General features: G+C 36.3%; 47 protein-coding genes and 1 pseudogene (1 of these 48 cut by a window edge). 42 read left to right on the forward strand and 6 right to left on the reverse strand.

What is annotated here, in order from left to right; translation table 11 throughout:
• The 8 genes from lacZ to BR87_RS00760 form a co-directional block, all read left to right on the forward strand.
• On the forward strand, nt 1-1268 hold the final stretch of the coding sequence (lacZ, locus tag BR87_RS00725; protein WP_035027512.1) for a beta-galactosidase, LacZ type. Its footprint begins 1828 nt before the window's first position; 1268 of the gene's 3096 nt are visible here — the last part of the coding sequence; the start codon falls outside the window, past its left edge; the stop codon is at nt 1266-1268.
• 237 nt (nt 1269-1505) lie between these two features.
• On the forward strand, nt 1506-2450 hold the full coding sequence (locus BR87_RS00730; protein WP_035027514.1) for an ABC transporter permease: 945 nt from the start codon (nt 1506-1508) through the stop codon (nt 2448-2450).
• Nucleotides 2451-2465: 15 nt separating this feature from the next.
• The gene (locus tag BR87_RS00735) at nt 2466-3434 is read left to right on the forward strand and encodes a carbohydrate ABC transporter permease (protein ID WP_051929596.1); all 969 of its coding nucleotides are present in this window, start codon (nt 2466-2468) and stop codon (nt 3432-3434) included.
• A gap of 89 nt (nt 3435-3523) precedes the next feature.
• Nucleotides 3524-5014: an ABC transporter substrate-binding protein gene (locus BR87_RS00740; protein ID WP_035027517.1), complete on the forward strand. Its 1491-nt coding sequence runs from the start codon at nt 3524-3526 to the stop codon at nt 5012-5014.
• Between the two features lie 109 nt (nt 5015-5123).
• Nucleotides 5124-7292, forward strand: coding sequence for a GH92 family glycosyl hydrolase (locus BR87_RS00745; protein ID WP_035027520.1), 2169 nt, complete (start codon nt 5124-5126; stop codon nt 7290-7292).
• Nucleotides 7293-7456: 164 nt separating this feature from the next.
• Nucleotides 7457-8056 (forward strand): DUF624 domain-containing protein, encoded by a 600-nt coding sequence (locus tag BR87_RS00750; RefSeq protein WP_035027523.1) that lies wholly within the window; start codon nt 7457-7459, stop codon nt 8054-8056.
• Between the two features lie 35 nt (nt 8057-8091).
• Complete coding sequence (locus tag BR87_RS00755) at nt 8092-9786, forward strand: sensor histidine kinase (protein WP_035027527.1); 1695 nt, start codon at nt 8092-8094, stop codon at nt 9784-9786.
• Between the two features lie 27 nt (nt 9787-9813).
• Complete coding sequence (locus BR87_RS00760) at nt 9814-11286, forward strand: response regulator transcription factor (RefSeq protein ID WP_035027530.1); 1473 nt, start codon at nt 9814-9816, stop codon at nt 11284-11286.
• A 23-nt stretch (nt 11287-11309) separates the two neighbouring features.
• Here BR87_RS00760 and BR87_RS00765 read toward each other — a convergent pair whose 3' ends face one another.
• Entirely contained in the window at nt 11310-12419 is a 1110-nt protein-coding gene (locus tag BR87_RS00765) for a LacI family DNA-binding transcriptional regulator (RefSeq protein ID WP_035027533.1), read from the reverse strand.
• Nucleotides 12420-12602: 183 nt separating this feature from the next.
• Between BR87_RS00765 and BR87_RS00770 the strand changes: the two genes are divergently transcribed.
• The 12 genes and pseudogenes from BR87_RS00770 to nagA all read left to right on the forward strand — a co-directional run bounded on the left by BR87_RS00770 (nt 12603) and on the right by nagA (nt 26891).
• Nucleotides 12603-13889: a glycoside hydrolase family 125 protein gene (locus BR87_RS00770; protein WP_035027536.1), complete on the forward strand. Its 1287-nt coding sequence runs from the start codon at nt 12603-12605 to the stop codon at nt 13887-13889.
• Nucleotides 13890-13906: 17 nt separating this feature from the next.
• Nucleotides 13907-15283 carry a glycoside hydrolase family 1 protein gene (locus BR87_RS00775; protein ID WP_035027539.1) on the forward strand — a complete coding sequence of 459 codons (1377 nt, stop codon included), beginning with the start codon at nt 13907-13909 and terminating at the stop codon, nt 15281-15283.
• Between the two features lie 11 nt (nt 15284-15294).
• Complete coding sequence (locus BR87_RS00780) at nt 15295-17997, forward strand: alpha-mannosidase (protein WP_035027543.1); 2703 nt, start codon at nt 15295-15297, stop codon at nt 17995-17997.
• Nucleotides 17998-18116: 119 nt separating this feature from the next.
• On the forward strand, nt 18117-18944 hold the full coding sequence (locus BR87_RS00785) for an MBL fold metallo-hydrolase (protein ID WP_035027546.1): 828 nt from the start codon (nt 18117-18119) through the stop codon (nt 18942-18944).
• A gap of 110 nt (nt 18945-19054) precedes the next feature.
• The gene (locus BR87_RS00790; protein WP_035027549.1) at nt 19055-19684 is read left to right on the forward strand and encodes a YitT family protein; all 630 of its coding nucleotides are present in this window, start codon (nt 19055-19057) and stop codon (nt 19682-19684) included.
• Nucleotides 19685-19903: 219 nt separating this feature from the next.
• On the forward strand, nt 19904-20887 hold the full coding sequence (locus BR87_RS00795) for a LacI family DNA-binding transcriptional regulator (protein ID WP_035027551.1): 984 nt from the start codon (nt 19904-19906) through the stop codon (nt 20885-20887).
• Nucleotides 20880-21785, forward strand: a complete 906-nt coding sequence (rbsK, locus tag BR87_RS00800; RefSeq protein WP_035027554.1) for a ribokinase — start codon at nt 20880-20882, stop codon at nt 21783-21785. Before BR87_RS00795 ends, rbsK begins: the two co-directional genes overlap by 8 nt.
• Complete coding sequence (gene rbsD / locus BR87_RS00805; RefSeq protein WP_035027557.1) at nt 21760-22155, forward strand: D-ribose pyranase; 396 nt, start codon at nt 21760-21762, stop codon at nt 22153-22155. The genes rbsK and rbsD overlap by 26 nt, the downstream gene beginning before the upstream one ends.
• Before the next feature lie 12 nt (nt 22156-22167).
• The gene (locus BR87_RS00810; RefSeq protein WP_035027560.1) at nt 22168-23649 is read left to right on the forward strand and encodes a sugar ABC transporter ATP-binding protein; all 1482 of its coding nucleotides are present in this window, start codon (nt 22168-22170) and stop codon (nt 23647-23649) included.
• A 1-nt stretch (nt 23650) separates the two neighbouring features.
• Nucleotides 23651-24619: an ABC transporter permease gene (locus BR87_RS00815; RefSeq protein ID WP_035027561.1), complete on the forward strand. Its 969-nt coding sequence runs from the start codon at nt 23651-23653 to the stop codon at nt 24617-24619.
• A 19-nt stretch (nt 24620-24638) separates the two neighbouring features.
• Nucleotides 24639-25574: a D-ribose ABC transporter substrate-binding protein gene (locus BR87_RS00820; protein WP_035027563.1), complete on the forward strand. Its 936-nt coding sequence runs from the start codon at nt 24639-24641 to the stop codon at nt 25572-25574.
• Nucleotides 25575-25821: 247 nt separating this feature from the next.
• Nucleotides 25822-26891, forward strand: a pseudogene (gene nagA, locus BR87_RS00825) (N-acetylglucosamine-6-phosphate deacetylase).
• Between the two features lie 72 nt (nt 26892-26963).
• Here nagA and BR87_RS00830 read toward each other — a convergent pair.
• The 3 genes from BR87_RS00830 to BR87_RS00840 form a co-directional block, all read right to left on the reverse strand.
• Nucleotides 26964-27668: a GntR family transcriptional regulator gene (locus tag BR87_RS00830; RefSeq protein ID WP_051929597.1), complete on the reverse strand. Its 705-nt coding sequence runs from the start codon at nt 27666-27668 to the stop codon at nt 26964-26966.
• 106 nt (nt 27669-27774) lie between these two features.
• On the reverse strand, nt 27775-29133 hold the full coding sequence (locus BR87_RS00835) for a PTS sugar transporter subunit IIC (RefSeq protein WP_051929599.1): 1359 nt from the start codon (nt 29131-29133) through the stop codon (nt 27775-27777).
• Between the two features lie 37 nt (nt 29134-29170).
• Nucleotides 29171-30577, reverse strand: coding sequence for a GH1 family beta-glucosidase (locus BR87_RS00840; RefSeq protein WP_035027567.1), 1407 nt, complete (start codon nt 30575-30577; stop codon nt 29171-29173).
• A 183-nt stretch (nt 30578-30760) separates the two neighbouring features.
• Here BR87_RS00840 and BR87_RS00845 point away from each other — a divergent pair, with 183 nt between their 5' ends.
• The 15 genes from BR87_RS00845 to BR87_RS00915 all read left to right on the forward strand — a co-directional run bounded on the left by BR87_RS00845 (nt 30761) and on the right by BR87_RS00915 (nt 47534).
• Nucleotides 30761-31084 (forward strand): four-helix bundle copper-binding protein, encoded by a 324-nt coding sequence (locus BR87_RS00845; RefSeq protein WP_035027569.1) that lies wholly within the window; start codon nt 30761-30763, stop codon nt 31082-31084.
• Between the two features lie 798 nt (nt 31085-31882).
• Nucleotides 31883-32623 carry a YveK family protein gene (locus tag BR87_RS00850; RefSeq protein ID WP_035027572.1) on the forward strand — a complete coding sequence of 247 codons (741 nt, stop codon included), beginning with the start codon at nt 31883-31885 and terminating at the stop codon, nt 32621-32623.
• Between the two features lie 14 nt (nt 32624-32637).
• Nucleotides 32638-33342: a CpsD/CapB family tyrosine-protein kinase gene (locus BR87_RS00855; RefSeq protein WP_035027574.1), complete on the forward strand. Its 705-nt coding sequence runs from the start codon at nt 32638-32640 to the stop codon at nt 33340-33342.
• Nucleotides 33343-33474: 132 nt separating this feature from the next.
• Nucleotides 33475-35352: a polysaccharide biosynthesis protein gene (locus tag BR87_RS00860; protein WP_035027577.1), complete on the forward strand. Its 1878-nt coding sequence runs from the start codon at nt 33475-33477 to the stop codon at nt 35350-35352.
• A complete protein-coding gene (locus tag BR87_RS00865) occupies nt 35345-35953 on the forward strand; it encodes a sugar transferase (protein ID WP_035027580.1) in 609 nt (202 codons plus the stop codon). The genes BR87_RS00860 and BR87_RS00865 overlap by 8 nt, the downstream gene beginning before the upstream one ends.
• 51 nt (nt 35954-36004) lie before the next feature.
• Nucleotides 36005-37171: a DegT/DnrJ/EryC1/StrS family aminotransferase gene (locus BR87_RS00870; RefSeq protein ID WP_035027583.1), complete on the forward strand. Its 1167-nt coding sequence runs from the start codon at nt 36005-36007 to the stop codon at nt 37169-37171.
• A gap of 18 nt (nt 37172-37189) precedes the next feature.
• The gene (locus tag BR87_RS00875) at nt 37190-38386 is read left to right on the forward strand and encodes a glycosyltransferase (RefSeq protein ID WP_051929601.1); all 1197 of its coding nucleotides are present in this window, start codon (nt 37190-37192) and stop codon (nt 38384-38386) included.
• 44 nt (nt 38387-38430) lie between these two features.
• Nucleotides 38431-39666, forward strand: coding sequence for a hypothetical protein (locus BR87_RS00880; protein WP_035027587.1), 1236 nt, complete (start codon nt 38431-38433; stop codon nt 39664-39666).
• A 6-nt stretch (nt 39667-39672) separates the two neighbouring features.
• Nucleotides 39673-40839, forward strand: coding sequence for a glycosyltransferase (locus tag BR87_RS00885; protein WP_035027589.1), 1167 nt, complete (start codon nt 39673-39675; stop codon nt 40837-40839).
• 28 nt (nt 40840-40867) lie between these two features.
• Nucleotides 40868-42031, forward strand: a complete 1164-nt coding sequence (locus tag BR87_RS00890) for a glycosyltransferase (RefSeq protein WP_035027592.1) — start codon at nt 40868-40870, stop codon at nt 42029-42031.
• Nucleotides 42032-42055: 24 nt separating this feature from the next.
• On the forward strand, nt 42056-43597 hold the full coding sequence (locus BR87_RS00895; protein ID WP_035027594.1) for a lipopolysaccharide biosynthesis protein: 1542 nt from the start codon (nt 42056-42058) through the stop codon (nt 43595-43597).
• 61 nt (nt 43598-43658) lie between these two features.
• Entirely contained in the window at nt 43659-44771 is a 1113-nt protein-coding gene (locus tag BR87_RS00900) for a glycosyltransferase family 2 protein (RefSeq protein WP_051929604.1), read from the forward strand.
• A 4-nt stretch (nt 44772-44775) separates the two neighbouring features.
• On the forward strand, nt 44776-45747 hold the full coding sequence (locus BR87_RS00905; RefSeq protein WP_156959061.1) for a beta-1,6-N-acetylglucosaminyltransferase: 972 nt from the start codon (nt 44776-44778) through the stop codon (nt 45745-45747).
• An 84-nt stretch (nt 45748-45831) separates the two neighbouring features.
• On the forward strand, nt 45832-46803 hold the full coding sequence (locus BR87_RS00910) for a glycosyltransferase family 2 protein (protein ID WP_035027597.1): 972 nt from the start codon (nt 45832-45834) through the stop codon (nt 46801-46803).
• 176 nt (nt 46804-46979) lie between these two features.
• A complete protein-coding gene (locus BR87_RS00915) occupies nt 46980-47534 on the forward strand; it encodes a dihydrolipoamide dehydrogenase (RefSeq protein WP_244877014.1) in 555 nt (184 codons plus the stop codon).
• A 43-nt stretch (nt 47535-47577) separates the two neighbouring features.
• On the opposite strand, the gene BR87_RS00920 is transcribed toward BR87_RS00915, so the two are convergent.
• Entirely contained in the window at nt 47578-48249 is a 672-nt protein-coding gene (locus BR87_RS00920) for a deoxynucleoside kinase (protein ID WP_035027600.1), read from the reverse strand.
• 414 nt (nt 48250-48663) lie between these two features.
• Here BR87_RS00920 and BR87_RS00925 point away from each other — a divergent pair, with 414 nt between their 5' ends.
• The 7 genes from BR87_RS00925 to BR87_RS00955 all read left to right on the forward strand — a co-directional run bounded on the left by BR87_RS00925 (nt 48664) and on the right by BR87_RS00955 (nt 55912).
• Nucleotides 48664-49557 carry a general stress protein gene (locus BR87_RS00925; RefSeq protein WP_035027603.1) on the forward strand — a complete coding sequence of 298 codons (894 nt, stop codon included), beginning with the start codon at nt 48664-48666 and terminating at the stop codon, nt 49555-49557.
• 148 nt (nt 49558-49705) lie between these two features.
• Entirely contained in the window at nt 49706-50575 is an 870-nt protein-coding gene (locus BR87_RS00930) for an SDR family oxidoreductase (protein ID WP_035027606.1), read from the forward strand.
• Nucleotides 50576-50637: 62 nt separating this feature from the next.
• On the forward strand, nt 50638-51717 hold the full coding sequence (locus tag BR87_RS00935; RefSeq protein ID WP_035027608.1) for a general stress protein: 1080 nt from the start codon (nt 50638-50640) through the stop codon (nt 51715-51717).
• A gap of 318 nt (nt 51718-52035) precedes the next feature.
• A complete protein-coding gene (gene recX / locus BR87_RS00940) occupies nt 52036-52896 on the forward strand; it encodes a recombination regulator RecX (RefSeq protein WP_035027611.1) in 861 nt (286 codons plus the stop codon).
• Nucleotides 52893-54098, forward strand: coding sequence for an A/G-specific adenine glycosylase (gene mutY / locus BR87_RS00945; RefSeq protein WP_035027614.1), 1206 nt, complete (start codon nt 52893-52895; stop codon nt 54096-54098). The genes recX and mutY overlap by 4 nt, the downstream gene beginning before the upstream one ends.
• 233 nt (nt 54099-54331) lie before the next feature.
• Nucleotides 54332-54865 carry a nucleoside tri-diphosphate phosphatase gene (gene ntdP / locus BR87_RS00950; RefSeq protein ID WP_035027616.1) on the forward strand — a complete coding sequence of 178 codons (534 nt, stop codon included), beginning with the start codon at nt 54332-54334 and terminating at the stop codon, nt 54863-54865.
• A gap of 180 nt (nt 54866-55045) precedes the next feature.
• Entirely contained in the window at nt 55046-55912 is an 867-nt protein-coding gene (locus tag BR87_RS00955; protein WP_035027620.1) for an SGNH/GDSL hydrolase family protein, read from the forward strand.
• A 419-nt stretch (nt 55913-56331) separates the two neighbouring features.
• Here BR87_RS00955 and BR87_RS00960 read toward each other — a convergent pair whose 3' ends face one another.
• A complete protein-coding gene (locus tag BR87_RS00960) occupies nt 56332-57429 on the reverse strand; it encodes an FUSC family protein (RefSeq protein ID WP_035027623.1) in 1098 nt (365 codons plus the stop codon).
• Nucleotides 57430-57671: the final 242 nt, after the last annotated feature.

A 57671-nucleotide genomic window follows, 5' to 3' on the forward strand; every position in this document is an offset into this window, starting at 1 on the left:
AATTGAAAAAAGTAATGCAGCCGATAATAGTTGAGGCTGCTGATCTCGAAAAGGGCATATTTTTGATTATCAATCGATATGATTTTCAAAAATTAGATCATTTATTGTTGTCATGGTCTATCCGAGTAGAAAAAACTAGTCTGCAAAGCGGCTGCATGCCGATCAAAGGGATTGAACCTGGCAAATCAAAAGAAATTGTGATCCCATTAGAGACGTTGAGCAGTTTAGCAGATCCATTCAACGACGTATGGGTCGATATGCAGTTTATTACAACGGGCCAGACGAAGTGGTCTGCGCAAGGACATGAAGTAGCATTTGAACAGTTTAAAATCAAGCAACATGAGAGAAGTAAAAAGACGGAAACGATAGACGGTCGATCAGCATTTGCACATCATACAATTCCCTTAACCAGTCGAGAGACGAAAACCATTTTTGAGTTAAAAGGAACAAATTTTGTAATGTCTTTTGATAAAGTGAATGGAACGCTGGTTTCTTGGATGTATGAGAATCGATCGTTAATGGAAAAGGGACCAAAATTAAATTTTTGGCGGGCAATGACGAATAATGATCACCGTTCTGAAAAGATGTGGAAAGATTACGGTTTGCATTGGCTGCAGCAAAGAACCGACACTTTTGAGTGGCGATTCTTGAACAATCAGACAGCAGCTGAAATCACTATTACCCAGCGGATAGGACCGCCGACTCTTGCTTGGGGGATAGAGGCGGAAGTTGTTTATACAGTGATGCACTCAGGAGAAATCAGTATTCAAGTAAAAGGCGAACCAACAGGTGAGCATCCAGCGACATTTCCGCGAATCGGATTCGAACTGATCTTACCGGAAAGATTTGATCAAGTGACATGGAACGGCAGAGGGCCAAGAGAAACTTACTCGGATACAAAAGAAGCTGGCCGCTTTGGAATCTACGAAAATTCCATAGATGAACTGGGTTTTTCTTACATTTATCCGCAAGAAAACGGCAATCGCTCAGATGTCGAATGGTTGAGGATAACAGATGAAAGAGAAAGCGGCTTATGGATTACTGGAAATAAACCGTTTAATTTCAGTGCTAGACACTATACACAAAAGAACCTTGATGAAGCTCAACATACTTATGACTTAAAGAAAACAAAAGAAGTTTATCTTTATTTGGATAAACAGCAGCATGGAATTGGTTCAGCAAGCTGCGGTCCTGATGTTTTAGAAAAATATCGATCAGCAGCTGAAAGATTTTGCTTTGATTTGGTATTGCGGCCTTTTAATGATTAAGTAGTTCAGATAGAGAAAAAAAATTAATGAGCCGTAAAAAGTGGTATACTTCATTTTTTGCGGTTTATCTATAGAATAAAGACCATAAAAGGAACAAAAAGGGCTGGGAACAGTTGATAAGAATGATTTTCTATAATTTGTGTAGGTTATCCTATATTTTATTCCTTTCATCACTTGGTATAGTCAATTAAAATAAGAGTATAAAGAAAGGCATTAGTTTTGAAAGGAGCACACTGAATGAAAAAGAAAAAAAAGGGGTTTTTGTATCATTTAAATAGAAATAAAGCGATGTTGTTTATGGCACTGCCCGGAACGATTTGGTTGATTTTCTTTTTCTACATTCCTGTAGCAGGAAACGTAGTCGCTTTTAAAGACTTCAGATTTATTGAAGACGGCGGATTTTGGGGAAGTATCAGTCAAAGCAAATGGGTAGGATTTGATAATTTTAAATTTTTATTTTCTTCTTCAAATGCCTACATCATTACCAGAAATACGATCTTATACAACGTGACATTCATCATAGCAGGGTTACTCTTGGCAGTCAGTATTGCCGTTATCGTCAGTCAATTGCGTTCTAAAAAGATGATCAAAATTTACCAAACATCTATGTTGCTTCCGTACTTCCTTTCATGGGTTATTATAAGTTACTTTGTATACGCTTTCCTAAGCCCGGATAAAGGATTAGCCAATTCGATCATTGCAAGTCAAGGAGGCACACCGATCAGCTGGTATTCTGACCCAACGTATTGGCCGTATATTTTAGTGTTCTTGGGTATTTGGAAAGGCGTCGGATACAGCAGTGTGATTTACTTTGCAGCTATCATGGGAATCGAACCGGCTTATTATGAAGCAGCTGAGATCGACGGTGCTAGCAAATGGCAGCAGATCAAACATGTTACTTTGCCTCACTTAGTTCCTTTGGTCACTATTTTAACCATTATGAGTGTCGGCGGTATTTTTAAAGCAGACTTTGGTTTGTTTTATCAAATTCCTCGGAATGCAGGTGCGCTTTATAACGTTACTTCTGTCTTGGATACTTATATCTATAATGGTTTAGCATCAAGCGGAGACATTGGGATGACCACAGCAGCCGGATTGTATCAATCTGTTGTAGGGTTTGTTTTAGTTATGATCACCAATTTGATCGTACGCCGTTTTGATGAAGAATCAGCATTATTCTAGCGAGGAGGAACATACATGCAAGCTGAAGACACGTATATTAAAGAACAAGAACAAAGCAAAGACACAGAAAAGAAAAAGAAAAAACACATTAATTCTGTTAACTACAAAGGATTTGGAAAGAAAACGAATATCTTTTTTAACATCTTGATTGGAATATTTGCTTTTTCCTGTGTGTTTCCTTTTATCTTCATTGTGATTCTATCATTTAGTGATGAGACCGCAATGGTTGTTAATGGGTATCAATTGATTCCTGAAACATGGAGTTTTGACGGATACCGCTACTTAGCTCAGATGGGCGATCAAATTCTTCAAGCTCTTTTCGTTACCGTTTTTGTTACCGTTGTCGGCACACTGATCAATACGACATTAACTTCTTCATATGCTTACGCTATTTCACGTAAAGATTTTAAATTCCGTAAATTCTTTACCATGTTTGCGCTAGTAACCATGTTGTTTAGTGCAGGACTAGTACCAGGTTATATCGTGATGACGAGTTTATTAGGATTGAAAGATACGATTTGGGCATTGATTTTGCCAATGGCAATGAGTCCTTTCAACATCATAGTGATGCGTACTTTCTTTATTCGTTCGGTCCCGCCTGCGATTATTGAGTCTGCTCGAATTGATGGAGCAGGAGAACTAAGAACATTTTGGAAAATTGTTTTGCCGCTAGCCGTGCCGGGAATTGCAACAATCAGTTTATTTGCAGCTATCGGTTTTTGGAATGACTGGTTCAACGCATTGCTGTATATTCAAAGCGATAATTTGATGCCGCTGCAATATGTATTGATGCAGATTCAAAGCAATATCGAATTTATGATTGAAAATGCTGGTATGAGTTCCATGATCGGAACTGCTGGTATCCCGAAAGAAGCCACAAGAATGGCAATGGTTGTTATTTCTACACTTCCAATCGCATTAAGCTACCCATTCTTCCAAAAATACTTTATCAGCGGATTGACTATCGGCGGAGTGAAAGAATAGCCGTTTAAGAGTATGTGGTTATGATTGATTTGCAGATTTGTATCTAAAGGGTTTGAGTTTTATAAAAAAATAGTAATGGAGGATATACAATGAAGATCAATTTTAAGAAGACATTGGTTAGAGGAGCTGTTGCTCTTTTATGCGGAGCAGCTCTAGTCGGGTGTGGTAAATTAGCATCTGGCGATAGCAAGGAAAGCGAAAGCAAAAACACCGGCGGAGACAAAGACACTGTTTTGATGTACCAAGTCGGAGTAGCACCAGAAAATCTTGACGAATTAATGGAAATTGCCAACAAACGAATTGAAGATGAAATCGGCGTCCGCTTGAAGATCCAATACATCGGTTGGGGTGACTATGAGAAGAAAATGAGTGTCATTACTTCTTCTGGAGAAAATTACGATATCGCTTTTGCCAGTGATTACTTAAACAATGCTCAAAAAGGGGCGTATGCCGATTTAACAGAATTATCTAAAGAATTTGCACCTGAAACAATGGAACAATTAGATGAAGCATACATCAAAGGAAATACAATTGATGGAAAACTTTATGCTATACCCGTAAATGCAAACGTTTATGCACAACAAATGTTTACGTTTAACCCAACGTTCTTAGATAAATACGATATGGATATTTCTAAAGTCAGCAAATTAACAGATTTAGAGCCTTTCTTGCAAACAATTAAAGACAATGAACCTGGTGTTGTACCTTTAACTGCAGGTTCAGGCTGGAGAATCGAAAAAGACATCGATTTCTTGATCGGCAACAATGTGCCGCTTGGTATCGATTTAAATGGAGACCTTACAAAATTGATCAATCCATATGAAGAAGGCGACGGCTTATTGCCGCAACTGGATACTATGCACGATTACTACAAAAAAGGCTTTGTCCCTGCTGATGCAGCTACTAGCCAAACAGCTTACAACACAGATGAAGATACTTGGTTCGTAAGAGCTGAAACACAAGGACCTTACGATTACGGCGATTACTTGCTGCAACGTATTACTGGAAAAGATATTCAATCAAAACCTTTTACTAAACCAGCAAAAACAGTAGCACAAGCACGGATGGCAAATTTTGTTATCTCAAACAACTCTAAGAAAAAAGAAGAATCCATGAAAGTCTTGAACTTGCTGAACACAGATCCAGAATTGTTAAATGGTTTGGTTTATGGTGTTGAAGGCAGAAACTGGGAAAAAACCGATGAAGAAGGACGTGTACGCTTATTGGAAGGGTACCAAGATCCTAAGAGCGGCTACATGTCAGCATGGAACTTAGCGAATAACGCGATTCTTTACATTGATGAAGCTGTAACAGACGAACAAATCGAATACAAAGAAAAATCTATTAAAGAAGCAGAAGAATCTCCATTACTAGGATTCAACTTTGTAACGGACAAAGTTAAAACAGAAATCACCAACGTAAATAATGTAGCAGCTCAATACACTGCTGGGTTGCAAACAGGCAGTGTTGATCCTAAGAAAGTTGTACCTGAGTACCTAGAAAAATTAAAAGAAGCTGGATTGGATAAAATCCAAGAAGAAGCACAAAAACAATTTGACGAATTCAATGCAAATAAATAATCGATTTAAAGATACCTTTATTAAAAAGAACGCCTGCTTCTTAGGCGTTCTTTTTCTTTAAACACTCAAGACCTAAGCGTTGGTAATAAGTTGAAAAGGGGAAAACAACATGTTAGAAGTGATCGATACAAGACAAGGTACAAACAATGATCGTAATTTTTCGAATGGCAATACATTGCCTTATACAGGAGTTCCTTTTGGAATGAATCATTATGCTGTGCAAACAGCAAATGAAGACAGCTGGTTTTTTAATCCTTACCATCGCGTGTTTCAAGGGATTCGCTTATCTCATCAGCCTAGTCCATGGATGGGGGATTTTTGTCCGATAGTGATCACACCGATTGCAGGAAACGACTGTTCAAATGATATTCTTTCTTATCAAAGTTCTTATCGGCCCGAAGAATCGGTATTTAGCCCGCATTATTTGAAAGTTAAACAATTGCGATACAATATTATTACAGAGCTGACTCCTAGTGAACGCGGTTGTCGCATAAAGGTTACATACCGGTCTGAAAAACAAGCAGGAATCGTTTTTCATGTGCCCGGGGAAAATAGCTGGCTAAGAGTGGAACCGACAACCAGTACAGTCAGCGGATTTGTTAATTATGCTGCCGGCAGCCATGACCCTGAATTTGGAATGTATTTTACGATTCATTTTGATCAGGTTGTTGACGCTGAAGTCAGCGGTCTTTTTGAAACAGAAGAAGGCAAGCAATTGATAGTATATTTTGAAGGAGCTGCTCATCAGACGGTCCAAGCGAGCTTAGCAACTTCTTTTATCAGCCAAGAACAAGCACAGTTAAATCATAACCGAGAGATAGCGGATTCGTTTGAAGCACAAAAGTTAGCTGCTGAAAAAATGTGGAATAAGTATTTAGGAAAAATCACGGTTTCGCATAAAAATCAAGAATACGTCAAAACGTTTTATACTTGTCTCTATCGGATGTTTTTATTTCCGCAAAAATTTTATGAATTAAATGAAGCAGAGTTGCCGATCCATTATGATACGACAGCAAAAGCAGTAAAGCCGGGTTACTTATATACCAATAATGGGTTTTGGGACACATACAAAACCGTTTATCCTTTATATTCAATCATTGCACCTGGTGAATATCAAGAGATTTTAGCCGGTATCTTAACATCTTATAACGAAAGTGGCTTTTTGCCCAAGTGGCTTTCTCCTGATGAACGCGGAATGATGCCCGGTACATTGGTGGACGCCGTGATTGCAGATGCTGCAGTGAAAGGGCTGTTGTCTAAAGCAGAAATAGCTGAGTTTCTGGAAGCCATGGTAAAAACGGCAACAGTTACAAGCGGAAACTCAGTATACGGCCGGCTTGGAATTGTAGAATATGATCAATTGGGCTATGTTTCGACACTTGTACCCGAGAGTGTAAATCAAACATTGGATTATGCTTACAGTGACTTTTGTATCAGTCAAACTGCTGCTCTGCTGGAAAACCAACAGGAAACAGCAGAACAATTCAAACGGTCTTCTTTAAACTATCGAAACTTATTTGACTCAGAAACTGGTTTTATGCGCGGGAAAGATTCAAAAGGAATTTTCAGAGCTGACTTTTCTGCAGAACGTTGGGGATTTGACTATACAGAAGGAAGCGCTTGGCAAAATAGCTTCGGTGTTTATCATAACTTCCAAGACTTGATCGACAGTTACGAAAGCGAAACAGCTTTTTTAAACCGGCTGACAGAATTGTGCAACACTTCTCCTTCATTTGAGGTCGGCAGTTATGGATTTGAAATTCATGAAATGAGCGAAGTCGCCGCAATCGATTACGGACAATTAGCCCTTTCTAATCAGCCCAGCTTTCACATTCCTTACTTGTTTAACTATGTCGGGAAACCAGCATCTGCTCAGGTCGTCGTCAAACAATTGATGACCCGGTTGTTCAACAGCGGTTTTGAAGGGTTTCCCGGAGATGAAGACAACGGCAGCATGTCTGGCTGGTTCGTCTTTAGTTCCATGGGCTTTTATCCCGTAACTCCCGGAAGCGGAGAATATGTTTTAGGGATCCCGCTTTTTGATGAAGTGAGCATTCAGCTGTCAAACGGGAAGATGTGGGAAATCGAAACATTGAATAATACACCACAAGCTAACTTTGTTACTAAAGTTGAAAAAAACCAGCAAGACTATAAAAAATTGTTTTTGACTCATGATGATCTCGTTAAAGGCGGAGAGTTTACAGTCCACTTAGGAGTAGCTCCTGTATATCGAGACTATTTAAAAGCAGAACGCCCTTTTTCATTAAAAAACCAATGAGCAAGGATGTCAAACGATTGTGGACTCATGTACACTGTTAGTTAGTGAGATAAGAAAAGAAGTGGAGACAGTTGTCCCGCTCCTTTTCTATTTGCTTTAAGTAGTGTAAGATAAAAGCAATTATTGTTAACAGAGCACGAGAGAAAGATTTGGAGGAATGAAGTGTGTTTTCAAAAGGAATTGAAACAATATTTAATAAAATATATTATTTGATAAAACTAAGTTTGTATTTTTGGGGGCTGAGTTTTATGGGATTATTAGTTCTAGGTGTCACTCCAGCTATGATGGCGATTATGGAAGCACATACTGAAGCAAATTGGGATTTTGGACAAATCAAATGGAAAACTACATTTGCTCATTTTAAACAGCATGTTAAACAAGGAAACCAATTATTTTTACTTTATGCCGCATTTTTTTTGATCATCGGCTACAATTTGTTTATTGCCCTTCAGACTAAAGGATTGATTTTTTTAATGCTTGATTTTCTCCTTATTTTCATCTTGTTTATCTTGGTGTTGTCTTTTATGATCAACTTGGCTGTTTTGACTTCTTTTGAAATCACATTAGTCAATTCACTAAAACTATCTATGATACAGTTTTTTACCAATACAAAAGAATGCTTTATGCTGGTGTTCGGTTTAGTGATCACTAGTTTAGTTACTTATAAGTTTCCCGGGTTGATATTATTTGTTTCAACTGGACTGTTGGCTGTTGTTATCAGTACGAGCACGAAAAGGATGTTTGAGAGTATTTTAATGGATTGAACGAAAAAAGGTCTTAGTTAAGGAGCAGCAGCAAAATGAAACAAAAAGTGAAAAGCAATCAAATCTATTCGTTACTAAAAACGTATTCGATTATTTTGATTCTGTTTTTGACCGTTTTCAGTGTAGCAGTTGGACGATTGCTTTATGAAAACAACAAAAAATTAGCTTTGCAAAGTATTCAAAGTGCATCGGGTCGATTTGAGTTTTTAATCAATAAAGACCAAGAAAAGGTTGAAGAAGTGGCTGTCAGTTTAACTTCAACACCAGAAAAAATTGACAATATTTACCAATATTTTGAATTGTCTTATGCGGATTACTTATCGGAAGTGCTGGATACCAATTACCACACAGACAATTATTATTATTTGCCCAAAGTGATTGAGAGTCTCTACTACAATGATAGCTCGCTTTTAGCAACTAGTATTAATTTAACCAATTATCCAGAAATCTATTATTCGAAGACAGGTAGTTTAATGGGCGAAAAAGTGAAACAGCTGCCTTTGACAGAAGCTATCCGTTTTTCTGCTATTTTGATGAACCGCAACACCTTGCAGCCGATAGGTTCTTTGCATATGGATTTTGAAAAAGAAACGTTTGATCAAATTTTGACAAATCAAAATACCAATTATACGATTCAAACGTTTGTTTTTTCAAATACGAACCAGCTAACTTATCAAGGCAGTAATCATCAAAGTCATTCCGATATTGCAAATAAGCTAGTGGATCAAATGGCTGTTCATTCAAAAATCAATTTAACAGAGTTGAAAAAAGACTATTATGTCACTGAATCGCTGACTAAAAGCGACCATCAAATTTATACATTGATTCCGCGTAGTGAAATCAATGTAAGTACATTGAAAAATACATTTAGCCTCTTTTTGTTCAGCTTACTGATCGACAGCATTTTATTGCTGATTCTTTTTCATTTATTCAAGAAGTATGTGGTTCAAGTAGAAGATATTCTAATATCGATCGATCAAGTTGCAGCAGGAGACAGCGAAAACCGAATCAACACACAAGACAAAAAAGCTGAAACCAAGCAAATAGCTGAAGGTATCAATGACATGCTCGACAGCCTGCAAACGTATATCAAAGATATTTATGAATTAGAAATCAAACAAAAGGATGCCGATATGCGTGCTTTACAATCTCAAATCAACCCTCACTTTTTATACAATACATTAGAATATATCCGAATGAGTGCAATCAGTGAAGGAGCTGAAGAGTTGGCAGACGTGGTATTTCATTTTGCAACTTTGTTGAGAAACAACATTTCTCATGAAAAAATAGTGACTGTAGAAAATGAATTGAAGTTCTGTGAAAAATATATTTACCTTTATCAGATGAGGTACCCTGACCAAGTGGCTTATTTGTTTAAAGTCTGCGAAGATGCTAAAGAAGTTATGATACCTAAGTTTGCTATTCAGCCGTTGATAGAAAATTATTTTGCGCATGGAATCGATTTCATGAAAATAGAAAACGCGATTAGTGTCAAAGCTTACTGTGAAGAAGGCAAAACCAAAATATTCATTGTGGATAATGGAAAAGGGATTCCAAAAGAACAAATGGAACAATTGAATCGCTCTTTTAAAGACACCGATTTATTTAAACCTGGTTCAGTAGGAATCATGAATGTCTATACCAGAATGAAACTATACTTTGGAGAACAGTTTGAAATGGAGATAAAAGAAACTGTTGGCGGAGGAACAACCATTGTAATGGTATTCTGATGAACGATTAAAAAAGGATGAGTTAGTATGTATAAAGTATTATTGGTAGACGATGAATATATGATTTTAGCTGGACTGCAAAAATTGATTGACTGGAAAAGCTTAGGTATGGAGATAGTTGGAACAGCTAGAAACGGAAAAAAAGCGCTCGATTTTATCGCAGAACATCCTGTCGATATCATTTTAACCGATGTCACAATGCCTGTTTTATCAGGAATCGATTTTATTCGAGAAGCGCAAAAGATAGCAGAACCTTTTAAGTTTATTATTCTTTCAGGATACCAAGAATTCGAATATGTCAAAAGCGGGATGCATCTAGGAGCCTCTAATTACCTACTGAAGCCGATCGATAAAGAAGAACTGTATCATTCACTTGAGAACATACTAAAAGAATTTGAACAAGCCAAGTTATATAACCAAGCAGACCAAGTGATCTTTGAAGGATTGCTTGGTCGGTGGATACGGAATGAATTGCAGGAAGACCAACTTGGACGACTACTCGAAAACCCATCGTTCAATATTTCTGAAAACTCAGGATTTACCGTAGTTCTTGTTCGAAACAAACAATTAAAAGATTGGGAGATTTCATTTAAGGAGGCTTGTCGTTCATTGAATCAGCCTTTGTTTCTATCGTTAAATGAAAAAGAAAAAGTGATTATTTTGACAGAAACAGAAAATGACAAGATAGAACTGCGATTGAATCAATTAAATGAAGCAATGGGAAACAACTGTTTATTTTACGTTGGTTCACAAGTAAAAAATGCCAAAAAAATCTATACAAGTTACAAAACAGCACTAAAAGCAAAAACACATGCTGATTTTTATGGGCAGCCCTTTACTTTTAACACGTATAAAGAAAATGAAATTACTGATTTAACTTTATCTGGGTTGATAACAGATTTAAATGAAGGAATTTTTTCTAAGAATATTGAACGGATCTCAAAAGAGATTTCATTATTCATTAGTCAATTAAAAGAGAATCAGCTGTTAGAGGCTGAAAATGTTAAACGATTGATGTATTTAGTTATCGTTAATGTTTACTTACAGTTTGATGCAATCGAAAGTGAAAAATTTTTAAATAAAACCAAAGCACTCTTTGACTCAGAAACATTTGAAGAACTAGCCGCAGTAATGGAAACCGATCTGCTGCCTTTGGATGAATTGAAAAAACAGCTGCTGTACAGCGATTTGACTAAACAAACAATCGAATTAGTACAGACAAAGTATATGGAAGACTTAAACTTGAAAAGCATTGCTTTGATTCTTCATGTTAATGTGATGTATTTAGGGCAGGTTTTTAAAAAAGAAACTGGTAAAAGCTTTTCCAAATATTTAAACCATTATCGAATAAATTTGGCAAAAGAACTGTTGCTGCGCTCAAAAGAGCCGGTCAATGACATAGCCAGCCGAATCGGTTACCAAAACCAAGGCTATTTTTATAAAAACTTTAAAAAACTGGTAGGCCAATCTCCTCGAGAGTTCCGCGAACAAATACGATAAAATCATGAAAAAAAGAGCTGACGTCAATTGTCAGCTCCTTTTTTATGTTCTATAAATTGGACAGAATTTCGAATTTTTAATTCGATTGGAATTTCGATGGAAACGATTGACTCATTTTTAACAGGGTCAGTGATCAAAGCTAACATTTTTTCAGCTGCAGCATAACCGATTTGGTAAAAGTTTTGTTTGACAGTAGTCAATTTAGGAGTAATCATATGAGCCAGAGAAAGATCATCAAATCCGATAAAAGACATGTCTCTCGGGATATCCCAGCTCATCTCAGCCGCAGTAGATATCAATTCCAAAGCTAAAATGTCATGTTCGACTATTATACAAGTGCAGCCTTGTTTTTTTGTCTGTTCAAGAAAAGATTGGAGCAGATGATTTTGATCCATGTTACTAGGATAATCACTTTGTTGAAGATGTAAAGCCGGCTGAATCTGATGTTCATGAAGAGCCTTTAAGTAACCTAGATAACGGTTTTTGACCGCTGAGTTTTCAAGATAAGAAGCCAATGAAAAGAATAAAATGTTCTTGTGTCCTTGCTTGATTGCATGCAGAGTTGCTTCATAACCACCTTGGAAATTAGCTGAAGAGACAACCGGGATCGGCAGATCAATCAGTTCTTTATCCAATAAAACAATAGGGAAATCATCAAGAACCAAATTGAATACGAGATCGATCAAGCTGGCAGGGAAGCATGGATAAAGAATCACTCCATCACTTGTTTCTTTAGATAAGGATTGGATCAATTGGCGCTGCTTGTCAGGGTCGTCTTGGGTAGAATGAATAACAAGTTGAAAAGGTGTTGGTTTTAAATAGTCGGAAATGCCTTGTACATATTGTTCCAATCCAGCGTTTTTAAAAAAAGGCAGCAGCAGAGATATAGTATAAGGTCGCTGCCTGGGCAAGTCTTTAAAAATCACAAAACTGCCTTTTCCTGGAAATCGTCTGATGTAGCCGTCTTCAGCTAAGTCATTTAAAGCACGTTTGCTGGTGATCCGACTGACTTTAAATTGATCAGCGAGCTTTTTTTCTGAGGGCAATTGGTTATTGTAAGGTAAAGTTCCGGTTAAGATTTGTTTTTTTAATGAGTTGTAAATCAGTTTGTAAAGCGGTTCAGTTTTAGCCACAGCTAGAACCTCCTATTGGTATAGAATAATATCAAGGATATACCATTTATACTGGAAAAGACAACAAATTTTAGATGTTTCTATATAAAATAGAGAAAAACCTCTATTTTGTAGTTATTAAAATAAAGGTATTTTATACTAGGTTTATCAAAAGATACAACGCCAAGAAATGGGGAGAAGATAATGGTTTATCAAGAAATACCGGCATCAATAGAGAAATTAATGAATGAGGTTACTGAAAAAGCGACAGAAAACCCAAGGTGGGCAGAGAATTTTAATGCTTCATTCTCTAATACCTTATTGACAACCGTTAAAAAACAAGCGGATGGAACAACCTTTTTACTAACAGGCGATATACCAGCAATGTGGTTAAGAGATTCAACTGCTCAAGTTCGTCCTTATTTATTGGTAGCAAAAGAAGATTCAGGTATTTCTGATATGATCGCAGGTGTCGTGGAAAGACAATTGCAATACGTTAACTTGGATCCTTATGCAAACGCTTTTAACGAAGAAGCTAATAATGCTGGTCACCAAGTTGACCACACTGAAATGAATCCGTGGATCTGGGAACGCAAATACGAAATCGATTCGCTGTGTTACCCGATTCAATTAAGCTACTTGCTGTACAAAGAAACTGGTCGAACGGATCAATTTAACGAAACATTTAAAGAAGCAGTAAAGAAAATCTTAGCTCTTTGGAAAGTTGAACAAAATCATGAAAACTCTCCATATAATTTTGAACGCGATACTTGGAGAGAAGAAGATACGTTAGTAAACGACGGCAAAGGTTCGCCGATCGGAGTAACAGGAATGACCTGGTCAGGTTTCAGACCGAGTGATGACCGCTGCATTTACAATTATTTAGTTCCTTCTAATATGTTTGCTGTTGTTGTGCTGGATTATTTAAAAGAAGTGTATATGGAAATCCTGAAAGATTCAGCTATTGTGGACGAAATCACTGCATTGCGTGAAGAGATCCAATCCGGTATTGAAAAATTTGCTAAAGTAAAAAATGCAGCAGGGGAAACCGTTTATGCATATGAAGTCGATGGATTAGGCAATTACTCAATCATGGATGATTCGAATGTTCCTAGTTTGTTGGCGGCTCCTTATTTAGGCTATTGTGCCGAAGATGATGAAGTCTATTTAGCAACACGCAAAACAATCTTAAGCAAAGAAAACCCTTATTTTTATGAAGGAGACTGTGCTAAAGGAATCGGAAGTTCGCACACACCTGAAAATTACGTTTGGCCAATTGCTCTAGCAATGGAAGGGTTAACCACTTCTGATAAAAATGAAAAGAAACGCATCTTAGATTTATTAGTTGAGAATGATGCAGGTACTAAATTAATGCATGAAGGTTTTGATGTCAACAATCCAAACAATTATACAAGAGAATGGTTTTCTTGGGCAAACATGATGTTTTGTGAGCTCTTGTTAGACTATTATGGTCTACGAATTAAAAAGTAAGAAGGGTGGAAAATAACTTGAAAACATTTCCTGATGGTTTTTTATGGGGAGCTGCAGCCTCAGCACCACAAACGGAAGGTTCCGCTTTGGTAGATGGAAAATCTTTGACAACATGGGACAAGTGGTTTGAAATGAATCCAGAAAAATTCGATAAACAGGTGGGCCCAAAAGATACATCAAATGTCTACCGGCAATACGCAGAAGATGTCCAATTGATGGAAGACATGAAATTGAACTCTTACCGTACTTCGATCTCTTGGGCACGGTTGCTGCCAGATGGAAAAACACTCAATCAAAAAGCGGTTGATTTTTACCGTAATTACTTCCTTAGCATGATTGAAAAAAATGTAGAACCGATTATCAATTTGTTCCATTTTGATATGCCATGGTGGCTGATGGAAAAAGGCGGTTGGGAAACTCGGGAGTCAGTAGAAGCTTTTGGTTATTATGCTAAAGTTGCTTTTGAACAATTTGGCGACCTGGTCCATCGCTGGACGACGTTTAATGAACCGATTGTGCATGTCGAGTGCGGCTATTTATTTGAATTCCATTATCCAGCTGTTGTGGATTTTAAGCGTGCAGTCCAAGTAGGATACCATACGCTAATGGCACACGTTGAAGCTGTTAAACAATTTCGTAAAGGTCAACATACTGGGGAAATTGGAATTATTTTGAATTTGACACCTGTCTACGGAAAAAGCGATGCACCTGAAGACCTTAAAGCGAAAGAAGCAGCTGATGCGTTAAATGTGAAGAGCTTTTTAGATCCAGTCGTTTTAGGGCATTTCCCTGCTGAATTGATTCAGTTAGTAAAAGAAAATGACTTGCTGCCAGCTAGCGAAGCCGGCGATAAAGAAAGAATCGCTCGTGCAACAGTTGATTTTTTAGGTGTCAATTATTATCAGCCTAAACGCGTACAAGCAGTCAGTCACCCTACTGTTCCTGCAAAAATGCCAAATGATTTATATGGAGAGTATGACTGGCCAGAGAAAAAAATCAATCCTTATCGTGGATGGGAGATTTATCCAGAAGCTCTTTACGATATTGCGATGCGGTTAAAAAATGAATATGGAAATATTCCTTGGTATGTCTCTGAAAACGGCATGGGAGTAGCCGAGGAAGAACGATTTATGAATGATGAAGGCATCATACAAGACGATTACCGAATTGAATTTGTTCATGATCACTTAACTGAGCTGCATAAAGCCATCGAAGAAGGCAGCAATTGTTTCGGATACCATATGTGGACATTTGCGGATTGCTGGTCTTGGTTAAATGGATACCGCAATCGGTATGGTTTTTACCGCGTCGACATTGAAAATGATTTTAAGCGAACACCTAAAAAAAGTAGCTTTTGGATGAAATCTGTGATACAACAAAATACAATTGATTAAAGGAGAAAACAATGAACAAGAAAGTATATATTTTGTCCCATAGTCACTGGGATCGTGAGTGGTATTTGCCATATGAACAGCACCACATGCGTTTGATTGAATTAATGGACGATGTGTTGGAACTATTTGAAACAGATCCAGAATTTAAAAGTTTCCATTTAGATGGGCAAACCATTATTTTAGATGACTATTTGCAAGTACGGCCTAATAAAAAGGACTTAGTTAAGAAACACATTCAGAATGGTAAATTAAAAATCGGTCCTTTTTATATTTTGCAAGATGCTTTCTTAACAAGCAGCGAGTCAAATGTCCGCAATATGCTTGTCGGCATGGACGAAAGCAAACAATGGGGCGCGCCAGTTAAATTAGGTTATTTCCCTGATACTTTTGGAAATGCCGGACAAACACCCCAAATGATGGAACAAGCTGGATTTGATGTAGCAGCTTTTGGCCGCGGGGTTAAACCAACCGGCTTCAATAATGTTGTGGTCAATGACGACAAGTACGCTTCACAATTTTCAGAAATGTGGTGGAAAGGGCCAGATGAATCAAAAATTCTAGGACTGTTATTTGCTAACTGGTACAGTAACGGAAATGAAATTCCAACAGACAAAGCAGAAGCACAAGTCTTTTGGGAGACTAAATTAAAAGATGCAGGATTGTATACATCAACTAATCATGTCTTAATGATGAACGGTTGCGACCATCAACCCGTTCAAAAAGATTTGTCTACAGCTATTCGAGTGGCAAATGAATTGTATCCTGATATTGAATTTGTGCATGCCACCTTTGAAGAATATTTAACCGCTTTAAAGGAAGATTTACCCGATAATTTAAATACAGTTTCCGGCGAGTTAACTTCACAAGAAACAGATGGCTGGTATACATTAGCAAATACAGCTTCAACACGGGTATATTTGAAACAATGGAATACTCAAGTTTCTCGCTTGCTTGAAAATATTGCAGAGCCATTAGCAACAATGGCCTATGAAACAGCTGAAGATTATCCGCATGATATGCTGCGTTATGCATGGAAAACATTGATGCAAAATCATCCGCATGACAGTATCTGTGGCTGTAGTGTAGATGAAGTTCACCGTGAAATGGTCACTCGTTTTGAAAAAGCCAATGAAGTGGGACGGTATGTCGCAGACGAAGCCGCTTTGAAATTGGTGCGTTCGATTGATACAACAAGTTTTAAAGACAGTAACGGCTTCCCGTTTGTCGTCTTTAATACCAGCGGATCAGAAAAGAATGGTGTAGCTGAAGTTCGGATTGAAATTGAACGGTTGCCATTTTCAGCCGGTGTTCCCGATCAATTGTATCAAGTACTAAAGGAAAAAGAATATCCTGCATTTGAAGTGAAAACAGTTGATGGTCAAACAGTTTCAGCTGTGATTACGGAAGGCGGAACAAAATTTGGCTATGATCTGCCAAAAGATAAATTCCGCCAACCCTTTATGGCTCGTTATGTCGATGTAAGATTGCCGATTGAATCGATGGCCGGTTTATCTTGGAACAGCTTTGTGTTGGTTGAAGCCGAAAACGGTCAGACAATCGAAACAGCAAAAGAAACTCTTCTTTCAAATAATGGTGCAACACTAGAAAATGAACACTTGAAAATCGACGTTCAACAAGATGGCACACTATCAATTTTAGATAAAGCATCTGATCAAACGTATACAGATTTATTGAATTTTGAAGATACAGGTGATATTGGAAACGAATATATTTTCAGACAGCCGTTAAACGACCAAGCTATTTATTCAAAAGGAACAACAGCTGAAATCGAGATAATTGAAGATACTGTCGGATTTGGCGAAATTGAAATTACCCATCATTTAGACATACCCGTCTCAGCAGATGAACGCTTGGAAGAAGAACAAAAAGCCGTTATCGAAATGCGTGAACGTCAAGCAGGACGTTCTAAAACGTGTAAAACGTTAACGCTAAAAACAAAAGTGCGTTTAGAACGCCACAGCCAACAAGTTAAATTTGAAACGACATTTGATAATCAGCACAAAGACCACCGATTACGTGTTTTATTCCCGACAGGTATTCAAACAGATGTCCATTACGCAGACAGTATTTTTGAAGTAGTGGAACGACCAAACACTGTGGATCTTGCCTGGATCAATCCTTCTAATCCACAACACACTCATGCTTTTGTAAATGTCCAAGATGCAGAACATGGGGTAACGGCAGCTGTTGTTGGATTAAACGAATATGAAATCATTGAAGAACACGATCAACAAACAATTGCAGTTACCTTATTGCGAGCAGTTGGCGAATTAGGGGACTGGGGCTATTTTGCTACGCCAGAAGCACAATGCTTAGGCGAGCAATCCATGTTGTATGCTCTGTCTTTCCATGGAGAAGAAGCGGCAGTTAGAACGTATCATGAAGCCTACAATTTCCAAATTCCTTTCAGTGCTTATCAAACGACTGTTCATAATGGCCAGTGGGCTCCTAATCATCAATATGCTGAATTAAGTGACTCAAACATGGCATTAACGGCTTTCAAACGCAAAGAACACAGTGATGAGATCATTACGCGGATGTACAACTTAACAAATAAAGAAACTGAAGCCGGTTTAACGATAGAAAATTATGTTGCAAGAAAATGTAATTTACTAGAAGAAGCCGTTGAAGGTTCCCTAGAAATTCCAGCTAAACCGTATGAAATCGTTAATCGATTATGGGAAAAGCAATAAAGTACACCTAATACCATTGATCTAAATAAGAAGGTTTAATCGTCTTAGGACTGTTAAACCTTTTTAAATTTAATGGGATAGATAAAGTCATTTACTACATATTTCTAGGAGGGACCAAGATGAAACTCAAATACTTTGGAACAGCGGCTGCGGAAGGAGTACCAGCTCTATTTTGTAAATGTGACTTATGTCAAGAAGCACGTAAAAAAAAAAGGCGCGATATCCGTACTCGCTCGCAATCCTTAATTGATGATCAATTATTGATCGATTTTCCAGGAGACAGTTATTTACATTTTTTAAAAGAAGAGTACAACTTAGCGGATATTGAACATTTGGTTATTACTCATGGACATTCAGATCATTTTTATCCAGAAGACTTGGTGATGAGAATAAGCGGGTACAGCAATAGCCTGGATACTAAATTGACTGTATACGGAAATGAACGGGTTGCTTCTTTTTATCAACGGGTCTTTGATTTAGAAGGACGAATCGATGAAGAGCGTTTAGCCTTTCAACTGGTACACCCTTTTGAAACGTTTGAAGCAGGGCATTATCATATTACTCCATTATTGACAGATCGCGATAAAAAAGAAACTTGCCTTATCTATCAAATTACGGATGGCGAAAAACAAGTTTTATACGCTCATGATACTGGATATTTCTTAGCAGAAAACTGGGAGTACTGGGAAAAAACCAAACCTTATTTTCACTGTGTCAGTTTAGACTGCAACAGCCAAATGAATAAAGTAGACGGCAACCATATGAGTTTTTATGATAATGTGGCGATTAAAAATAAAATGAATGAGATGGGTTTAACGGATGAGAAGACCATTTTTGTCAGCAGCCATTTTTCCCATAATAGCGGCTTGCTTTATGATGAAATGAATGCGATAGGAATGAAAGAGGGTTTCATAACCGCCTATGATGGACTTGAATTGACTTTTTAGCTAAACTAAATAAAGGAATAGTGTCAGACTGTTAAATAAGCTTCAGCAGTCCGCTATGTAAGAGAAGTAAGATGCTGGATGGCAGTAAAATGTGTCGAAGAAGGGTTTGTATGAATAAAGAAAAATTAAAATCACTGCTCAAAATTATGATTGGAAATATTTTTATGGCATTTGCTTATGCAAAATGGATGAAACCAAATGATATTATCAATGGCGGCGTAACCAGTATTGGTATGATTTTAGAGAAAATCACGTTGCTCCCGCTCTTGTATTTGACGAATGGCGTTACCGTCGTTCTTCTTGTTTTTTGTTTTATTTTTTTAGGTAAAGAGAACTTTTTTAAATCCTTTCTCAGCAGTATTTGTTATATGGTTTTATTCAGTTTCTTTTATTCACTGCCTATAGAAGCTTCTATCAATTTACCGATTGATTTTAGTTTAGCCAGTTTATTTATTGCGATTGGTTATTATTGCTGTATCTCTTCAAATGCTTCTACAGTTGGAATGGATGTTATTGCTTTAGTGTTACATAAAAGAAATCCAAAACTTAAAATTGCTTTAATGATCCGCTATATCAATTTCTTTGTATTAGCTGTGGGGCTGTTTACTTATGGTTGGCAGTCAGTTGCTATCGGCATTGCTTTTAGTTTTGTTAATTCGTACCTATTAAATATAATGCTAGAAGCAGATAAACACAGTACATTGAAAAAAAGTGAGACAAAAAAATTGAATAATGGATAATCAACTCCTTCCATATGACTCAGCTAAAAGCTGTTTATATGGAAGGAGTTAATGTTTTGCAATAGTGCAGGTTAACATTGTGCTAGAGTAGCTAACTGCAACATAGCTGAATGGTAGAAATTACTGACATTTTATTAAATGCTTGCATGATTTTTTAAATCGTGGTATTATCATTTGTGTAATCGGTTACATATTTTGATGAGCGATGAGGTGAACAGGATGAAAACAATTAAAGATGTGGCGAATTTAGCAGGTGTCTCTGTAGCTACGGTTTCAAGAGCTTTAAATAAAAGTGGATACGTTAGCGAAAAAAGCCGTCAAAAAGTTGAAGCAGCCATTAAAGAATTAGATTTTTATCCTAATGAAGTCGCTCGTTCGCTTTATCAAAAGAAATCTAAATTAATCGGCTTACTTTTACCTGATATCTCGAATCCTTTCTTTCCTTTGGTTGCAAAAGGAGTAGAAGATAAAATGAGCGAAATGGGCTATAACTTAATCTTAGGGAATGTTCAAGAAAACTCATCTAAAGAAGAAGAATACATTCGTGCCTTTACACAAAATAATGTAGCTGGTGTTTTATCAGCGATTGAGGGCGGATTTCGTAACCTAAAAAATATGCCGTTCGTGATGTTGGATAGAGTAACATCTAATAAGGAATATTCTGTTTATTCTGATGATTATCTAGGAGGTTCTTTAGCAGCTCAGGCAATTGTTGAAAGAAGCCCAAGAGAAGTAGTTGTCATGGTGGGACCACGCAGCGTTTCTAATTCATTAGTTCGCTTGGCTGGCAGTATTAAAGTATTGGAAGAACATAAAATTACTTATCATTTATTTGAAACGGAGTCCTTTCAGTTCGAATCTGCAGAGAAAGCCTCCTTTCACTTATTGGAAAATTTTCCAAAGGTAAACAGTATCATTGCTTCCAATGACATTCATGCATTAGCTGTGATGAGAGAAGCGATTCGAAGAGGCATTAAAATCCCCGATGAATTACAGGTCATCGGATATGATGATAATCCGTATAGCAAAATGATGTATCCAAGTTTGGCAACTATCGCACAGCCTGCCTATCAAATTGGCTATAAAGGTGCAGAGATATTATGTGCTCGCATAGAAGGCAGAAAAGTTAAAGAAAAAAATATTCAATTACCTGTAACGCTTGAGGTGAGAGAATCATTGAGAAAGAAGGATGAAAATGAGTAAACTTACTGTAGTCGGCAGTTTATCAACGGATTTTGTTGTGAGTGCCGAAAAAAGACCGGAAGTAGGAGAAACCATCATAGGGACAGATTTTAAAACTACTTTTGGAGGAAAAGGAGCCAATCAAGCGATAGCAGCAGCTCGGTTAGGCAGTCAAGTCACGATGATCGGAACAGTCGGAGCAGATGTGTTTGGGCAAGAAATTATCGTGAACCTAAAAAATAACCGTATTGATACCACAAATGTGGAATCGGTTACACATTTACCTTCCGGCTCAGCTCATATCACAGTCGTGGATGGAGACAATAGCATCGTTTATATTCCAGGAGCTAATAATGCCGTAACGGAAGAACAAATCGTAAGCGCTTTAAATGAAATAGAAGAAAGCGATCTGGTGATGGTTCAAAATGAGACACCGCTAGAGATTATTAACATCCTAGTAGAATTGTGTTTTCAAAGAGGAATCAAAACCATTTATAATCCTGCGCCAGCTAAACCCATTCCTGAAGAACTGATTGAAAAAGTTACATTTTTAACTCCGAACGAATCAGAATACAACATATTGTTTCCAAATTTGAGTTTGTCAGAAGGAATGAAAAAATACCCAAATAAGCTGATCATTACTATGGGTTCAAAAGGTGTTTATTTTAATAATGGTTCAAAGGAAATACAAGTACCTTCGTATTTAGTTGAGCCTGTAGATACGACTGGTGCAGGCGATACTTTTAATGGGGCTTTTGCGGTAGCTTCAACAGCTGGTCTCGATATAGAAACCAGCATTCGGTTTGGCAATTTGGCCGCTGCGTTATCGATTCAAAAATTTGGTGCACAAGGCGGGATGCCGACATTAGATGAATTGAAGGGAAGTGATTTTTATGAAAAAGAATGGAACCTTAAATAGTGAAATAGATAAAGTTTTAGCAGATTTAGGCCATACTGATCAGCTAGTGATTGCCGATGCTGGATTGCCGATCCCAAACGGAGTGAAAAAAATTGATTTAGCTTTAGCACTCAGTGATCCTCCTTTTCAAAAAGTGCTCGATTTACTATTAGCGGAAATGGTTATCGAAGAAGTAACCTTAGCAGATGAAATAAAGACAGATAACGTAGAACAATTAGAACAAATCAAACAAAAATTGCCTTCGAAAAAGATTAACTATGTAAGCCACGAAGAATTTAAGCAACTGTCAAAACATGCTAAGGCTATTATTAGAACTGGAGAAGCTACTCCATATTCCAATATTATCTTACAATCGGGTGTTCTATTTTAGGAGGTCAGATAAATGGAAGTTAAAATGAAAGGCATTACAAAAAGTTTTGGAACGAACTCAGTTTTGAGAGGAGTAGATATTACTCTCCGCAGCGGTGAGATCCACGCCTTAATGGGAGAAAATGGCGCGGGAAAATCAACATTGATGAATATTCTAACTGGATTGCATAAATATGATGCTGGGGAAATTTTGATTAATAATAAAAATACAGTTTATCAAAATCCTAAAGAAGCAGAAGAACATGGCGTCAGTTTTATCCATCAAGAAATGAATACGTGGCCTCAAATGACCGTTGTAGAAAATCTCTTTATCGGAAAAGAAATCAGAAATAAATTCGGCTGGCTAAATACGAAAGAAATGGAGAAAAGAGCTAAAGCTGTTTTTGAAGATTTAGGAATACAATTGGATTTGCATTTAGAAGTCCAAACATTATCTGTAGGACAGCAACAAATGATCGAAATCGCTAAGGCTTTAATGACAAATGCACAAGTATTGATTATGGACGAACCTACTGCTGCTTTGACCGAAAGAGAGATAGAGATGCTATTTAAAATTATTATGAATCTCAAACAAAAAGGAGTAGCCATTATTTATATCTCTCATCGCATGGAAGAAATATTTAAAATCAGCGACTGCATTACTGTCATGAGAGACGGTGTATCCATTGATACGACTAAAACAAAAAGTACAACCGTTGATGAAGTAGTTAAAAAAATGGTTGGTAGAGACCTTGAAGATTATTATCCAGAAAAGGAATCAAAGATTCGAGAAGTGCTTTTTGAAGCACGACAGTTATCAAGAAGCGGTGTTTTTAATGATATTTCTTTTACAGTTCGTCAAGGTGAAATTGTTGGGTTTTCAGGACTAATGGGCTCTGGCAGAACTGAGATCATGCGTGCCATTTTTGGTATTGATGAATTAGACAATGGTGAAATTTTTTTAGAAAAGAAAGCGCTTAAAATAAAACGGCCAAGCGATGCAATTGATAAAGGTATTGGTTTTTTAACTGAAAACCGTAAAGATGAAGGGCTTATTTTAGACTATTCGATTAAAGAGAACATTTCACTGCCTTCTATTGATGGATTTAAAAAGAGAGGGTTGATCGATACAACAGCTGAAAAAGATTTTGTTCAGTTATTGATGAAGCGATTAAATGTCAAAGCACAAAATGCTGAATTAGCCGTTTCCAATTTATCAGGCGGAAATCAGCAAAAAGTTGTTTTAGCAAAATGGATCGGAATTGGCTCAAAAGTACTTATTTTAGACGAGCCTACTAGAGGAGTAGATGTCGGAGCTAAACGTGAAATCTATCAATTGATGAATGAATTGGCTGCTCGAGGCGTTGCCATTATTATGGTCTCCAGCGATTTACCGGAAGTACTGGGAGTTAGTGATCGCATCATCGTTGTCCACGAAGGAAATATCGCAGGTGAGCTGAATAAAGCAGAAGCAACAGAAGAAAAAATTATGAGTCTTGCAACAGGAGGATACTAATATGAGTTCAGAGGTAAAGAAAGTTCAGTTAGAAGAACAAAAAAAGCAAAAAAAAGACATCATTGGAAAACTAGGACCGTTATTAGCTTTAGCTGTTTTATTTATTTTTGTAACGATTTTAAATCCTGGCTTTGTCGCTCCTACTAATTTACTCAATTTATTAAGGCAAGTTTCAACAAATGCTTTGATAGCATTTGGAATGACTTTTGTTATCCTGACTGGCGGTATAGATTTATCTGTTGGTTCAACGTTAGCATTAAGCAGTGCTTTAATGGCAGGGAGCATTGTAGCAGGGTTAGATCCATTTTTGGCAATGGTATTGGCAGTTATTGTCGGCGGATTGCTTGGCGGATTTAACGGGCTATTAATTACTAAGGGAAAAATGGCACCTTTTATTGCCACATTGGCAACGATGACTATTTTTCGCGGAGCAACATTAGTTTTTACGGATGGGAATCCAATTACAGGTATCGGCGATAGCTTTATCTTTAAATTTGTAGGTCGTGGTTATTTATTTGGTATTCCATTTCCTGTTATTTTAATGGCTATCTGTTTTGTCATTTTATATGTTTTATTACATAAAATGACGTTTGGTAGAAAAACATTTGCGATAGGAGGGAATGAGAAAGCAGCATTTATTGCTGGTATTAAGAGTGACCGTATTAAAATAGCAATCTATTCTATTTCAGGAATGATGGCTTCTATTGCCGGTATTATTATCACATCTCGTTTAAATTCAGCACAACCTACAGCAGGACAAGCTTATGAAATGGACGCTATTGCTTCTGTTGTATTGGGTGGAACTAGTTTGTCTGGCGGTCGTGGAAGAATAGTTGGAACGTTGATTGGAGCTTTGATCATGGGCACATTGAATAATGGGCTAAATCTGTTAGGTGTATCTAGCTTTTATCAACAAATTGTTAAAGGAATCGTTATTATCATCGCAGTATTGTTAGATAGAAAAAAATAGAAAACAGGAGGAATAGACGATGAAAAAATTAGTTGGATTTGCAGCAGCTTTACTCTTTTTAGGTGGATGCGGAAGCGCAACATTAGAAGGAGAAAATACAGGTTCTGATACGGCAAAAGAAAAAGACGCATCAGATTTAGTAGTAGGGGTTTCACTATCAACATTAAATAATCCATTTTTTATTTCAGTTAAAGAAGGAATTACAGATGTAGCAGATGACAAAGGCTCTCAGGTAAAAGTATTAGATGCTCAAGATGATACATCAAAACAAAGCAACGACGTAGATGACTTGATCCAACAAGGAGTAGATATTTTATTGATCAATCCAGTCGACTCATCTGCCATTACACCAGCTGTTGAAGCGGCTAATAGTGCTGGTATTCCAGTAATCGCGATTGACCGTTCAAGTGAAGGCGGAGAAGTAGTGACGTTGGTGGCATCTGATAATGAAGAAGGCGGGAAAATGGCCGCACAGTATATTGAAGAAATTTCAGGTACCAAAGCAAAAGTTGCTGAATTAGAAGGCATCCCTGGAGCTTCTGCAACAAGAGAACGAGGAAAAGGATTTAATGATTACGCAAAAGACAAATTAGATTTAGTTGACAAACAAACAGCTAATTTTGACCGTGCAGAAGGATTAACGGTTATGGAAAACATGTTACAATCAAAACCAGAAATTAAAGCTGTTTTTGCTCAAAATGATGAAATGGCATTAGGAGCGATTGAGGCCATTGAAGCAGCAGGTAAAACAGGAAAAATTCAAGTAGTAGGTTTTGATGGAACAGATGATGGACTAGATGCAATCGAAGCTGGTACATTGAGCGCAACAGTTGCTCAACAACCTGAAGAAATGGGTAAGTTAGCTATGCAAGCAGCATATGACCATTTTTCTGGTAAAAAAGTAGAAAAATCCATTGCTTCACCTTTAGAATTAATCAAAAGCGGACAAAAATAAATTATAATGATGGAATAAAACCCAATAAAAGGAGTGCCATAAACAGCCTCCCTTTTATTGGGTTTTTACTATTATATAGCTTAATAAAGCAAGTCGCCTAATGACAGCAATGTTTAATTTTACCGAATGGAATCGTTACAGTGCGAATTGTTTTACTTAGGAATTTAGTAGCGGTAGTCTAAAAGAAAGGAAAGGGTTTTTATAAGCTTTTTCTTCTTTAAGATTATTTAAAATACGAGTGAAAAAAATGTCGAAATATATTTTTGCAGAGAAGTTTTATTTTGAAAATGAAACAGTTGGACCGGATTTTTTAGAAATTAAAGATGGAAAATTCGGCGCATATACGAAAGAAAAACCTGCTGAACCTGCTGAAATTTTAGATTATACTGGTCAATGGGTTGCTCCTGGTTTAGTAGACACACATATCCACGGATTTGAAAATCACGATATGATGGATACAGATGCTGAAGGGTTAAATGTTATTTCAAAAGAATTGCTTTCTTGCGGAGTAACTTCTTTCTTAGCAACGACTTTGACGGCTGAAACAGAAACGTTGAATCAAGTTGTTGAAATGATCGGAAAGAATATGACTGAAGTACAAGGTGCTAAAATAAAAGAGATCTTTTTAGAAGGACCATTTTTTGCTGAAAAGCACAAAGGAGCGCAAAATCTTCACTATTTTAGTGATCCTTCAATTGATAAGTTAAAAAAATGGCAGGAATTATCAAATCATCATATCAAAAAAATAGCTGTTGCACCTGAAAGAAAAGGAGCTAGTGAATTTGTTGAATATGCAGTTAAAGAAAAGATTGCGGTCGCTTTAGGTCATAGCGATGCAACTTATGCACAAGCAAAAACAGCAGTAGAGAAAGGAGCCACCATTTTTGTTCACACGTATAACGGTATGAGTCCTTTGCATCATCGTGAACCTGGAATGGTAGGAGCTGCGATGAATTTGAAAGATGTTTTTGCTTAACTAATTTGTGACGGACACCATGTTCATCCTGCAGCTGCCAATATATTGATGAATGTTCGCGGACGAAAAGAAACGGTTATGATCACAGATTGCATGATGGCTGGCGGTATGCCGAATGGACAATATAATTTAGGCGAATTTGCGGTTGAAGTAAAAGAAGGAGCTGCCCGTTTGGAAGATGGAACACTGGCCGGCAATATTCTAAAATTGAAAGATGCGGTAAAATAGCTGCTGGTTATGCTGCTGATTTTATTGTTTTAGATTCAAGTTTAAATTTAAAAGCAACATTTTTAAATGGAGAATGCCGCTACCAGTATGATGGCAATTTAACAGGGACATAATTTAACATCCTTATGAATAAAAACAAGTAAGAAATTCAGAGAAACTACTTCTGATTCCTTACTTGTTTTTTCTTACCAATTTTTAGCTAAAGCAAAAAATTTAGCATGTTTATAGTTATGAATAACTCTTGAATGATTAAAAAGTGTTCCATTAGAAAGATAAACCGTTTCTTCGATAACTAAAGAAGGATCTGCTTCTGTTAACTGAAGATGATCACTATCCATTTTGGCTAATTTTTCAACGGAAATATATTTGTCAGCAAAGCCGATAGTTAAATTCAAATCATTTTCGATGTAACCATAAATGGAGTTTTCAGCAATTTCTCTCCCTAAATAAGGGATAATCGTTTTGTTGAAATAACTGTATTCAATTGAGAAAGGTTCGTTTTCAATATAACGCATCCGGTGGACAAAATAAACGGGTGTGCCAATTTCGCAGTGCAGTTTTTGGCTGATTTCTTCATCTGCCTCTAATTGTTCTAGCTCAATCACTTTAGAATGTGTCTCTTTACTTTTAAATTCTTCCTTAAAGCCTCTGATAGAGTTGATCGTAATGGTGTCAGGATAGACCGGTTTACGAATATAAATCCCGCTGCCTTGAACCCGATAAAGAATGCTCTTGTCAACCAGCACGTCGATTGCACTTCGCAATGTATTGCGGCTGACATTGTATTCAGTCATTAGTTTATCTTCAGTTGGTAAACGAAGTTCGTTTTTATACTTTCCTTGCGCCACTTCTTCTAAAAGTTGATCAGCAACTTGTCTATATTTTCTCATCATTTGTCCTCGTTTCAATAATTAATAAATAGAGTGATTCTGTTATCTTTCAGTATAGCGAAAGGAAAAGGATTAAACCAGCAGCGGTTTAATCCTTTCAAATTTTTTATACGTTGCTTTCATTTGCAAATTCTAAATTAGGATCAGCATCTTGTTCTGTTGCTTCTATCTCAGCTTCTTCTAATATGAATTGTTTGTCTTGTTTCATTAGGAAAGGATAATAGATTCCTGCAGAAGTTAAAATAATGATCAATTGAATGACTAATCCTTGCCAGCCGCTTAATAGAAAACCGGATATCAGCGGAGGAGTGGTCCAAGGAACTTGTACTGCATTAAAGGGTTGAATGAAGCCGATGATGATTGCACCATAAGTAATTAAAACAGCAGCTAATGGAACTAGAATAAAAGGAATCAACATAATGGGGTTGAAGACAATCGGTAATCCATAAATAACTGGTTCATTAATATTAAAAAGGCCTGGCACGATAGAAATTTTAGAAATTTCTTTTAATCGTTTTGATTTAGCAAATATTAATGCAGCAATCAACAACCCGATCGTAATACCTTGTCCGCCAAATTTAGCAAATACATCAATTAATTGGACAGTCATAATTTTAGCATTTTCTCCTACTACAAGTTGTTGTCCAGAATCAATGACTGCTTGATTGTCTAAAGCATTGGCTGTCAAAATAGGTCCCATGATTCCCATTACGATGTTAGGACCATGAATACCGGCCCAGAACAGGATGGACATCAAGAAAGTGATAAAGAGTCCGCCAGGTAAGGTGTCTGAAACATTTTGAATAGGTGTTTGCAATATTTTGAAAATAAGTTCAGTTAAAGATACGCCGGCGAATTTATTTGTTAAGATGTAAACGATCATTGAGCCAAACATCACTACAGCGCCTGGTATCATAGCAGAAAAGGCATTCGCTACACCGGGAGGTACTGTATCTGGCATTTTAATTCGAATATCGCGCTTAATAAAGAAGGCAAATACCTTGGCGACAATAACAGCAACGATAATGGCTGTGATAATCCCATTTCCGCCTGTCCAGCCTTTAGGAATCACGCCAGCGATTGTTTCGCCGCTTTCAGTTACTGCAAAAGAATCCGTTAAAATCAGGAAAGACACTAATGATAAGATAGCTGTACTAATAGGATCAACTTTTTCACTTTTAGAATATGTATAAGCTATTCCTAAAACAGCTACAACTGCTAAGATATCAAAAGTCGAACCGGCTACTTGGTTCAAGGGAGCAGACCAGTCAGCACCAAATAAATTTGACAACCAAGTATCCCATTGAGGAATCGGGAAGTTGGCAATCAAAAGAAAAAGAGACCCCACAAGGGTAATCGGCATAGTTAATAAGAAACCATCTTTAATGGCCATCATGGTTTTGGTGTTAACGAATTTCAAAAAGGGGTCCAGCAGTTTGTTGAAAAATTCATTAAACTTGTTCAAGATTTTTTCCTCCAATATTTTTTTATTTTTACACTAATCACAGATTTTCTCCGCGTGTGGCAATAACTTCTTGATACCAATAAAAAGAGTCTTTTTTCTTGCGATTTAAGTGATTTTGGTGATCCACATAAATAAAACCGTATTGTTTTTTATAACCATTTAACCAGCTGAGTAAATCAATGGCAGACCAGGCGAAGTAACCTTTGAGTTCTATTCCTTCTTGGATTCCTTTTTTCAAAAACGCTAAATGATCTTTAATATATTCAATACGCAAAGTGTCTTTGATTTCTCCATCAATGACTGGGTCTTCATCACCTAAACCGTTTTCAGTAATATAGATAGGAATATTTCCATAATGTTCTTTTAATAAATGAAGTCCGTCCAATAAAGCTTCAGGTGAAATTTCCCAGCCCCATTTAGTATAGGAGAGAGAAGGAAGACTAACTGTTTTATAGACGCCATCGTAAGACACAGCACCGGCTCCGCCAGTACTTGCTTCTCTAGATAATTCTCTTGATGCATTTGACTCGTTGGCTACTACACGCATTGGTTGGTAATAATTGAGCCCAATAAAGTCATTTAAAGGTACAGCTTTTAATAGAGTTTCTTGATCTTCTTGAGACAAATCAAAATCATAGCCCTTTTGTTTCAAATGAGTTAATACGTATTCAGGATAAGTTCCTTTTAAAATAGGATCATAGTATAAGAACGTATCAAACATGTTAGCGTGGTCAGCTGCTTTTTTGCTTGAAAGTTTATCATCAGCCGGAAATGCTGGATTAAAAACGTGTGTGATTCCAATATCTCCTTGATAACCTGAATGTTTAAAATTCAGCACAACTTTGGCATGTGTTAAGAAAACATTGTGTAAAACTTGGTAATAATTTTTGAAGTCATTTAAGCGGCCAGGTGGATGGGCTCCAAAAATATAACCGTGTCGAGCAAAAACAATCGTTTCGTTAAAGGTTATCCAGTGCTTGACACGATCCCCGAAAGCTTTGAAACAAGTATCAGCATATTGTTCAAAGGCTTTTAAGGTTCGTTCAGCTGTCCAACCACCATTTTTTTCTAACTTCTGAGGCAGGTCCCAATGATAAAGGGTCACAAAAGGAATAATGTTATATTTTAAACATTCATTAATTAAATCGTTGTAAAAATCTAATCCCTTTTGATTTATTTTACCATCGCCATTAGGATAAATTCTTGTCCAAGAAATTGAAAAGCGGTAAGAATCGAGCCCCATTTCTGCCATTAGCGCAATATCTTCTTTATAACGATGATAGTGATCGATCGCAACATCTCCATTGGTTCCTTGGTATGTTTTTCCTTCTATTTTTGAGAAGACATCCCAATTCGAAACACCTTTACCATCTTTATCCCAAGCACCTTCAACTTGGTAAGCAGCTGTTGCCGCTCCAAATAAAAAATCTTTTGGAAATTCCATTTCATTCCTCCTATAATATTTAGTTCCTATAATAATAATTCGTACCAATGAATTTACAAATTAAGTGTAACCGATTTCCGAGAAAATGTAAACCCTTTCTTTTAATTCGTTATATTCGTAAGATTTTCTGTTCTGCTTTATACTAAAAATTGTAGAAAGTTGCATAAAAAGGAGGTGGACAAGATGAAAAAAGAATTTTTACAACTAGCTGAAAAAACATTTGAATGCCAAAGAGTTTGTAATGAATGTTTCGATGCTTGTCTTGAAGAAGAAGATGTAAAGATGATGGTGGATTGTATTCGCTTGGATCGTGAATGTGCCGATATTTGTTCTTTTGTCACAACGATTATTAGCCGTCAAAGTGCAATGACTTCTGATTTATTAGCTTTATGTGCAAATATTTGTCAAGCATGCGGAAAAGAGTGCGAAAAGCATGACATGGATCACTGCCAACGCTGTGCGAAAGTTTGCCTAGAATGTGCAGAATTATGCCGTCAAGCAGTATAACTAAAACAAACATAACAGAACTCAATTGTAATTGTTAGAGTATTGCGACACTTGTAAGCCATGTATTCTCAAGGTCTACAAGTGTTTTAGACATTTTTCCGTCACAATTAAGTGAAAAATAACAGGTTTATGAATTTATCGTTTCCTTATTAAAAAAATCAATGTTATAATCACTTCAAGTTAAAGAATATGTGAATTCTCTAATATTTCTCATAATATTAAGAGTACTATTTTTTACTTCTTCGCTTTACTTTTCATCCACTACATTAGTCATTCGACTAAATTTACCATTATTTTGTATCACATTTTCATAAAGTTTTTGCCTTATGTTTTAGAAGCAGAAAAATAAAGTAAAAATCAATTGCTGCTTTTTCCAATTTTCACCTTACCTTTATTTAGTTTACCCTCATAGTGAATACTCTTTAGAAAAAATTCTGTAAGTAATCACAGCACCCTCTCACAAAGTGCCTCCATACAATGTGTTTCTATCACATTTCTTATAGAAGCATAACCCTCTAATCAATACCAATACTAAAGAGTATTCACTATTTTAAATCATTATAAACTATATTCTAGCTTCAACTACTATTCATCAGTTAACAATTTTCTTCTACTTACTTTCTTCGAGTGAGAACGTTCTCCAAAATAATTATCTCCCTATCAATCTTTACACCTCATTTTCTTATCCTTATTATCGGAAACCCTTTCATTAAAAAATGTTTCATTAAGTTTATTTGTTTTACCCTTTTTTAAAGAATAAAAATCTAGTGATAAAAATACATCTTACAGGAGGAAATTATGGAAGATACCCTTATTTTGACAAGCATTTTTACTATTTTAAAGAAAAGAGCTGTATTGATTATCGGACTAGGCTTTGTTGGGTTGGTATTGATGTTTGGCTATACCGTTGCCCTTGTAGTTCCTCAATATAGTTCAAGCACTCAACTGTTAGTGAATCGAACAACTACTGAACTTACCGGTGTGGAAATAGGAGACGTTGATAAAGATATTAAAATGATCAATACTTACAAAGATATTATCAAAGGGCCGGTTATTTTAGATTTAGTCAGAAAAGATTTAGCTATTCCTTTAACAACAGATGAACTATCAGGAAAAATACTAATTGGCACAGAAGAAAATTCACAAGTTTTTTCTTTAACAGTGACAGATGAAGATCCTTATACAGCAGCAAGAATTGCTAATAAGATCGCAGCTACGTTTAAAAACGAAATCGGAAAAATCATGAAAGTCGATAATGTCACGATTATTTCTAAAGCTGTTCCAAAAAACACACCCATTTCTCCTAACTTGCCAATGAATGCAGCAGTTGGATTAATTGTTGGTTTAATGCTTGGAATGGTCATAACCTTCTTGTTGGAATTAGTTGATAACACCATCCGTTCCAATAGTTACATTACTGAAAAAGTGGAATGGACCATTTTAGGAAATGTATTTGAAATGAGTGTTGAAGAAGGAGAGCCCGAAAAGGAAGCAAAGCAGCCAAATTTGGAACTTATAAGAGCAAATAGTAAAGAATAGGAGGGTGAAGCGTAATGTTTAAAAAGAAATTAAAAGAAACAAAAAACAATCCAGCAAAACTGATCACATTGACAAAACCGAGTTCAGTTATCTCAGAACAATTTAAAACAATTCGAACGAACATTCAATTTTCAATTTTTGATAAAGAGATGAAGAGCATCGCCGTTACATCAGATATGGTAGGAGCAGGGAAGTCAACTGTGGCAGCAAACTTGGCTGTAACTTTTTCAATGCAAGGAAAAAAGGTTGTTCTAGTCGATTCAGATCTGCGAAAACCAACCATTCATCGCTTTTTTGGCTTATCTAATCGAGATGGTTTGACGACTATTTTAACCAATCGCTCAATCAGGCTTTGCAATATGATTCACCATACTGATGTAGATAACTTATTTGTTCTTACTAGTGGGATTATTCCACCTAACCCATCAGAATTATTGGCTTCATCTCGCATGGATGAACTGTTGGTCGAATTAGAAAAGGATTTTGATTTAATTATTTTTGATTTGCCGCCTGTTGTCGCTGTAACAGATGCTCAAATTATGGCAAGTAAAGTAGACGGTACTATTTTTGTTATACGAAAAGAAAACTCAACTAAAGATAAAATAATGGAATCTAAATTATTGTTGCAGCGTGTGAATGCCAATGTTATTGGTGTAGTATTGAACCGCATTAAAGTCACCGAAGATTTTAATTATGATTATTATAGAACGGCAGATTAATTAGACGATTTTTAAACTTCATTCCCTCAAAAAAGCAAGACCTCAGAATAGAACCTCGTTTTTGAACTATGTTTTACCCCGCTCTAAAAGATTCTCTTTCCAAAGTAATGAATAGAAAGAAGAGTGAACCAAATGAGTAGGAATTTAAAAAAATTGATTTTAATCAGTTACGATAGCTTGGCTATTTGTTTATCGGCTGTCTTAGCCTCTATTTTCCTTAATCCTTATATTGCTTTACCACAAGAACTATATGTGGCTACTGTAGCAGTCAGCATCTTTTTTTACTTACTTTTCGCTGTATACTTCAAGCTGTTTACCCATATTAACCGCTATATGGGAATTAGAGAAGCTGTTTTTATTGGAGTATGTGTCAACTTAGCTTTTCTATTAGTTGCAGTTTCTTCCTTCTTTTGGTTTCCTTTAATCAGCTTTCGGTTCATTATATTAACCACCATTTTTTCAACAGTTAGTATTGAAAGCAGCCGTATTCTATGGCGATTCTATCATGAACATCAATGCAAGAAGCAAAAAGCAAAGATAATGAAAAAGCAAATACGAACGTTGATCGTTGGTGCAGGAGATGGTGGAAATCTTTTTATCCGAAGTTTAAAACAGAACTTTAATGAAGTCAAAATTGTAGGAATCGTAGACGACGACCCCTTTAAGCACAAAACAAGATTATATGATTTCCCCGTTTTAGGCCCTCTTGAAAAAATCCCCGAATTAGTTAAAAACTTCGAAATTCAGCAAATCACCATTGCTATTCCCTCTTTAAACCCCAAAAAATACAAACAAATCGTTGATATTTGTAACCAAGCCGGTGTCAAGGTCAATCTGATGCCTTCCATTGAAGACGTCCTTCAAGGGAAACTTTCAGTTAGTCAATTTAGAGAAATCAATGTAGTGAATTTACTAGGCCGAGATGAAGTTAAATTAAATATGCAGCAAATCTCAGCTGAGTTAACAGGAAAAACGATCTTGGTCAGTGGAGCAGGCGGATCGATCGGTTCAGAAATTTGTCGCCAAATTGCTAAATTTTCTCCAGAACGTTTGATTTTATTAGGCCATGGTGAAAACTCTATTTATCAAATCGACCGAGAATTAAGAGGATCGTACAAAGGCCAATTTGATATTATTCCCGTTATTGCTGAGGTACAAGACCGCAAACGGATTTTTGAAGTGATGCAGCAGTATCATCCGGAACGGGTCTACCACGCAGCTGCTCACAAACATGTTCCAATGATGGAATACAACCCTCAAGAAGCAGTAAAAAATAATATTTATGGAACAAAAAATATGGCTGAAGCTGCAAAGGTAACGGGTGTAACAAGCTTTGTTATGATTTCGACCGATAAGGCGGTCAACCCGCCAAATGTTATGGGGGCTACAAAACGCATAGCAGAAATGATTGTCACTGGTTTAAATGAACCGGGAAAAACTAAATTCGCTGCTGTCCGTTTTGGGAATGTCTTAGGCAGTCGCGGCAGCGTCGTTCCTTTATTTAAAGAACAAATTCAACAGGGCGGTCCAATTACGATTACAGATTTTCGAATGACACGGTACTTTATGACTATTCCAGAGGCAAGTCGGTTGGTGATTCAAGCCGGAGCTTTAGCTAGCGGGGGAGAAGTATTTATCCTTGATATGGGAAAACCTGTCAAAATTTTAGATTTAGCTAAAAATGTTGTCAAACTTAGCGGATACACAGAAGAAGAGATTCCAATCATTGAAACGGGTATTCGTCCTGGTGAAAAGCTGTATGAAGAATTGTTAGTAGCAAATGAACGCACAGGGCAAATGGTTTACGATAAAATTTTTGTCGGAAAAGTTAAAAATATGGCTCTTAGTAAAGTAATGGAATTTGTTGATGAATTAGAAACATGCAAAACAAGCGAACTAAAAGAACAATTGCTTGAGTTTGCTAATGATCATGCAGAGAAAAAACCTGAAGTTAAGTTTGTTCCTAATTATCCTGAAGAACTACTGAAAGGAGAATTATCTCATGTATGAAAATTATATCAAACGCAAACTAGATGTAGCATTTGCGCTCGTGCTCATCTTGATTGCAGCTCCTATCATGATTGCCTGCGCCTTACTGATTAAGTACGAATCAGAAGGCCCTATCTTATTTCAACAAACACGTTTAGGCAAATACAACCGAGTTTTTAAAGTGATTAAATTTCGGACGATGCGTATTCAAACCCTAGATGCTGGACAAGAGCTGACCGATAGGCAACGAATCACAAAAGTTGGAGCGTTTTTAAGAAAGACCAGTATCGATGAACTTCCTCAATTATTTAATATTTTAATGGGGGAAATGAGCTTTATTGGGCCTAGGCCCTTACTGCCCCAATATCTTACCTTATATGACCAAAATCAGCAGAGAAGACATGAAGTAACTTCTGGTATTTCTGGTTGGGCGCAAGTAAATGGCAGAAACGCAATCAGCTGGGATGAAAAATTTAAACTGGATGTTTATTATGTTGATCACATCAGTTTTATAGTAGATTTAAAAATTTTTTTTCTAACTATTTACCAAGTACTGAGACGAAAAGATGTGGATCATTCTAGAGTAGATACAATGCCGTTCTTTAAAGGAGAGCCAGAGTAAAAAAGGTCATAAGCCGCTTTTGAAATTAATCTAAGAAAGAAGTGATGAGGAATGAACCGGATTTTATTATCTTCTCCCCATATGTCAGGTAAGGAACAAATCTATGTCAACGAAGCTTTTGAGACAAATTGGATTGCTCCGTTAGGTCCAAATGTCTCAGCTTTTGAAAAAGAATTGGCAGCTTACGTGAATACGAAAGGCGCAGCTTTAACAAATTCAGGTACTGCGGCAATACATTTAGCATTAAGCATTTTAGGCGTAGGAAAAGGCGATAGCGTATTCTGTTCTTCTTTTACTTTTGTTGCTAGTGCAAATCCGGCTATTTACTTAGGAGCGCACGTAACGTTTATTGATTCTGAACCAGAAACTTGGAATATGTCTCCTCAAGCTCTTGAACGGGCCCTTTCAGATGCAAAGAAAAGGGGGCAGTTACCTAAAGCGGTTATCGTGGTCCATCTTTATGGTCAATCAGCTAAAATGGCTGAATTACTTGAAGTTGCTGATCAATATGGAGTCCCTATTGTAGAAGATGCTGCTGAATCATTGGGTTCTGACTATAAAGGGAAGAAAAGCGGGACGTTCGGGAAAATTGGTATTTATTCCTTTAATGGGAACAAAATCATTACCACATCTGGTGGAGGGGCTTTAGTTTCAGAAGATGAAGAATTAGTGGAAAAAGCTGTTTTTTTAGCAACCCAAGCCCGAGATGCAGCGCCGCATTATCAGCATTCTGTAACAGGCTACAATTACCGAATGAGCAATGTGAGTGCCGGTATCGGCCGAGCCCAGTTGGAAGTTTTAGATGAACGTGTTTTTCAAAGAAGGCAAGTATATGAACGATATGTTGAAGAACTTTCTTCTATTGAAGGTCTTCAGTTTATGCCGGAATTAACTGGCACCAAATCAAATCGGTGGTTGACCGCTTTAACATTTGATCCAGGAATCATGCCGATTACACCTTATGAAGTGATGGACCTGTTGAATAAGGAAAATATTGAAACACGTGTTTTATGGAAGCCGCTGCATTTACAACCTGTATTCGAAAATTCAAGATTCTATAAACACCATGAGCAGGAACAAGCCATTTCTGAAACTTTATTTACCCGGGGATTGTGTCTTCCTTCAGGTTCTAATATGACCGTTGAAGAGCAAGATTTCGTTATTCATCAATTGAAACAGGTCATAAAACAGCCTCTTTTGATCAAGCAAATCATCTAGCTAAAGGAGCGGGTCGCAATGGAAAAAGTTCTCATGTTAGCTTCTGTTTCATCCATGATTTATCAATTTAATATGCCGAATATTCGTCTATTGCTCAAACAAGGGTATGAAGTTCATGTAGCCGCAAATTTTGAACAAGGCAGTCCTACTTCTAGAGAAAATGTCAATGAGTTTAAACAAGAATTAGCGCAATTAGGTGTTATTTATCACCAAGTTGATTGTAAACGAGGAGCAGGAGATTTAACTTCTCATATTCATTCATTCAGGCAAATTAGAAAACTACTGCTGACCCATCATTTTTCTTTTATTCATTGTCACACTCCTATAACGGGAGCTTTAACAAGAATAGCAGCAAGGAAGATGGGGGTCCCGGTAATCTATACAGCGCATGGTTTTCATTTTTTTGACGGCGCTCCAATGAAGAATTGGTTGTTTTATCCAATAGAAAGAGTGTTATCCAAATACACAGATGTACTAGTAACAATCAACCAAGAGGATTTTAACCGAGCTAATCAAGATTTTAAAATGAAAAATATTCAGTACATTCCAGGAGTTGGATTAAATACTAGCGCTTTTCGCGACGTGATCGTAGATAAAAAGCAAGTACGTTCAGAGATAGGAATACCGGAAGATGCCATATTGATGTTTTCAGTTGGAGAAGTTACTAGCAGAAAAAATCATGAAACGGCTATTCGGGCATTGGCTAAGGCAGAAAATAAAAAACTTTATTATATTATTTGCGGTCAAGGAAAACTAGAAGCTCATTTAAAACATTTGTCAAAAGAATTGGGAATTGAAGAGCGTGTTTTGCTATTAGGATTTAGGAAAGACATTGCTCAATTATGTAAGTCTTCAGATATTTATGTTTTCCCTTCTCAAAGAGAAGGACTGGGGATAGCAGCGATTGAAGGAATGGCAAGCGGGTTGCCATTGATTTCATCCTATGTTAACGGTATTAGAGATTATACGCGTAATGAAGAAACCGGCTTTTGTTTAGATCCTTTTGATGTTGAAGGGTTTGCCAAAGCAATGGATAAGTTAGGTGGAGATTCTGATTTAAGACACATAATCGGCAAAAAGAATAGTGAAGCTGCTAAACGGTTTGATATCAAAAATGTAAATAATCTGATGGAACATATTTATCTGGAAATGAGTTATACTACTGCACCGAAAGCAGAGCTTTTGATGAATAAAGAACAAATAAAAGTTGAGTAAGAAAATATTAGCCAAAGAAAGAGACTGACCTGGAGGTGAAACAAGTGAGGAAAAGCAAACTTCTTTATTTGACCATGCAGCAAATTTTATTTTTAATGTATTTTCTAATGAGTTATTTTGTTTATACAATTGCACTTAAAGAAGGAAACGAAGGAGTTGCCATACAATTTCTTGGAGGAAAAGATGATGGATTCTTCTATTGGGAACAGGTTAAAAATATTGTTTCAGGAGAAACTGCTATCCTCACTTCGATTTATCCTTTGATCATTGGATATGTGGTTAAGGTGACTGGAATAGAAGATGTTTACATTATCCGGCTGTTCAATTATATAGGATTTGTTGGTTTTGTTTTTATTAGTGTCTGGCTGATTGATCTTATTTTCAAATTGAGCAGCAGCCAGAAAGCAGGTGATATGAACACTGAACGCGCTAACTCGAAAACAGTGCTTATTTTATCCTATATGTGTTATATCAATTTGATGATGTGCGCTACCTTTTCAATTTATCGTGATATCTGGATCATGTTCTTTTATGCAGTTTCGGTGCTTTTAAGTGTCATTGTTGTCTTCGTACCTAAGGAAGGCTATGCAGCTTTGATTTTGTTGATTCCTAGTTTATGGATGCTGGGTGAATTAAGGTTTTATGCAGCTGGTTCATTTCTCATCACAGTTATTCTTTATTATTTATACAAAAAAATCAAACAAGTTAAAAGACCGTTTCTAATTATTGGAATTTTTCTTATCCTATTCATTTTTTATTATACCTTTTTGATCAATTACCAAATCCCTTACTTAAAAATGTCGCTAGGAGATGCCTTGGACTATCGAAACAGTGCATTAACTAATTTTTCCGGTGGAAGTCAAATGTTTATCAATCTAAAACAGTATTTCTTTGGCACTTTTTTTGTCAATTACTTCCACAGTTATCTAGGTAATTCGATTGGACCCCTTCCTTGGCACATCAATGGGTTCAGTACACTGTTCTTGTTTGTTATTGAGACTGGACCAATGGTACTGATTCTGCGGTACTTATGGATAAAAAGAGCTTTGTTGACAGCAATCCATTGTTATATTTTATTACATGCTTTTGTCTGGTTTGGAATGATTGGACTTTCAAATGATAACATTGGTACGGCTGCTAGATTGAGAATGATTGGCTGGGTTCTGATTTTGATTGTTTTTGCTACAATTTACAGCAAAGTTCAAAGCGATAAAGAAAAAACGGTTCGGTTAACTGTTACTAACGATAAAAAAGAAATAAAAAGTACAGAAAAGGAGTGAAGAGATTTGAAAAAAGCTGTCTTTGTGGTCAAATCGTTGACCAACGGTGGAATCGAGCATTCATTGGTCAATTTGATCAATCATCTTGAACATTATGAAATCACTCTATTGTTATCTAAAAATGTTGCTCCTTTACTGCCATTAATTAAAAAGCCGATTAAAGTTAAGTATTTAACGGATAAAGGCAATGGAATCGATACTAGGATTTATTTGAAAGAAGCTTATAAAAGGAAACAATGGATGTCATTGTTAAATGCTAGTTGGAGAATCGGATTTTATCTCGTTTCAAAGGATATGATTCCCTTAAATAATTACTATTTGAAATCTTATCCCATGGAAGATGAAGAGTACGATATAGCAGTAGCTTATGATGGGGGATTGCGTGCTACGTCTTCTTACGTCATTCAAAAAATCAAAGCTAAAAAGAAAATCATGTGGGTGCATGAGGATTATTCAAAACTAGTCCAGGCTGAAAAACGGACAGGCGGAACAGTGTTTACACATTTTGATCAAATTTTTTGTGTTTCTAAAGGAGCAAAAGAAAAATTTGATGAATTATATCCTGAATTAATAGAGAAGACAAGCGTTTTTTATTCTATTTATAGTAAAAATGATTTCTATGCAAAAGCGGAAAATAAGCAAAGTCATTATGATTATCCAGGAATGAAAATTTTAACAGTCGCCCGTTTGGGTGAGGAAAAAGGACATGACTTGATTCCAGCAGTTATCTCCAGATTAAAAGCAGAAGGGTACAACTTTCACTGGTATCTTATCGGAGACGATGATGGAGTCAAAGCAAAATTAGAAAAAGAAATCAAAAGCCGAGAATTATCAGCTTATTTAACCTTGATGGGCGGGATGAAGAATCCCTTCCCTTATTATCGAGACTGTGATATTTATGTCCAGCCTTCAAAACAAGAAGGGTACTGCATGTCCATGGTCGAAGCAATGGCTTTTGGAAAACCAATTGTTGCGACTAATTTTTTAACAGCTAAAGAATTTATTCATACCCATGGATCTGATGGCTTAATTGCTGATATTACTAGTCAGTCTCTTTATGAGAATGTTAAAAGGTTATTGGATGATAAAAAATTACGGACAAGCATCAGTGAACACTATTTGAAAAAAACAATTGATACTTCAACTGAGGTTGAAAAATTTTACGCTCTCTAAACTAACTTCCAAAAGGAGTGAGTACTTAATGAAAAAAGTTGTTTTTGTCATTAGAAGTTTGACTAATGCCGGGACTGAACAATCGTTGATTAAGTTAATCAATGAAATTGAAGATTATGAAATTACAGTCATGTTAGCAAGACCGGATAAAACATTATTGCCATTAATTAATAAAAAAATTCATTTGATTGAATTATATAAACAAGGATTGGGTCTCAATATGGGACTGTATTTAAAAAGAAGCCTGAAAAAAGGAAAACTGTTAAAAGGATTATGGATGTTTTTGCAGTTATACCGTTACATTATTCTTGATCAGTTTGAACGATTAAATCAACAGTTGGTAGACAGTTATGATGTCTGCAATGAAGAATATGATGTAGCGATTGCATATGACGGCGGATCTCGAAATAGTTTAACTCCATTTGTTTTAGAAAAAATTAGAGCAAAGAAAAAAGTAATGTGGATCCATGAAGATTATTCTAAAGTACCCTCCAATGAAAAAGCTGCTGGACATCGGATTTTCCCTAGATACGATCAAACCTTTTGTGTTTCGACAGCAGCAAAAGAGAAGTTTAATGAAATTTATCCTGAGATGGAAGGAGCGACGGATGTTTTCTATTCCATTTTTAATAGCCGGGAAATCTTAGAAAAAGCTAGCGAATCAAAAAACAAGTTTCAGTACAATGGCATCAAAATATTGACAGTGGGACGCTTGGAAGAAGAAAAAGGTCAGGAACGACTACCCGCAATCGTCTCTCGTTTAAAAGAAGAGGGTTATAACTTTAAATGGTTTTTGATCGGAGAAGGTAAACTAAGAAAAAAATTAGAAGCAGAAATCAAAGAGTTGGGGATAGAAGAGTATTTGATTCTATTAGGTAAAAAAAACAACCCTTTTCCTTATTATAAATATTGTGATATTTATGTTCAGCCCTCTAAGCAAGAAGGCTATTGTCTTTCAATGGCGGAAGCTAGTACATTTGAGAAACCCTTAGTTGCCACAAATTTTATTACAGCTAAGGAATTTATTGTCCATGGAATTGATGGACTGATCGCTGATAATAACAGTCAGTCTATTTACAAAAATGTAAAAGAAATATTAGACAATGAAGCGTTAAGACTTAAGTTTACTGAAAACAGTCAACATAAAAAAATTGATACTTTTTCAGAAATGGATAAGTTCTACGCGTTATAAAAATTGGCTAGTTAGGAGAACTATATGAGAACAGCGAACTCTATGAAAAATGTAGCCGTTGTATTAATTGGACAAATACTGAATATCTTGTTGTCTTTCGGTTCACGTATCGTCTTTGTTAAAATGCTGAATGCTGAATATTTGGGAGTTAACGGCTTATTTACGGATGTTTTATCGATTCTTTCTCTTGCAGAACTCGGTTTTGGTTCAGCCATTATTTATGGGTTGTATAAACCGCTAGCAGTTAATAATGAAAGTAAGATAAAAGCCTTAATGAATTTCTACTCTCGAGTGTACCGATTGATTGGTTTTTCAGTTTTAGGATTGGGATTAGTTTTACTACCTTTTTTAAATGTCATTATTAAAGATGCTCCTGCTATTTCTAATTTGAATTTGATTTTTCTGCTTTATTTAGCAAACTCAGTGGTGACATACTTTTACGCTTATAAACGTTCTTTAATTATTGCAGATCAGAAGAATTACATTGTCACATTTTACAAAAGCGGCTTCTTTGCAGTTGTAACTATTGTTCAAGTCGTCATCTTGTTAGTGACACAAAACTTCATTTTGTATTTGCTAGTAAAGATCATCTTTTCTCTGATTGAAAATATTCTATTATCGCGAAAAGCAGATATTCTTTATCCTTTTTTAAAAGATAAAAATAAAGAAAAATTAGCAGTAGCTGACCGTAAAGCCATTTTCCGTAATGTTAAAGCGATGATGTACCACCGGATAGGTTCCGTAGTAGTTGAAGGTACAGATAATATTCTTATTTCTTCAATTGTAGGAATTGTATGGGTAGGTTTTTATTCAAATTATTCTTTAATTATCGGGGCAATCAATTCTATCGTAAACCAAATCTTTGAATCGGTCACCGCAAGTGTTGGGAATTTAAATGTCGTTGAAAGTGAAGATAAATCATTCGATATTTATAAAGTTATGCTTTTTCTGAATTTTTGGATTTTCGGGTTTTGTGCGATTTCGCTCTGGATACTGTTTAATCCCTTTATCACATTATGGCTAGGCTCCAATTTTGTAATGAACCACTGGATCGTAGCTTTGATCGTAATCAATTTTTATACAAAAGGATTTAGAAAAGCAACCTTGGTGTTTAAAGATGCCTATGGGTTGTTTTGGAATGATCGCTATAAACCCGTAGCAGAAGCAACGGTTAATTTGATTGCTTCAGTGATCTTAGCTAAATACTATGGAATTGCAGGGATTTTATTGGGAACTTTTATTAGCAGTATGACGACTGTTTTTTGGATTGAGCCGTTAGTCTTGTATAAGAATGGGTTTAAGCGCAGTGTTTTTGACTATTTTAAACGTTATGCAAAATATGCTGGAGCCACGTTCTGTGCGGCAGGATTGACAAGCCTGGCCGGTTCGTTTGCAGGAGAGCAAGGGATAAATTCTTTTATCCTTAAAGCATTTATGTGTTTGATTATTCCAAATACTTTCTTCCTGTTGCTTTTTTACCGGGCTGATGAGTTCAAATATGTAATGGAAATGCTGAGAGGGCTGTTTAAAAGAAAAAAATTAGCTAAAGTAAACCATTCAGAATAAACCTTCCGCCAGCTAGCTTTATGATGGCTTGAAGAGAAGACGATCCAAAGGAGGAAATTAAATGTCACAGCCAAAAATCAGTATTATTTTACCTGTTTACAATACCGAACAGTTTCTTGATACGTGCTTAACCAGCATTTTAAATCAAACGTTTAAAGAGATTGAAGTCATTTGTGTAGATGATGGTTCTCCTGACAATAGTTTACGTTTCTTAAAAAAAATGGCTAAAAAAGATGAACGAATAAAAGTAATTAGTCAGCAAAATCAAGGAGTCTCTGAAGCTAGAAACCATGCTTTACAATATGTTAATGGAGAGTTTTTAATGTACATCGATAGCGATGACTGGATTGAGCTGGATACTTGTGAAATAGCCTATCGTGCGGCTTTGGAGGAGAAAGCAGACGTTGTCTTATGGTCTTACATCAGAGAATATGCCAACAATCCTAAGCCTAAAGAAATATTTAAACAAGAAAAGATCGTTTTCGAACAGTCGGAAGTAGCTTCAAAGCTGCATAGACGTATGGTTGGATTGGTAGGAAAAGAACTAGAAAAACCGGAAAATGCTGATGCTATTGTAACTTCTTGGGGGAAATTATATAGAACGGCTCTTATCAAAGAAAACCAAATCAAATTCATCAATACAAAAATTATCGGTACAGAAGATGCCTTGTTTAATATATATGTCTTTGGTTATGTCACAAAAGCCGTTTATCTTAACCGTCATTTGTATCACTACCGGAAAGATAATGAAATTTCTCTAACTTCTCTTTATAAAGAACGACTATTTACTCAAACTCAAATGAAATTTGATTTAATAGAAAAATACCTCTCTGAATTCAATCTTAATGAGGATTATGTAACAGCGTTAAACAATCGTATAGCTCTATCTTTGGTTGAATTAGGCTTAAATGTTTTAATGAGCGAACGAAAAATGATCGAAAAGATAAGAGAGTTAAAAAAAATATTATCAACTGAACGGTATAAAACAGCATACCAACACTTAGACAACCGCTATTTTCCGATTCATTGGAAAGTCTTCTATCGCTGTGCTGAATCTAACTTTGCCACCGGAGTATATGGGCTTATTTGGCTCATTAGCAAATTGAGAAACGGCAATCGTCCAGCAAAAAATACAGATTCTACCCATACTCCATTGCAAACGGAAATGAGGTGAAAAAGTGAATACTAGACACGCTTATCTGATAATGGCTCATCATCAATTTGATGTATTGGAACGCTTGATTTCTCAATTAGATGATGAAAGAAATGATATTTATCTTCATATTGATAAAAAAGTTAGTCATTTTGATTTTAAAAAGATTCGTTCGCTTGCTTTAAAATCATCGGTTTATTTTGTTCCTCGAATCAATGTAAATTGGGGAGGATACAGTCAAATTCAGTGTGAACTGATTTTATTGAAGGCAGCAGTCCAACGAAATTATCGTTATTATCACTTGCTGTCTGGTTCTGATCTGCCTTTAAAGACACAAGATGAAATTCATACTTTTTTTCAATACTATGATGGCATCGAGTTTGTCCACTTTTCAAAGGAGACTAAACCGGAAATGAAAAAAATTTACTCGCGTATTTCACGTTATCATTTGTTTCAAGATACCGCTTCAAGATTTTCTTTTAAAAAGCTGCGGTTTTATACTACTGCTTTGGATAAAAGTGTTTTGCTTTTTCAACGAATCATTAGAACCAATCGGCTAAAGCAAGCCCCTTTTACTTTGAAATTCGGGTCTTCTTGGTTTAGCATTACCGATGAATGTGCAAACTTTGTTATTTCAAAAGAACCATGGATCGAACAATTCTTTTCCCGTTCTAAGTGCGCAGATGAATTGTTTTTACAAACGTTACTTTATCACTCTCCTTTTAAAAAACGATTATCCGTTAAAAGAAGCGACCAGGAACAATACAGTAATATGCGCAAAATCGATTGGGGAAAAAAGCCGAAAAGAAAAAATCCTTCTATTTGGACAGAAACTGATTATGGAAATTTAGTGTCTTCTGAAGCTTTATTTGCTCGGAAATTTGATTCAGCGGTTGATTCAACTATCATTGAATCACTATGTATGTATTTGGATAGTAAAAAATTCACACAACAAGAGACGAACAGAAGACAAGAACGAGATGTACTCAATAGTTGATAAACTGATATTGAGTACATCCATTTTCTCGGTAGAGGAAAGAAGGATTACATAGTCAAATGAAACGAGTAAGGAGGCCGTTGTATGATATCCATTATTGTTTCAATTTATAATGCTGAAAATTATCTGTCTAAGTGTTTGAATGATTTAAGATACCAAACGTATCATAAATTGGAAATTATATTAGTGAATAATGGTTCAACAGATGCAAGTGGAGAAATATGTGAACGATTTTCCCGCGCGGACCCTCGATTCAAAGTCATTCATAAAAGTAATTTTGGGATATCTGCTGCTTACAATGCTGGTTTATTGATTGCCAACGGGAAATACGTTAGTTTTGTTAATGCATTAGATCGAGTAGATGGGATGATGTTTGAGAGCTTGCTTTCATTAAGTTTAAAGACAGGAGCAGATATGGTTATTTGCAGCTATATTGAAGAGACTCATCATCATTCAAGTAAGCCGCTTAAACCCTATCGTATTCAAGAATGGTCTTCTTCACAAGCTATTCAGCAAGAGATCAATCGGGAAACAATGCAAGGATTTATGAACAATAAATTGTTTATGATGGATTTATTTAAAGAATCTATTACGCTTCGGTTTAATCCATCTATTTATTTTTTTGAAGATTTGCTTTTGTGTATTGAATGTATGCTGAAAAGCAAAAAAATTATTTACACATCAACTTCGTACTACCATAGTTTCAAGAATCGTTACCCCTTGAAAACGTCCTTATCGCTTATGGAATGGAAAACAGGTTTAACGGCATTATTAACGGTGATTGTTTTATGCGAGTCTTTAGAAGAGAGTAATGTGACGATACTAAAGGAACGTTATACCGCCTTGAATTTAGAATTATTGATGCAAGCTTATGACCAAGCTTCTCGTGATCAGGGAGTCATTAATGAGCTCAAACATAATTTATACCGCTATAAATTAACAGAGTTAAAGAATAAAAAGTTGCGTATGGCTTGTTTAACTGCTCGTAATAATGTGAGATTCAGCTATTGTATATGGAAGCGGTCAAATAAAAAATCGTTAATAAGTATAAAATAGACTAATTAGGGGTGTTCCTTTTAATTTCTCATTAACCAATGAAACCTTCTTGAAAGACCAAAGCCAAAGCGGATGCCTTGGCTTTTCTTACTGGAAAAAAGCTATAAAAAAAAGAAGAATGGAAAAACATATGGTAAACTAGAAAGAAAAGCAGGGAATAAAGGGAGCGGATCAAGTTGAAGCTACATACTAGTTATCCAACACAATGGATTGGTTTAAAACCAGTACGATTTCGTAAATACCGCACATGGATCAACAACCAAAAGCCAGGTATTTGTGGTACATATGTCAGTGCTGTTTTATTGCACGACACTTATTTGCATCGATACGGGGTCGATGTTTCTAAAGAAAAATTATTAAAAGGATTAAAATCAGTGATTGATGATACTTTTCCTTATCGAGGCACTTTTCCATGGGATTTGTGGCATGGATTGAATACAGTCTTAAAAGGCAATCCAGATTATCAAGCGAAGATGCTGTTTGTTCCTGACAAAAAGTTAGTTGAATTATTAAACCAACCAGATCCAATGCCGGTAGCTGTTGGAACTACTCGTTTATTAGGAAGCCGGTATAAAAACCATTGGGTACTGGTCTATGCTTACGGGTACAATAAAAAAGGAAAATTATTTTTTAAAGCTTACGATAACCACGGTCGAAGTACGGCTATTTTACCAGCCTCGCAAACGTTTGGCTGTGTCTGGCTGAGCGCAAAAAAACAAGCAGTGAAGTAAACTTCATTGCTTGTTTTTTTGATGTGATAGAGGCTGAATTGTTTTATCTGATACTGACTGCTTCAGAACGTACTTCATTTAAGCGATCGTTTACTATAGCAATAATTTTTTCGGCATCAGCCGGATTTTCTAAATCGTGCTTATCGATATCAATAATGAGAGTTGGGCTCTTATCATAAGAGGCGAACCAGCTGTCATATTGGCTATGGAGATGAGTGTAATAGTCTAACAATCCTTGATTGCCTTCGATTTGTTCGAAGACGCGTCCGCGTTTTTCGATTCGATTAAGAACTGTACTCAACGAGCCGCGAAGATAGATCAACAAATCAGGCGATTTTTTTGGCATACCGTCCAGTTCTTCCATCATGTTATCTAACAGGTCTAAATAAGTATCCATTTCGGCATCACTCATATTGCCTTCTTCATAATTAATTTTTGTGAATAAAGCATCTTCGTAAATAGAACGGTCTAAAACGTTGTTTTCATGTAAAAAGGCAGCTTTAATACTGCGAAAACGACTATTCAAGAAATAAATTTGTAGAGAAAAAGCCCATCTTTTCGGATCCTCATAAAATTTTTCTAAAATACGGTTATCGTCTACACTTTCATAAAAAGCTTCGCTTCCTAACGCATCAGATATTAATTTTGTATAAGTACTTTTACCAGCACCTATCATACCAGCTAAAACAATCACAGCTTTTTGTTCCCCTTTCACTTGACGGTCACTCTCCTATCAAAGACCGGTGTCGTCTTCGTTGATTTGCATTTATTAGTATACCATAATTTCTAAAGCGAAACGGTCAGAAATTTTGTTTATTTGCTATTTCTTGTTTAGTTTTGAACAAACCATGACAATGTTAAGTTGTTTCATTAAATGGGAAAACTGTATAAATAACTTATCCTGCTTATGTTGTAAGTTATCGACTTTTTTTAACATAATCACGAGTTGGTTCATTGAGATAGTGCTTGAATGCAGTTAAAAATAACGGATCTAAGGGCTCTTCTTTGATTGCCCATTTAGTTTTTGCTATTATTAAGTGAGAAGGAAAGCGCCTTATTTAATAGCAGACGACTTTTCGCAGTTACTGATCAATAGAATGATGAAAATTGGGAATGGAGTGTGAAGATTATGGATAGACGTGTAGAAGGAACGTATACCTCAACAGATGAAACAGTAAAAGCTGTTGAACGTTTGTTAAATGAGGGGTATGTGGCCGATGAGATTTTAATTATCACAGACAACAACCACGAGAATGAATTAGAAGATTTGACATTAGTGGATGTGGAAGCAGTAGAGACTGAAGAGGAAGACTCTTTATGGGACAAGATTAAAGATACGTTTAATTTTGGAAACTACAATGAAGGAAATGACGCAAATCCTTTAGTGGAATATGGAATAGACGCCGAAGCTGCGGAGCATTTTAATGAAGCTTTGGAAAATCGAGAAACCATCATTTTATTAGACAGCACTGCTCCTGCTAATATTGAACACTTATCTACTGTCAATGAAGAAGTATTAAACGGGGAAGGGATGGAAGATACAGAAATGGCACCAAATAATGAAAATAAGAATAAGAGTGAAGATGTGGAACCTAGTGAAGTTAAAACTAAAGAAGCGATGAAGCCGGAATCTGGTGAAGAAGAACAATTTGATCCTTCAAAAGCTCAATCAGCGAGAGAAGACGTAGCTGGAACTTCAGTAGCCTCTTCGCCTGATAAAGGGCAAAGACAAGATGAAGCTGGTGAGCCGATCGATAAACATAAAAATTCAGTAGAAGGATTGCCGCAGTTGACAGGCGATGAACAAACAGTTGAAACTGATGAGTCGAATCATGTTTATCCAGACAACATTAGCAAAGGAGTTGTGGGCGAAGATACTGCAAAAAATTCCCCGCTTAATGCTGAGCCTAGACAAGAAGAATATCCAGATGCTCATAAAAATATACCTGAAAGTGATGCGTATTATGGCGGCAAATACGAAGACGCCGGTGGAAAAACGATTAAAGATGATGAAAAGAAATAAAATGGATAAAAGGCTCGATAAAAAAGTAACCGAGCCTTTTATTTTTTAAAGAAAATAGAAAGGACAAGTGTTCTTTTTTGAATCCGCTTTTTATATTTGATACGATAAAGTCGAAGGAAAAAATAGATTTAAGAAGGTAGGGATAGAGATGAGTGAAGAAAAAGTAGAAACTCAACAACCTAAAGAAGGCTATTTAATGGATGATGAAAGTAAAAACGTTGATCCGATTCCTCAAACAGAAAGTTCAGATTATATGGCAGCCGGTAAATTAAAAGGCAAAAAAACATTGATCACTGGTGGTGACAGTGGAATAGGACAAGCTGCCGCTTTAGCTTTTGCTAAAGAAGGGGCTGATGTCGCAATCGTTTATTATGATTCCGATCAAGATGCTGATTTTACCGAAAACCGTATTAAAGAGTTAGGACAAAAAGCGCTAGTATTTAAAGGCGATGTAGGTGATGAATCTTTCGCTAAAGAGACTGTTGCTAAGGTAATTGCAGAGTGGGGCCCTTTAGACGTTTTAGTCAATAACGCCGGTGAACAACATTACCAGGAAAAAATCGGAGATATTACGGCAGAACAATTAGACCGGACATTCCGTACAAATATTTTTGGTATGTTTTATATGACAAAAGCAGCTATGCCCCATCTTAGTGAAGGTGCTTCTATTATCAATACTTCGTCAATCACCGCTTACCGCGGCAGTTCAACTTTGCTCGATTATTCAGCAACAAAAGGCGCGATTGTATCCTTTACACGTTCTCTGTCTCAAAATACAGAAGTTACAGAAAAGAAAATTAGAGTAAACAGTGTAGCACCGGGTCCAATCTGGACACCGTTGATCCCAGCGACTTTCCCTGAGAAAAAATTAGAAAAATGGGGCAAAGACGGTGCGTTGGAACGTCCAGGACATCCGTATGAATTGGCGCCGGCATATGTTTATCTAGCCAGCTCAGATTCAAGTTACGTTACGGGACAAACGATTCATGTCAATGGCGGAGTAGTCGTAAATGGTTAATCAGTTAAGTAGAGATAAAATTGATTTATAATACACACGACAAAAAAATGGAGTGATGGATAATGAGCAAAGTAGTAGAATCTTCCTATCAGACAGTAGATGAAACGCTTGCTGCAGTTGAAAGGTTACTAAGTGAAGGGCGGTTAATGAGTGATATTGTTATTGTGACAAGTCGCGAAAATCATTCAAACATTCAAAACAGAACTGTCGTTGAAGTAGACCGAATAGCAGCGGATGGCGATAAAAACATGTGGGAAAAATTTAAAAAGATGTTTACAGATGAACCAGAAGATAGTGCATTGGAACATTATGGAATTGATAAACAAACAGCTTTACGGTATGACAGTACTCTTCAAGCAGGCAATTACGTTATTTTAGTAGAAGAAAAAGCTGATATTCCTCTGCAGTATCATTTAAAAGATGAACCAATTGATCTAAGCCAATCGACCAATGAAAATATAACTGCTAAACCGATTGGACAGTCAGGAAGTGGAACAAAAATAGCAATAAATACTTCTGATCCAAGAGGGCAAAGTGCTGAATACAATGATCAAGATTCTCATTTAAAAGATGAAAAAGTAGTGTTTGACGACAACCGATTCCCAGAGAAAAAAGAAGACCCAACAGATACAACTAGCGGATTCCAGAAAGCTCGCCAAACTAAGCCGATTGGACAGTCAGGCAGCGGGACTCGCGTATCTGCTAATACTTCTCAACCAACTGGAAAGAGTGCAGAATACAATGATCAAAACGCAGAATTAAGCGAGCGAACTGTTCAATCAGATGAAAATCTCTTTTCAGGAAAAAAAGAAGGAAATCAAACTACAAATTCTAACCAATCAGAAACAACAAAGTCAGGGTTTATTGAAAGTGAAATAAATCATTCGCATGATATAAAAGAAAAAGCAAAAGCAGCAGAAGCGCAAGATGAAGCCATAGAGGCGCAAAAAATAGTCCAAAGTCAAAACGAGCAAATAAGGAAAAATCCTTTACAGGGAGATGCTACAGATGCAACCGACTTTGTAGAGGACAACTTCCGACAAACAGCAGTGGAAGATTCGGAAACGCTTCCTCGTTTTAATAGCAGTTCAATTACTGGACAGCCTAACGTTGATCCGTTACTAGATCACTCAGAAGATTAAAAAGCTGGAATGAAAAGCACTAGAATGAAAGCTGCAAGGCTCTCATTCTAGTGCTTTTTTGTTGTTTTGATAGTGAAAACAAACTTCTGTTCGGTTTTTTAATTAGTTTAGGATATTATAAGTTTTTCTGCATTGAATGTCTAGCGGAACAAGCCTGCCTCTCGGAAATTAGATAAATCGTACCCATTGCGCTCTGTGATGCTCATTCAGGGCACGATTTCCTAAATTTCTTTCGAGTCAGAGCTGGCTTGACCCGCTTTTCTTATAGTTTATGGTATACTAATAAAACTGATGAAATCACAAGGAGGATAGATAATCATGACAGACGATTTATTGAAAAACATCATTTCTTCAAAAAGTACTTCAAATGAAGGAGTACCAAAGATAACAAAAATCGAAACTCAAAAGCGCAAGGGACGGTATAACATTTACTTAGAGGAAGCGTATGCGTTTCCTGTGGACGAAGCAATTTTAGTGAAATATGCTTTGTTTAAAGGAATGGAAATTTCTGATGCATTTCGCAAAGAACTTGAAGCAGAAGATGGTGTTAGGAAAGCTTACACTCGTGCTTTAAATTATTTGAATTATGGGTTACGTTCCGAAAAAGAAGTGCGGGATGATTTAGCAAAACATGATTTTTCAGACGATGCAGATGAAGTGATTGAAAAATTAGAAGAACAAGGTTATCTAAATGATTTGATGTATGCGGAAAGTTATACCCGAACCGGCGCAAATGTTGGAGGGAAAGGGCCGCGAAATATTAAACAAGAACTAAAAAAACGCGGAATCTCGGAAGAAAATATTGAAAAAGCGGCTGAGCAGTATCCGTTTGATCAGATGGTTGAAAACGGCATTCAGCTGGCTGAAAAAGTTATTCGGCGTTCTTCACAGCATTCAACGCGGGAAACTAACAATAAAGTACGACAACAGTTGATGCAAAAAGGGTTTGATTCAGATATCATTACCCAAGTCTTAGAAGAAGTCAGCACAGAAAAAGCAGAAGATGAAGAATATGCTGCAATAAAACAACAAGGTGATAAAATTTGGCGGAAACAAGCTAAATTAAAAGGCTATAAAAAAATTCAAAAAGTTAAAAGCAGTTTATTTCAGAAGGGATTTTCGGGTGAACTGATTACTCAATTTATTGAAGAAAAAGAAATGGAAGATCAGAACGAATGACAGACAAAAAACTAATGGATGAGAAAGAAACAAAAGAAGTTTATGGTATTAAAATGTGGCCACAAGAAAAAATAGAACGTTTCCGGGCTACTCTATTGAGCTGGTATGATATCGAAAAAAGAACCTTGCCTTGGCGACTCAATAACGATCCATACCGTATTTGGGTTTCTGAAATTATGCTCCAGCAAACTCGAGTAGATACAGTCATTCCTTATTATTTGAATTTTATGAAGCAATTCCCAACGATTAAAGCTTTGTCTGAAGCAGAAGAGGATCGGTTATTAAAAGCTTGGGAAGGGTTAGGATATTATTCCCGTGTTCGCAATATGCAAAAAGCTGCTATTCAGATTATGGAAGATTATGAGGGAGAAATGCCGCGTGATCCAAAAGAAATTATTAAATTGAGCGGAATCGGTCCTTATACAGCCGGTGCTATTGCAAGTATGGCTTTTGGTTTGCCTGAACCAGCTGTTGATGGCAATGTTATGCGTGTGTTAAGCCGTTTATTTGAGATTGACGCAGATATAGCCAAGCCAGCCAGCCGTAAACTATTTGAAGCAGTGATGCGGGAGATCATTGATCCTTATAAACCTGGAGATTTTAATCAAGCTTTTATGGATTTAGGTTCAAGTATTTGCACACCTAAAAATTACCATCCAGAAATGAGCCCAATTAAAGAGTTTAATGCTTCTTATTTGAATGGGACATGGCAAAAATACCCAGTAAAAAGCCGCAAGAAAAAAGCTGTTCCGGTTTACTATACTGGCGTTATCATCAAAAACGAAAAAGACGAATTTTTATTAGAAAAACGACCAGCTAATGGATTATTGGCTAATATGTGGCTATTCCCACTTTTAGAAGAAAATCTTATTTTAGATGGAACCGACCTTGTACAAGGCCAAATACAAAAAATAGAATCTGAAGAACTGCAAGATCAAGTATTGCAGCAGCTCTTAATCCAATTAGACGAAACATATGGGGCAAAACCAATACTGATGAAAAAACCTTTTGCGGAAGTCGTTCATATTTTTAGCCATCTAAAATGGTTTATCACAGTGTATTATGGCCAGATTTCAAGTGAAGACCGCCCTTTGCCGGAAAACTGCCATTGGGTATCTCCTGAGCAATTTGAAAAGTACACTTTTCCTGGACCTCAAACGAAAATGTGGCAAAGCTATTTAAGTCACTTTAAAAAAATATAACAAAAAGTTCTTCTTTGCTATTTTTCATAAAAGTAAAGAAGACTTTTTTTGCTAAGCAAACAGCTCTGTATCCATTTTGAGAATAAAGTTGATTGATCACTAGTGTCTTTTTTGCTTTAAATGAGTAAATATATGATATAATACTTTTGAGTTCGAATGACTGAAAATATACTCTAGTATTATTAATGATTTTCTCATGATACCGTTAAGAGAAAAAGAAAGTTGGGTTAGGGATGCATGTTCCAAAAGAGGGAGAATACATCACGATCCAAAGTTATAAACACGATGAAAGTTTACATCGCACATGGCGAGATACAATGGTTCTTAAGACAAGTGACCAATCTTTGATTGGGTGTAATGATCACACACTAGTCACAGAGGCAGATGGCCGTCGTTGGTTAACGAGAGAACCGGCCATTGTTTATTTCCATAAACATTATTGGTTCAATATTATTGCAATGATCCGCGATAACGGCATTTCATATTATTGTAACCTGGCTTCACCTTATGCTTTAGATGAGGAAGGATTGAAGTACATTGATTATGATTTAGACATTAAAGTATTTCCAGATGGCGAAAAACGATTGTTGGATGTGGATGAGTATGAAGATCATAGTAAATTATGGGGCTATCCTGATGATATTGACCATATTTTAAAAGAAAATGTTAAAATTTTAGTAGAGTGGATCAACGAAGAAAAAGGTCCCTTTTCTAAAGAATACGTTAACTTATGGTATAAACGCTATCGTCAGCTGGCAAATAAATAACGGATCTTCTACTGAATAGGATGATGGTTCTCAAAGAGTAGTAATAAAAAGGCACCTTAAATAATGCAAGGTGCTTTTTTATTATGGTTGAAGAGCTTTTTGGAAAGGATGCTTTCTTTAGTCAAATAAGCTATGCTATAATAACGAGTGGAATATTAAAAATAAAGGAGTGAGCAAAAAGTGACAAAAAAAAGCGTTTTTGCCTTGATACTACTCATGATTTTGACTGTTGGAATTATTTGGTTTGGAATGGATCATCAAAAAACACAAAAAGCAAAATTATTGAGGACAAATGAAACTACTGCAGTGAGTAGTGATAAAGCAGCAAATAACAAAACATCTAGTAAAGCTCAGAAAGCAGATCTATCTGCTCAGCAAGAAAAGTTTGAAAATAATCGAGAGCAATTATCTGTTTCGGATTATTTAGCCTATTTGTCTGCTAAAGAAGAAAAAGCAGTGGTCAGTTTTTATGGAGATTTTTCAGAATCTGAAACCTGGCTTTCCGTTGTTGAAAAGTACATAACTAAGCAAATAAACTCCAATATCGAAGTACATCAGCTGGCTTTCCCAGATTATGATTCTTATCGGTTATTGGAAGAAAATACAGTGACTGCAGTAGCAGAAACTAAACCGGATGTCGTTTTTTTCCAAGTTCCCGTTTATGGAGATCAAGTACGAGACATTAGTTTGGCAGATTCGGGTGAATATGTAGCTGAAGATTATGCAGCAATAAAACAGGCTTTACCGGAGGCACTGGTTGTTTTGGTTACACCTAATCCAAGCAGCAGCCGGCAAGGAGAATTTAACTCGAGAACGTTAGACTATACAAGTTATCTAGCACAAGCGGTTAAAGTGGCAGAAGAAAACGAATTTCCGCTTTTTGATCTGCATGCTGCTTTCCAATCTGAAATGGAGTCTCAAGAGCAAGATCTTTCAGCTGTTTTAAAAGAAGATGGAAGAGCACTGAACGATCAAGGAACAGATCTTTATGCTTCTTTATTTACTGAGCAATTAACAGAACCAATCGATACCACCAGCGGACGTTAAACTCCACTTCATATTAATCTTAATAAAAATACGCTTTTTCTGGTTAATTAACCAGAAAAAGCGTATTTTGGTTCTATTATTTTTGGTGTTGGTAAGAAGAATGTATCTATTCTACAATCTTGAAATTTTTGGAGGAATAGCGGCTGCTTGCAGCCATGTAAAGGATTCAATGCGAATTACGAAGCGGTTAGGCTTCGTTTGAGGCTTGAAAGGCTGGAGACAGAAAAGGCTCCAGTCGTTCCCATGGCTTCTTGCAAGCAGACGCGTAAATTCCGGAGGAAATTTTATTATTTAAGCATTACCAACACGATTGGATAAAGAACTCGTATTTTTTAGAGTTGAAAGGTATACAATTTTTATCCTGCCTGTCTAGCGTTCGACTAAACCAGTAAATGATACAACAAAGTTTCAAACTTTTCTTATTGTTCTATATTTTCAATATTGTCAATTTGGGTTTCAGGGTTCCAATCATTTCCTTTAAAACTGGTAACTAGTGTATTCAAGTGAATCAAATATTCTTCATACTTTAAAATACTGGACATAATATGAATTACTGCATTGCTTTGAGTATAGTCCTTGTTTATTTTTACTTCCATATTTGCTTCATCAAAGAATAAATGCATGAATTTTGTTCTAAACGATTCTTTGTATGCAATAAAATTAACTTCATCAGGCGAAACGCGACCATTAAACTTTAATAATATTTGCTCGTGAGCACTTAAAAGAGTTTCTAAACGTTCACGAATTTGAATTCTTAATTCTTCCGGGAAATGATTAAATGAGTTTTCGTGTTCATGAATGACTGCAGTCAATTGGTAAGCTGCTTTCGTTGTCTGAATAATTTGACGATAAACGGCTATTTTTCTTAAAATCTGTAAACGATTTTTCTTTCGGACATAGGTTCCTTCGTCTTTCATTAAAGAAAAATAGAGATCCATTCGATCTATTTCAGACTTCACCCATTTTAGGTCTTTTTTTAAAATGGGGTATTCACTATTTTTACGGACACTTGCTCGCATCCATTTCATAATTTCAGAAGTTGTGTAGTCAATTAAATGATAAAGTTTTTCTTCATATTTTGGTGGAAAAAACAAGGTATTGACTAAAAAAGCTATAACTACACCAAGCAGTGTAGCTAAAATCCGGATGCTGGCTGCTAAAACGAAATTGGGATCTGAAGTCATCATAATCACAATCAATGTTACTGTTGCTTGTCCGATTACGGATGAGAGATTAAATTGATTTAAAATAGCAATTAATACAATTGCTGCTAAACCAATAAACATAAAATGATTTCCTAATGTTAAATTTACAACAATGGCTAATGTACCACCAATAATATTTCCATAAATCCTGTCTTTGAGCGTTCTGACAGAACGTTTCAAAGAAGGTTGCAAAGCAAAAATTGCTGAAATTGCCGCTAAAACACCAGCTCCTTGTATATTTAAAAAATGAGGTATGGCTAAAGCAAGAGTAATGGCTATGCCCGTTTTTAAAGTTCTTGCTCCAATTTTCATAAAATGTATCCTCTCCCAATCGCAATAAATCCAATTTTTCTATTTTTTAATAATTATTCATCATCTCTTATATTCTAGCAAATTATTTCTTTAAAGAGAAGCAAATGTACTAGATAAGAGCTGACTAACTACTCTTTAATAAAAGATAAACAAATAGATGAGTTATAAGCTTGACTAAACACAACAAACTGATTCAGTTCCTTGTCTGTAAAGTTGTTCTCATACACTAATCAGCACTAAAG

It is taken from the genome of Carnobacterium mobile DSM 4848 (genome assembly GCF_000744825.1).
Lineage (GTDB): Bacteria > Bacillota > Bacilli > Lactobacillales > Carnobacteriaceae > Carnobacterium_A > Carnobacterium_A mobile.

What these genes read in the sequence shown, in the direction of transcription:
- BR87_RS00745 (WP_035027520.1), top strand. Translation starts at nt 5,124, where the DNA reads ATGTTAGAAGTGATCGATACAAGACAAGGTACAAACAATGATCGTAAT.
- BR87_RS00740 (WP_035027517.1), top strand. Translation starts at nt 3,524, where the DNA reads ATGAAGATCAATTTTAAGAAGACATTGGTTAGAGGAGCTGTTGCTCTT.
- BR87_RS00960 (WP_035027623.1), bottom strand. Translation starts at nt 57,429, where the DNA reads ATGAAAATTGGAGCAAGAACTTTAAAAACGGGCATAGCCATTACTCTT.
- BR87_RS00790 (WP_035027549.1), top strand. Translation starts at nt 19,055, where the DNA reads ATGAATAAAGAAAAATTAAAATCACTGCTCAAAATTATGATTGGAAAT.
- BR87_RS00935 (WP_035027608.1), top strand. Translation starts at nt 50,638, where the DNA reads ATGAGCAAAGTAGTAGAATCTTCCTATCAGACAGTAGATGAAACGCTT.
- BR87_RS00760 (WP_035027530.1), top strand. Translation starts at nt 9,814, where the DNA reads ATGTATAAAGTATTATTGGTAGACGATGAATATATGATTTTAGCTGGA.
- BR87_RS00755 (WP_035027527.1), top strand. Translation starts at nt 8,092, where the DNA reads ATGAAACAAAAAGTGAAAAGCAATCAAATCTATTCGTTACTAAAAACG.
- rbsD (WP_035027557.1), top strand. Translation starts at nt 21,760, where the DNA reads ATGAAAAAGAATGGAACCTTAAATAGTGAAATAGATAAAGTTTTAGCA.
- BR87_RS00850 (WP_035027572.1), top strand. Translation starts at nt 31,883, where the DNA reads ATGGAAGATACCCTTATTTTGACAAGCATTTTTACTATTTTAAAGAAA.
- BR87_RS00730 (WP_035027514.1), top strand. Translation starts at nt 1,506, where the DNA reads ATGAAAAAGAAAAAAAAGGGGTTTTTGTATCATTTAAATAGAAATAAA.
- rbsK (WP_035027554.1), top strand. Translation starts at nt 20,880, where the DNA reads ATGAGTAAACTTACTGTAGTCGGCAGTTTATCAACGGATTTTGTTGTG.
- BR87_RS00785 (WP_035027546.1), top strand. Translation starts at nt 18,117, where the DNA reads ATGAAACTCAAATACTTTGGAACAGCGGCTGCGGAAGGAGTACCAGCT.
- BR87_RS00845 (WP_035027569.1), top strand. Translation starts at nt 30,761, where the DNA reads ATGAAAAAAGAATTTTTACAACTAGCTGAAAAAACATTTGAATGCCAA.
- BR87_RS00860 (WP_035027577.1), top strand. Translation starts at nt 33,475, where the DNA reads ATGAGTAGGAATTTAAAAAAATTGATTTTAATCAGTTACGATAGCTTG.
- BR87_RS00910 (WP_035027597.1), top strand. Translation starts at nt 45,832, where the DNA reads ATGATATCCATTATTGTTTCAATTTATAATGCTGAAAATTATCTGTCT.
- BR87_RS00840 (WP_035027567.1), bottom strand. Translation starts at nt 30,577, where the DNA reads ATGGAATTTCCAAAAGATTTTTTATTTGGAGCGGCAACAGCTGCTTAC.
- BR87_RS00890 (WP_035027592.1), top strand. Translation starts at nt 40,868, where the DNA reads ATGAAAAAAGTTGTTTTTGTCATTAGAAGTTTGACTAATGCCGGGACT.
- ntdP (WP_035027616.1), top strand. Translation starts at nt 54,332, where the DNA reads ATGCATGTTCCAAAAGAGGGAGAATACATCACGATCCAAAGTTATAAA.
- BR87_RS00925 (WP_035027603.1), top strand. Translation starts at nt 48,664, where the DNA reads ATGGATAGACGTGTAGAAGGAACGTATACCTCAACAGATGAAACAGTA.
- BR87_RS00875 (WP_051929601.1), top strand. Translation starts at nt 37,190, where the DNA reads ATGGAAAAAGTTCTCATGTTAGCTTCTGTTTCATCCATGATTTATCAA.
- BR87_RS00870 (WP_035027583.1), top strand. Translation starts at nt 36,005, where the DNA reads ATGAACCGGATTTTATTATCTTCTCCCCATATGTCAGGTAAGGAACAA.
- BR87_RS00735 (WP_051929596.1), top strand. Translation starts at nt 2,466, where the DNA reads ATGCAAGCTGAAGACACGTATATTAAAGAACAAGAACAAAGCAAAGAC.
- BR87_RS00795 (WP_035027551.1), top strand. Translation starts at nt 19,904, where the DNA reads ATGAAAACAATTAAAGATGTGGCGAATTTAGCAGGTGTCTCTGTAGCT.
- BR87_RS00865 (WP_035027580.1), top strand. Translation starts at nt 35,345, where the DNA reads ATGTATGAAAATTATATCAAACGCAAACTAGATGTAGCATTTGCGCTC.
- BR87_RS00855 (WP_035027574.1), top strand. Translation starts at nt 32,638, where the DNA reads ATGTTTAAAAAGAAATTAAAAGAAACAAAAAACAATCCAGCAAAACTG.
- BR87_RS00780 (WP_035027543.1), top strand. Translation starts at nt 15,295, where the DNA reads ATGAACAAGAAAGTATATATTTTGTCCCATAGTCACTGGGATCGTGAG.
- BR87_RS00895 (WP_035027594.1), top strand. Translation starts at nt 42,056, where the DNA reads ATGAGAACAGCGAACTCTATGAAAAATGTAGCCGTTGTATTAATTGGA.
- BR87_RS00830 (WP_051929597.1), bottom strand. Translation starts at nt 27,668, where the DNA reads ATGAGAAAATATAGACAAGTTGCTGATCAACTTTTAGAAGAAGTGGCG.
- BR87_RS00770 (WP_035027536.1), top strand. Translation starts at nt 12,603, where the DNA reads ATGGTTTATCAAGAAATACCGGCATCAATAGAGAAATTAATGAATGAG.
- BR87_RS00820 (WP_035027563.1), top strand. Translation starts at nt 24,639, where the DNA reads ATGAAAAAATTAGTTGGATTTGCAGCAGCTTTACTCTTTTTAGGTGGA.
- BR87_RS00815 (WP_035027561.1), top strand. Translation starts at nt 23,651, where the DNA reads ATGAGTTCAGAGGTAAAGAAAGTTCAGTTAGAAGAACAAAAAAAGCAA.
- recX (WP_035027611.1), top strand. Translation starts at nt 52,036, where the DNA reads ATGACAGACGATTTATTGAAAAACATCATTTCTTCAAAAAGTACTTCA.
- BR87_RS00900 (WP_051929604.1), top strand. Translation starts at nt 43,659, where the DNA reads ATGTCACAGCCAAAAATCAGTATTATTTTACCTGTTTACAATACCGAA.
- BR87_RS00810 (WP_035027560.1), top strand. Translation starts at nt 22,168, where the DNA reads ATGGAAGTTAAAATGAAAGGCATTACAAAAAGTTTTGGAACGAACTCA.
- BR87_RS00930 (WP_035027606.1), top strand. Translation starts at nt 49,706, where the DNA reads ATGAGTGAAGAAAAAGTAGAAACTCAACAACCTAAAGAAGGCTATTTA.
- mutY (WP_035027614.1), top strand. Translation starts at nt 52,893, where the DNA reads ATGACAGACAAAAAACTAATGGATGAGAAAGAAACAAAAGAAGTTTAT.